This window comes from Amycolatopsis sp. CA-211722 (genome assembly GCF_056828465.1).
The window spans coordinates 8335846-8392268 of the sequence record NZ_CP184752.1 but is presented as its reverse complement, the minus strand read 5'-3'; the positions used below and the strand labels follow the sequence as shown (position 1 = coordinate 8392268).

Genomic DNA, 56423 nt, shown 5'->3' with positions numbered 1-56423 from the left:
TGGTGCTCCGGTGGGCGCATCTCGTCCGCGAGCGGTTCCCGGACGGGCAGCTGTACGTGGACCTCGGCGGCCACGGCCCCGGACCGCCGATGCGTGCCGAAGCCGCGCTGTCGGGGTTCCTCGGCGCGCTGGGGCTGGGGGAACGGGAGATCCCCGCCTGCCTGGCCGGTCAGGCCGCCCGGTTCCGTACCGAGGTCGCGCGCCGCCGTCTGCTGATCGTGCTGGACAACGCGGCTTGCGCGGCGCAGGTCCGGCCGTTGCTGCCGGGGAGCTCGCCGGCCGCGATGGTGGTGACGGGCAGGGATTCGCTGGCCGGGCTGAGCGCGCTGAACGGCGCCCGCCGGGTCGGTCTCGGCCGTCTGCCGCTCGCCGACGCGACCGCGCTGCTGTGTGCCCTGATCGGCGCCAGGGCCGACGCGGATCCGCGGTCGGCGGCCGTGCTGGCCGGGCTGTGCGCCCGGCTTCCGCTGGCGCTGCGGGTCGCCGCGGAACTCGCCGCCGCCCAACCGGACACCACGCTCGCCGAACTCGTCGGCGCCCTCGCCGAACCGGAGGACCGGCTCGATCTCCTGGAACTGGCGGGAGATCCGCACGCGTCGGTACGCGAAAGTCTCACCTGGTCGTATCGGCGGCTTCACCCCGACGCGGCGCGGGTGTTCCGGGTGGCCGGGCAGCACGGAGCCGAACTCGACGCCCGGAAGACCGCCGTGCTCGCCGGCCTCGGATTCCGTGCGGCACGGCACGCGCTCGGGCGGCTCGTCGCGGCGAACATGCTGGAGGTCGTCGCTCCCGGGCGCTACACGATGCACGCCCTGCTGCGCGATTTCGCCGTCTGCCGTCCGGAAGGCGGGCAGCCCGCCGCGCCGCGTCTCCTGCCCGGCCGGGGCCGCCCACCTCGTGCCCACCGGCCGCCCACCGGATCCCGACCGCCGGGCCTCACCGTGGTCTCCGCCATCACTGGGGAGAACGGAGACTGACCGTGCGACTCGACGATTCCTCTTGGTATCGCGCGCTTTCCCTCATCGAGCGGCTGCCGGTGAACGACGCGGGACACGGCGGCGAGCAGGCGCGGCGCAGGCTCGACCGCTGGCGCGCCCAGCGGCCGTTCGACCGCGGGGACTGGTTCGAGCGGCGGCTGGAACTCGACGCGATCACCGAAGCCGGCCTGGAAGCCTTGCTCGGCGAGGAGGACGCCGCCCTGCGCGACCGGTCACCGAGCCCTTCGTGGCTGGCGGACCTGGGCGCGTACGCCGACGCGGACCAGCGCCACGACCGGGAACCCCGCGGTTTCGGGGTGCTGGCGGAACCCTTGCTGCGCAAGGCCCGCGAGCGGGTGTCGGCCGAGCTGACCCGCCTGGCGGCGGACGGTGGACCGGTCGATCCGGGGAGCGCGGCCGAGCTCGTGCGGACCAACGTCGAACTCGGCGTCGCCGCCCTCGTCGAGCGCACGGCGGTGCTCGAACTCAACGTCGCCCGGTTGCGGGGTGAACTCCACGGCGAAAGCCCGGCGGACCGCTATCGCGCGTTCCTCCGGCGCCTGCGCGAACCGGCCGCGATCGACGCGCTGTTCGCCGAATACCCGATCCTCGGCAGGCTGCTCAGCGAACACGTCGAACGCCGGACCCGGGTGCTGCTCGAATTCCTGCGCAGGCTCACCACGGATTGGCCCGCCATCGTGAAGACGTTCTTCCCGGCGGCGGCCCCTGGCACGCTGAGCAAGCTGGACTGCCATCTCGGCGACCGGCACCGGGGCGGACGGGCGGTGTTCGTCGCTTCGTTCACCAGCGGGGCCCGGCTCGTCTACAAACCGAAGTCGCTGGCGATCGACAGCCATCTCCATCAGCTGATCGGCTGGTTGAACACGAAGGTCGCCAGGCTGGGCCTGGATACCTTCGCCGTCCTGGACCGGGGCAGGTACGGCTGGACCGAATTCGTCGAGCACGGACCTTGCCTGCACGAGCGGCAGGTGGCGCGGTTCTATCGCCGCCTCGGTGGCCAGCTGGCCCTGATGTACGCGCTGGGCGGCACGGACCTGCACCACGAGAACCTCATCGCGGCGGGCGAACAGCCGGTGATGGTCGACCTCGAATCGCTGTTCCAGCCCGATCTTTCGCGGCTGGTCACCGGCGTTCCCGACGATTCGACCCAGCAGGTGGCGCTGGATTCGGTCCTGCGCGTCGGGCTGCTGCCGCAGCGGGCGTGGGGACACGACGGGGCGCCCGGCGTCGACGTCTCCGGCCTCGGCAACCGGGAGGACCAGCTGACCCCGCACGCTTCGCCGTATTGGGAAGGCGCGGGAACCGACGAGATGCGCGCCGAACGCAAGCGGCTGAAGGTCGGCGGCGGGCACAACCGGCCGACGTTGCGCGGAGCCGAGGTCGCGGTGTCCGACCACGTCGATGATCTGCTCGGCGGGTTCCGCGACGTCTATCGCGTACTGGCCGCCGAACGCGGCGCGCTGGTCGCCTCCGGCGGCCTGCTGGACCGGTTCGCCGTCGACGAGATCCGGGTGATCCTGCGCCCGACCCACATCTACAGCCTGCTGCTGCGCGAAAGCACCCACCCCGATCTGGTGCGGGACGGCCTGGACCGCGACCGGTTCTTCGACAAACTGTGGGTGTCCGCCGAACACTCCGGGCTTCCGGGGGCGGTGATCGCGGCCGAACGAGCGGATCTGTGGCGGGGTGACATCCCGATGTTCGTCACCCGGCCTTCGTCGCGCGACGTCCAGGGCAGCGGCGGCGACTGGATCCCCGGCCTGCTCGATCGGTCCGGGCTCGACCGGGTCAAGGCGCGGATCGCCGGGTTCTCCGAAGCGGACCTCGACTGGCAGAGCTGGATCATCCGGGGCTCGCTCAGCTCGCTGAGCGTCGGCGACCCCGCCGCCGGCCCGGTGCGGCCGCCCGCCGCCGTCCGTCCGGGTTCCCGGGCGATCGGCGATCCCCGGGCGGCGGCCGGCGCCATCGGCGACCGGCTGGCGAAGCTCGCGATCCGGCACGACCAAGGCGTTTCCTGGCTCGGGCTGACCGCTTTCCAAGAGCGATACTGGGATCTGGCGCCACTGGGCCCGGATCTGTACGGCGGACTCTCCGGAATCGCGCTGTTCCTCGCCTATCTCGGCGAGGCCACCGGCGACGACGGCCACACCGGGCTGGCGGAGGGCGCGCTCGCGTCGGTGCGGTTCCGGCTCGCCCGTCCGGAACTGCCGTCCCGGCAGGTCGGCGCCTACTCGGGCTGGGGCGGCGTGATCCACCTGCTCACCCACCTCGGTGTGCTCTGGGGCAGGCCGGAACTCCTCGACGAGGCCGTCGCGCTGGCGCACCGGCTGGACGGGCTGATCGACGAGGACGACCAGCTGGACGTACTCGGTGGTGCCGCCGGTCTGGCGGGTGTCCTCGCCGGGTTGCACCGGCACCGGCCGGATCCGGGACTGCTCGCGATCATGCGGCACTGCGGTGAGCATCTGGTGGCGACCGCGCACGCGGACGACGCTCGCCGGACTCTGGGCTGGGTGACCCCGCTGTCGTCCCGGCCGCTCACGGGATTCGCGCACGGCTCGGCCGGGATCGGCTGGGCGCTGGCCGTCGTCGCCGAGACGACAGGCGAAACCCGGTTCGCCGAGGCCGCCTCCGCGGCCCTCGCCCACGAGCGGGCCCTGTACCTCCCGGAGCAGGGAAACTGGCCGGATCTGCGCGAGGACGGCGGCCGGCGGCCGATGACCGCGTGGTGCCACGGCGCGGTCGGCGTCGGCCTGGGGCGGCTGGCGTTGCCCGCCGCGCTGCGCGGACCCGAGACGAGCGTCGAGATCGCGCGGGCCGCGGAAACCACGGCCGCCCGGGGGTTCGGCGCGAATCATTCGCTGTGCCACGGCGATTTCGGCGCTCTCGAACTGCTGACGGCCGCCGGTCACACCGCCGCGGCGGAGCGGGGCGCAGTCGTGCTGAGCGACGTCGAGGCCACCGGCGGGCTGTGCGGCGCCCCGGACAACACGGAGACCCCCGGCCTGCTGACCGGGCTCGCCGGTATCGGCCACGGCCTGCTGCGAGCCGCGGATCCCGCACGCGTTCCGTCGATCCTCACCCTGGAGCCACCGGCATGACGATCCCGTTGTCCGTCCTCGATCTCGCCGTCCTCGGCACCGAATCCACGAGTGTCGGCGCGCTGGCCGAGACCACCGCGCTCGCCCGGTGCGCCGACGAGGCGGGCTACCGGCGGTTCTGGGTGGCCGAACACCACAACATGCGCAGTGTCGCGGCCACTTCGCCGTCGGTGCTGATCGCCCATCTCGCCGCCGTCACCCGGCGGATCAGGGTCGGTTCGGGCGGCGTCATGCTGCCCAACCACTCGCCGCTCGTGGTCGCCGAGCAGTTCGCCATGCTCGAAGCACTGCACCCCGGCCGGATCGACCTCGGCATCGGCCGCGCGCCGGGTACCGACCCGGCCACCGCGGCCGCGTTGCGGCGGCCGGACGACACCGACTTCCCCGCCCAGGTGCGGGACGTCATGGGCCTGCTCGGCGATCCGCGCTCGCGCGAGGGGATCTGGGACCACTTCGCGGCGACACCGGTGCCGACCAGCGCGCCCGGCCTCGTGCTGCTGGGTTCGGGGGAGCGAGGGGCGAGGCTGGCCGGTGAACTGGGGGTCCCGTTCGCGTTCGCGTACCACCTCCGCGCCGCGGGTGGTTCCCTCGAACCGCTGCGGGTGTACCGCGAGTCCTTCGTCCCGTCCGCCGCGCTGGCGGCGCCGTACGTCCTCGTATCGGTCGAGGTTCTCGTGGCGGACACCGACGAAGAGGCGGACCGGCTCGCCGATCCGCACCGGCTCCGGATGCTGGAGATGCTGGCCGGGCTGCCGCCGTTGCTGCTGCGAGCACCTGGGGAGGCCGCCGCGCACCCGCATCTCGGCAAGGCCCGCCGTCTTCCGCTCACCCTCGTGACCGGCGCGCCCGCCACCGCGGCCGCCGCGCTGGCGGAACTGGCGGACAGAACCGGGGCCGACGAATTCATCGTGGCCCCGGTGGCCCGCGGCGAAGCGGCCATCCGGAGCCTCTGCCTGCTGGCCGGCGCTCAACCGGTGGACAGGAGCTGAGTGCGGACGAGGTCCGCGTAGCGCCCACCCAGTTCCAGCAGCTCTTCGTGCCGTCCGCGTTCGACGACGCGCCCGTGCTCCAGCACCAGGATCAGGTCGGCGTTGCGCACCGTGCTGAGGCGGTGCGCGATGACGATCCGCGTGCACGGCAGGGCGCTGAGATTGGCGTCGACGAGTGCTTCGGTCGCCAGGTCCAGATGGCTGGTCGCCTCGTCCAGCAACAGGAAGGTCGGCGACGTCGCCAGCGCGCGGGCCAGTGCCAGCCGTTGCCGCTGGCCACCGGAGAGCCCGCCACCGCCCTCGCCGAGCACCGTGTCGTACCGCATCGGCATCCGTTCGATGTCGTCCCGGATCCCGGCCAGCGAGGCCGCTTCGACGACCCGCGCCAAGGGCATCCCCGGATCGTTGAGCGAGATGTTCGCCTTGATGGAACCGTTGAACAGGAACGGTTCCTGCAGGACGACGCCGAACTGGCCGCGCACCTGCCGGAGGTTGAGCTCGTCCAGCGGGCGGCCGTCGTAGCGCACGGCGCCGCTCGTGGGCCGGTACAGCCCCAGCATCAGCATCGCGAGGGTGCTCTTGCTGGCTCCCGTCCTGCCCACGAGGGCGACCTTCTGCCCCGGTTCGACGGAGAACGACAGATCCTCCAGCACCCGGGGTCCGTGCGGGCCGTAGGAGAACGAGACACCGGACAGTTCCAGCCCGCCCGTCAGCCTCGTGTCCGAGGGAGGCCGGTCGTCGGGTTCCGGGGTCGCTTCGATCACGTCGACGATCCGGCGGAAGTGCACGCCGGCCAGGTGCAGCTGCTGGCCCGTCGTCACCAAGGACGCCAGCGGGGACAGAAAGGCGACGGCGACACCGTTCAGGGCCAGCATGGTGCCCAGCCGCATCGATCCGTCGAGCACGCTCACCGTGCCGACGCTGAGCAGCACCAGGGGAGCGAAGGTCCGCAAGGCGTGCAGCACGGTGTTCACCGCCGCCGTGAGCCTGTTCCGCCGCAGCGAGGCCCGCAGTTCTTCGAGGAACAGCGTGGACCAGTAGTCGAGGATCTGGCCCTCGGAACCGGAGGCCTTGAGCGTGCCGATCCCCCGGATGACCTGGACCCCGAAACTCTGGGAATCCGCCTGTGCCACCAGATACCGCTGGGTCAGCTCGCGTGACGGCCGCGCGGTGAGCAGCAGGGTCAGCACCTGGACGGCGCCGATCGCCAGCGCCAGTGACCCGAACAGCGGGCTCGCGGTGAAGAGCACCACGAGGAAGACCAGCACGAACCCGCCGTCGAGCAGGACCGACAGGGTCTGGCTGGTGAGCATTTCCCGGATCATCCCCGAACTGCTCAACCGCAGGAGGAGATCACCGCTGGTCCGCTGCGCGAAGAAGCCGTAGGGGAGGCTCAGCAGATGGCCGAAGAGCCCGAGCATGATCCGGGTGTCGAACCGGCCTTGCAGGTGGATCAGCAGGGACGCCCGCAGGTATCCCGCGACGAGGTCGGTCACGACCACGAGCACGATGCCGGCTACCACGATCCCCAGCACATCGGTACCGCGCAAGGGGATGACGTGATCGACGAGCACCTTGGTGACCGCGGGGACGGCGAGGATCAGCACCTGGACGACCAGGGACACCGCGAACACCTGGGCGAGCAGCCGCCGCCAGCCCGGAAGGCGCAGCACCTGCCGCAGGTACGGCGAGATCGCGGACCGTCCGCGACGGCGCCGGGAGAACGACGGCCCCGGTGTCATGGTCATCGCGACACCGGTGAATTCGCGGGCGAACTCCGCGTCGTCGACCGTCCGCCTGCCGCTCGCGGGATCGACGATCCGGTATCCGTTCCGCCGCCTCTTCTCCACCACGACGAAATGGTCGAACGACCAGTGCGCGACCACCGGGAGGTCGAGCCGGGCGAACCCGGCGAGTTCGACGGACACGGCCTTCACGGTCAGCCCGAAGGCCCGCGCGGCCCGCACCAGCGACCGCGCGGTGATGCCGTCCCGCGTCACCCCGAACAGGTCCCGGCATTCGGAAACCCTGGTGGCCCGGCCGAAGAAGCCGAGCATCATGGCCAGGCAGGCGGCTCCGCATTCCGTCGTGGTCAGCTGCTGCACCATCGGCACCCGGCGCCACCGGCGCCTCGGCTCACTCATCGGCTTGCCCGGTGAGCCGCGCGAGCAAGGGGGCGGTACCCACCGCGATCCACGCGGGATACCGGTCACCGGGCCGGACGGTCGCGATGTCCGGCCGGACCACGGCCGCGGCCGCCGGTTCCGGCAGCTCGGCGGCCACCGGTATCCCGAACCGGGCAGCGAGCGCCGCGCGCGAAAGATCGCCCGCCTGGTGGAGCACTCGTCCTCGCGAAGCGCCTTCCCCGAGGACGACCTCCGCGCCGTCCGGTGGCCGGGCCACGCCGGACGACGGCAGCACGACCACGAGCACCACCGGCTCCCCGGGCGTGGACGCGTCGGCACCGGCCACCGCGACCGCCTCGCCCCGCAGGTACACGGTCACCGGCACCAGTAGGGCGCCGAGGACCAGGGTCGCGGCCAAAGCACCCAGCAGGAGCCACAGCGGCCGCAGCGGGGGAGACGGCAGTTCGGTCGGGCCGGTCTTCTCAGCCCGGCCCCGCCGGTGATGGGCGACCGCCTGCGCCCGGAAGATCGGCGGCGGCTCGCGTACGTCGATCGGCTCGGCCATGGAATCCTCCCCGGAAAGTCGGTGGGACTCGGGCGGCGCACGGGGTCGTCGCCAGGCCGTACGCCGCCCGAGGTCTTCTTCGCGAGCCGAGGCGAACGTGACGTGATGCCAAGGCGTGTCGCGAAAGCCACTTTCGCGACGTCCGATGTCCCGAAAGTGGCTTTCGCGACATGGCCGCCGGGTGGTCCCGCCCGGCAAGACAAGTTCGGCCTTCCGCTCGGCTACCCTGCGATCAGGCCTGCTCGGCGTCCGGCTTCGGCTGGTTGAAGCAGCTGACGAACAGGCACGAACCCAGCGCCATCTCGGCACCGGCACCGGCGACGAGCGAGTCGAGCGCCTCGTCGGTGAGCTCGACGATCCCGGCCGGGTTCGCGGGCAGGACGCCGCCGCCCACCGCGGCCCGGTAACCCTCGTCCTTCCAGTAGCGGACGATGTCGTATTCGGACATTCCTTGTCTCCCTTGCTGTCGTGTTCACGGCCGGGCTGACCGGCCTGGGCACACCGTGCGGCGCGGCGGTGGGCGGCCGGTGGGCACGCGGTGGATGTCCGGTGGGAGACGGGCGGAAGCGAGTGATTCGTAGGCGCGGATGAACTTTTCCGTCGCTCTCGTCGTTCCGCACGAATCGGTGGCGCCGGTCAGCGGCATAGCATCCCGGGAACTGCGGCCGACGCTCTCCCGGACACGAGGTGGAACATGGCGAAACTTTCCGAAATCGACGCCTGGTTGGGCCAGAACCTTCCCGCCCTGCTGGCCGAGCACCGGGTTCCCGGCGCGGCCGTCGCGGTCCTCGCCGGCGGCGAGGTGATCGACCACGCGGCGGGCGTGCTGAACAAGGACACCGGTGTCGAGTCCACAGTGGACTCTCTGTTCCAGATCGGTTCGATCACGAAGGTGTGGACGACGACGCTGGCGATGCAGCTCGTCGACGAAGGCCTCCTCGATCTCGACAAGCCGGTCCGGAGCTACCTGCCGGAGTTCGTCCTCGCCGACGACGACGCGGCGTCGCGGATCACCGTCCGGCAGCTGACCTGCCACACCTCCGGTTTCGAAGGCGACATCTTCACCGACACCGGCGTGGGCGACGATTGCGTGGAGAAACTGGTCGCGACGCTGTCGGACGTGCCCCAGCTGTTCCCGCCGGGGGAGATGTTCTCCTACAACAACGCCGCCTACTGCGTGCTCGGCCGCGTCGTCGAGGTGCTGCGGGGCAAGTCCTACGACGACTGCCTGCGTGACCATCTCTTCGCCCCGCTGGGCCTGACGCACGCGGCGGCCGGGCCGTACGACGCGATCCGCTACCGCGCCGCGATCGGGCATCTCGCGCCGGAACCGGACGGCGATCCGCGCCCCGCCGGGGTCTGGGCGCTGACCCGGTCGAACGCCCCGGCCGGATCGATGCTCTCGATGCGCCCGCGCGATCTGCTCACCTTCGCGCGGATGCACCTGTCCGAGGGCCGGGCGGACGACGGCACCCAGGTGCTCCGGCCGGAAACGGTGCGCTCGATGCGGGAACGCCAGGTCGAACTGCCCGATCTCGGTCTGCTGGGCGGGGCGTGGGGGCTGGGCTGGATGCTCTTCGACTGGCCGGGCGGCCCGGTGATCGGCCACGACGGCGGCACCATCGGCCAGTCGGCCTTCCTACGGGTGGTCCCGGGCCGCAACGTCGCCGTCGCTTTGCTGACCAACGGCGGGCAGACGCTCCAGCTGTACGCGGACATCTTCCGGAAGGTGCTGGGCGACCTCGCCGACGTCGAGGTCCCCGCCCTGCCGGAGCCGAACGCGGCGGCGGCCCCGGCCGACCCGTCCCGATACGTCGGCGAGTACTCGTCGCGGGTGGCCGACACCGTGGTCACCCAGGACGACGACGGCAAGCTGTGGATCGAGCGCGTGCCGAAGGGGGTCATGGCCGCGACGGGCGGGGAAGCCGAGAAGACGGAGTTGCTGGCATACAAGGACAACACGCTCGTCGCGGCCTACAAGACGCACCCGGGCCTGCACATGCCGCACGCGTTCGTCGGCGACGACGGGAACGGCCGGGCGCTCTACCTCCACACCGGGCGCGCCGACCGGCGGGTGAACCGGTGAGCCGGATCGCCGGCGAGATCGAAGCGGTCTTCGCGGCCGCCGGCGCGCGGGGATTCCTGCACGCGCGGGAGGTCGGCGTCTCCGGCGGGCCCGAAGTCGCCGTGGGCGCGGACGATCCGGTCGTGCTCGCGTCGGTGTTCAAGATCCCGGTCGCCCTCGCCTACGCCAGGGAAGTGGCGGCCGGGAGGCTGGACGAGACCGAGCGGACCCGGGTCACCGCCCGGTACCGGATCGGGGGAATCGGTACCGCGGGCTGTGCGGACGACGTCGAGATGAGCTGGCGCGATCTGGCGCGGTTCATGCTGACGATGAGCGACAACGCCGCGACCGACGTCGTCTACCACCGGGTCGGACAGGAAGCCGTCGACCGGGTGCTCGCCGATCTGGGGCTGGCCAGGACGCGGTTGATCGGCTGCTGCGAAGACCTCTTCGCCTCGGTGATCGCGGATCTCGGCGCGAAACCGGACGACGATCTGGAAGCCGTCTTCGCCGCCGCCACGCCGGAACAGCTGGGGAAGCTCTCGGTGCTCGACCCGGAACGCACGACGTCGTCCACGCCGCGGGAGATCACGGCGCTGCTGGACGCGATCTGGACCGACCGCGCCGGCGACCCGGCCGCCTGTGCCCGCGTGCGGAAGATCATGGCCCAGCAGATCTGGCCGCACCGGATGTCGTCCGGTTTCCCCTCCGGGGTGACGGTCGCGGCCAAGACCGGGACGCTTCCCGCCGTCCGCAACGAAGCGGGTGTCGTGTCCGATGTGGACGGTCGACGGTACGCCGTCGCGGTGTTCACCCGCGCCGGATCCCTCGCCGACCGCCAGCCCGCGGTCGACGCCTCGATCGGCACGGCGGCGCGCCTTGCCGTGGATCACCTTCGCGCACTTTCCGACGAATCGTAGGAGAACCGCATGAAGACAGCCCGGTTCACCGCCGCCATGGCGGGCGTGGTGGCCTTGACCGTGAGCGCGTGCGGGGGGACGTCGCAATCCGGACAGGACCGGACCGCGAACCAGAAACTGACCGACGGCAAGACTTTCACGATGGGCCTGACGACCGATCCCGGCACGCTCGACCCGGCCGTCACCGTGCTGTCACTGGCCAGGCAGATCGGGCGGTTCCTCTACGACGGCCTGATCAACCTCGACCCGGCGGGCAAACCGGTCGCGGGGCTGGCGGAGAAGTGGGAGGCCACGACCACCACGGCGAACTTCACCCTGCGCGACGGGGTGAAATGCGCGGACGGTTCGCCGCTGACCGCGCGGGACGTGGCCGCGAACATCAACCACGTCGGCGATCCGGCGACCAAGTCCCCGCTGACCGGCGTCAGTGTCAAGGCGGGGACGAAGGCGGTGGCCGACGACGCCGCCCGGACCGTCACGGTCACCAGCGGAGGGCCGGATTCGTTCCTGCTGCGCAACGTGGCCGGGGTGCCGATCGTCTGCGCCAAGGGGCTGGCGGACCGGGCGTCCGTCGCGAAAGGACAGCACGGCACCGGCATGTTCACCATGACCGAGATCGTGCCGAACGACCACTACACCCTGACCCGGCGCAAGGACTACGCCTGGGGCCCCGGCGACTGGAAGAACGAACAGCCGGGACTGCCCGAGAAGGTGGTCTTCCGGGTCGTGCCGAACATGACGACGACGGCGAACCTGCTGCTGTCCGGGGAACTCAGCGCGGCGCAGGTGACCGGGCAGGACCAGCAGCGGTTGCGGTCGCAGAAGCTGTTCCACGCCGACATCGTCATGCCGATGGGCGAGATCTTCTTCAACCAGGCGCCCGGCAGGCCGGGCCAGGACCCGGCGGTGCGCCGCGCGCTGACCCAGGCGCTCGATCTCGCCCAGATCGGCAAGGTGCTCACCACCGGCACCGGTCAGCCCGCCAAGGGACTCGTCACCGGGGAACCGTTGGCGTGTCCCGGTGATTCGGTCGACGGCAAGCTGCCGGCTTTCGACGTCGCCGCCGCCAAGTCCGGGCTCGACGCCGCGGGATGGGCGCCCGGTCCGGACGGAATCCGGGCCAGGAACGGCAAACGGCTCGCCCTCACCGTCGTCTACGGCACCCAGGTCGGGCCGACGATGGTCTCCGCCGCGGAATTGATCCTGCGGTCGTGGAAGGACATCGGGGTCGAGGCCACGATCAAGGCCGTCGACGGTCCCGGCGTCAGCCAGGTGCTGTTCGGCACCGGTGAGTGGGAGGTGTCCTTGGCGCCGCTGGGATTCGTCCTCCCGAGCCAGGCCGTCCCGTTCGTCTCCGGCGCGAAACCACCGCAGGGCACGAATTTCTCGTCCATCGACAACCCCCGGTACACCGAGCTCGCGGGCAAGGCGTCGGCGCGGACGGCCGAAGCCGGCTGCGGTGACTGGCTGGCCGCCGAGTCCGCGCTGTTCGAACGGCTCGACGTGGTGCCGTTCGTGAACTCGGCCATCCCGACCTTCGCGAACGGCGCGCGGTTCGAGATGAACCAGGGCCAGATCCTGCCGTCGTCGATCCGGATGTACTCCTGATGACGAGCGCCGTCGCGACGGCGGGCCCGAGGAGCGGTCCTTGGCTGTCGTTCGGGATCCGCCGCCTCGGCCGGTTCGCGGTTTCGCTGTGGGTCCTGGTCACCATGGCGTTCCTGATGATCCAGCTGATCCCCGGCGACCCGGTCCGCGCGGCGCTCGGGCTGACCGCGCCCGCCGAGCTGGTGAACGCCCGGCGGGCCGCGCTAGGCCTCGACGACCCGCTCTGGAAGCAGTATGTCGACTATCTCGCCGGTCTCTTCTCCGGCGACTGGGGAACGTCGATGACCACCGGGGTGCCGGTCGCGGACGTCATCGGCGACCGGCTCCCCGCGACCCTGCAACTGGCGTTGCCCGCCTTCCTGGCGGTCGTCGCGGTCGCGATCCCGCTGGGTCTGCTGTTCGCCGTGCTGACCCGGGGCGGCCGACGTCGTGGCGGGGAGCTGGCGTTCACCTCGACGACGGTCCTCCTGGCCGCGATCCCGGAGTTCCTGGTCGCGGTGGCCCTGGTGGCGTTCTTCGCGGTCCGCCTCGGCTGGTTCCCGGTGGCGGGCAGCGAAGGACCGGGCGCGCTCGTGCTCCCGGTGATCGCGCTGGCGCTCGGCCCGGCGTCGGTCCTCTCCCGTATCGTCCGGGTGGAGACGCTTTCCGTGCTGGGTAACGATTTCATCCGCACCGCACGGGCGAAACGGCTGCCCGCGCGGCTGATCTACCTGCGGCACGCGCTGCCGAACGCGCTGACCGCGACCCTGACCATGGGCGGGCTGATGCTCACCGGGATGGTCGCCGGGACGGTACTGGTGGAGAACGTGTTCGCCTGGCCCGGACTCGGATCCACCATCACGCAGTCGATCCTGCAGAAGGACTATCCGCAGGTCCAGGGAATCGTGCTCGTCTACGGCATCGGTGTCCTGCTGGTGAATCTGACGGTGGACGTGCTGCTGGCCGTCCTCGATCCGCGTTCGACGATCCGGGAGAACTGAGATGGCGAATCCGCGCGGGGCGAAATGGCTCGGGGCGCTGCGCACCCCGCTGGGCGCGTGCTCGGCCGCACTGCTGGCACTGGTGATCCTGCTCGCGGTGCTGGCGCCGATCCTGTGGCAGGAAAAGGCTTTCGAGATCGACACCAACGCGATCGCCCAGGGGCCGTCGGCCGCGCACTGGCTGGGCACCGACGATCTCGGCCGCGACATCCTCTTCCGCGTGCTGGTGGCGACCAGGCTGTCGATCGTGCTGGCGCTGCTCGCCACCCTGCTCGGGGTGGTGACCGGGCTCGTGCTCGGCACGCTGCCCTCGGTGCTGCCACGTCCGCTCGCCCGGCTGGTGGTCGCGGCGGTCAACGTCGCGGTCGCCTTCCCCGGGCTGCTGCTGGTGTTGTTCTTCTCGGTCATCTTCGGTGTGGGGACGCACGGCGCGGTGCTGGCGGTCGGTTTCGCGCTGGCTCCCGCGTTCGCGCGGCTGGCGCAGACGATGGCCGCTTCGGTGGCGGGGCGGGATTTCGTCGCGGCGGCCAGGATCTCCGGTGTCGGCCGGATCCGGCTGCTGTTCCGGCACATCCTGCCCAACATCGGCGAACCGCTGGTGGTCAACGCGACCATCGGCGCCGGCGGGGCACTGCTCGCCTTCGCCGGGTTGTCCTTCCTCGGTATCGGTGTGCAGGCCCCGGAATACGACTGGGGACGGATCCTCGGCGAAGGACTCAACGGCATCTACGTCAATCCGGCGGCGGCGCTGGCGCCCGGGGTCGCGGTCGTCCTCGCGGGGCTCGCCTTCAACCTGGTGGGGGAGACCGTCGCGGGAGTGATCGGCGTGCGCACCGGGCGGCGGAAATTCGCGCCGCGGCCGGTGGCTCCGGCCAGGGAAGACGCCGCCGAGGCCCGCGACGACGCCGTCCTGGTCGTGGAGAACCTCCAGGTCGCGTTCCCGAACCCGGCGGGCTGGACCGTCCCGGTGCGCGGGGTGGGTTTCACCGTCCGCGCCGGTGAGGCCGTCGGTGTCGTCGGCGAGTCGGGTTCGGGGAAGAGCCTGACGGGGCTGGCCGTGTCCCGGCTGGTCGAAGCGCCGGCCGTGGTCACCGCCGACAAGCTCGAATTCGCCGGGAAACCGGTGCTGACGACCCCGGAACGGGAGTCGCGCGGGCTCCTCGGCACCTCGCTGGCGATGGTGTTCCAGGATCCGATGACGTCGTTCAACCCGACCAGGCGGATCGGCCGCCAGCTGGCCGAAGTGGCCGAACAGCACCAGGGACTCCCGCGGGCCAAGGCCTTCGAGCGCGCCGTGGACCGGTTGCGCGCGGTGCGGATCCCCGCCGCCGAACGGCGCGCGCGGCAGTATCCGCACGAGTTCTCCGGCGGGATGCGGCAGCGCGCGATGATCGGCATGGGCCTGATGGGCGACCCGAAGCTCATCATCGCCGACGAACCGACCACGGCGCTGGACGTCACCGTGCAGCGGCAGCTGCTGCGCCTGCTGGCGCGGACCAGGGCCGAACGGGACACGGCGATCATCCTGATCAGCCACGACATCGCGGTCGTTTCGCAGACGTGCGAACGGATGCTGGTCATGTACGCGGGCCGGGTGGTGGAGGATCTGCCGACCTCGGGGACACCGCGGCATCCGTACACGCGGGCCTTGCTCGCCGCGACGCTCGACCTGGAGACCGATCGCGACGCGCCGCTCGCCGTGATCCCCGGCCGCCCGCCGGAACCCGATCGGGTGCCCACCGGCTGCGCTTTCGCCGACCGGTGCCCGGCGGTGACCGATCGATGCCGTCTCGAAGACCCGGCGCTGGAGCACGTGGCACCAGGGCATCGCGTGGCCTGCTGGTATCCGGCGCCGCTTTCCCCGCCTGTCAAGGAAACCGTGACCGCCGGAGGTGCGGAGTGAGCGATCTCGTCTTCGACAAGGTGAGCGTGCGCTACGGCGGACGCCGCGGGCTCACGGCCGTCGACGACGTCAGCCTGACCGTCCCTTCCGGACAGGTCGTCGGGCTGGTCGGTGAATCGGGATCGGGGAAGTCGACGCTGGCCCGCGCCGCCGTCGGGCTCTCGCCGATCAGTGCCGGGCGGGTCCTGCTGGGTGGCGTGGACGTCCGCGAGCTGCCCCGCCGCCCGCCGTTGCAGATGGTGTTCCAGGACCCGTATTCCTCTTTGGACCCACGGATGAGCATCGGGGAATCGATCACCGAAGCGATCCCGCGCGGCGTCCTCTCCGGGCGCGCGGCACGCCGGGCCGAGGTCGCCCGGCTGCTGGAGCTGGTCAACCTCGATCCCGAACGCGCCGGCCACCTGCCGGGGCGGCTCTCCGGCGGCCAGCGGCAACGGGTGGCGCTGGCCCGCGCGCTGGCCGGGCGGCCCGAGGTGCTGATCGCGGACGAGATCACCTCCGCGCTCGACGTCTCGGTGCAGGGCGCGGTGCTCAACCTCGTCCGGTCCGTGCAACGGCGGCTCGGCCTGTCGATGCTGTTCATCTCGCACAACCTCGCGGTGATCCGCTACCTCAGCGACATCGTCGCCGTGCTGTACCTCGGCCGGATCGTCGAGGTCGGCCCGGCCGAACAGGTGCTCACCGATCCCCGGCATCCGTACACGCGGGACCTGCTCGCCGCGGCGCCGTCCGCGACCACCTCGCTGCTCGGCACGGGCTCGGACGAGGCGACCGCCGACACCGAACCCGCCGACCCGCACCATCCGCCCGCCGGATGCCGCTACCACCCACGCTGCCCGGTCGGCCCGCTCGCGCGCTCCGACCGCGACCTCTGCCTCCAAGCGGATCCCGCCGACGGCGCGGCACGGCGGCGTCACTCGGCGGCCTGCCACTTCAGCGACAACGAGCTCACGACCTCCAGAGGAGCAAGCGCATCATGACCCGACGTCTCGGTCTCGACGACCTGTACGACATCGCCGTCCCCAGCCAGCCTTCGCTGTCCCCGGACGGCGACCGGATCGTCTACGTCCTGCGCACCGCCGACCGTGCCGAAGACCGGAACGTGCACACGCTCTGGGAGGTCGGCGCGACCGGCGGCGAAGCCCGGCGGCTCACCCGCGGACCCGCCGACATGGCCCCGAAATGGGCGCCGGACGGCACGCGGATCGCGTTCCTCCGCGCCCAGGACGGGCCGCCGCAGGTGTGGTTCCTGCCGTCGTCGGGCGGGGAAGCCGAGCAGATCACCGAGCTCCCGCTCGGGGCGGGCGCGCCGGTCTGGAGCCCGGACGGCGGCAAGATCGCCTTCTCGGCCGCGGTCGACCTGGCCGGCGGGGAAGCCGCGCCGAACGCCCCGGTGGTGGCCGATCGGCTGGACTTCAAGGCCGACGGCGCGGGGCTGATCAAGACCGTCCGCAAGCATCTGCACGTCCTCGACGTCGCGACGCGCGAAGTCCGGCAGGTCACCTTCGGCGATTGGCACGCCAGTGATCCGGCCTGGTCGCCCGACGGCACGCACCTCGCCTTCTCGTCCGGCCAGGACGGCGACGCCGACCTGACCTTCCGCTCCGGCGCCTACGTGCTCGACGTGACCGCGAAGACCGCCGAGCCGCGGCTGATCGGCTCCGGCGAGGGCATGGCGGGCACGGTCGGCTGGACCGCCGACGGCGACGCGCTCCTGGTGGTCGGCCGGGCCGACACCCGGGTCGGCCATCTGGGGTTGTGGCGTGTCCCGCTCGACGGCGGGGACCCGGCCGAGCTGACCGCGTCCCTGGACCGCAACGTGATGGCCGGTGGCCCCGGCTATCCGGGAGCCCTTCCGCGGACGACGGAGGACGGCGCCGTGCTGTTCGGCGTCCGGGATCGCGGCTGCACCCATCTGTACGAAGTGGACGGTGGGCGCACTCGCGCCGTGCTCGCGGGCGCGGATCGCGTGGTGTCCGGAATGGACATCGCGGCCGGGCGCGTCGTGGTCGTGCTGGCCACCGGCGATTCGTTCGGCGAGGTCGCCGTCGTCGACCGGGCCACCGGCGCCGTCGACGTGCGCACCGAGCACGGCGCCTCCGAGGTCGAGCTCTTTCGCCACGAGGAACGGGAATTCACCATCGGTGACGGCACCGTCGTCCACGGCTGGCTGCTGCGGGATCCGGCGCGATCCGGTGCCGCGCCGCTGCTGCTCGACATCCACGGCGGACCGCACAACGCCTGGAACGGCGCGGCCGACTCGATCCATCTCTATCACCAGGCGCTCGTCGCGCGGGGCTGGGCGGTGCTGCTGATCAACCCGCGGGGCAGCGACGGCTACGGCGAGGACTTCTACACCGCCGCCGTCGGGGGATGGGGCGTCGCCGACGCGGCGGACTTCCTGGAGCCCTTGGAGCACCTGGTCGCCGAAGGGATCGCCGACGCGGACCGGCTGGCCGTGGCGGGCTACAGCTACGGCGGCTTCATGACCTGTTACCTGACCAGCCGCGACAGCCGGTTCGCCGCCGCCGTCGCCGGTGGCGTGGTCAGCGACCTGACCAGCATGGGCGGCACGTCCGACGCCGGGCACTACCTGGCCGTCGGCGAACTCGGCGGTCCGGCGTGGGACAAGGCCAACGAGCGGTTCTCGCCGTTCGCCCAGGTCGAGCGGGTGCGGACGCCGACGCTCGTCGTCCAGGGCGCGAACGATGACCGCTGCCCGGTCGGCCAGGCCGAGCAGTGGTTCGGAGCCCTGCGCGCACGGGGCGTCCCGTCCCGCCTGGTGTTGTACCCCGACGCCTCGCACCTGTTCATCCTCGACGGGCCGCCGTCGCACCGGCTCGACTTCAACCGGCGCGTCCTCGAGTGGGTCGAGCAGTACACGGCACCGGCCGACGGACCGACCCGGGTGCCGATCGAGGCCGCGCACTGGCGACGGCGGCTGGCCGAACTGGCCCGCAAGCACCGCGTTCCGGGCGCGGCGCTCGGCATCACCCGGATCGGTGACGACGCCGAGGTGCTCGCCTCGTACGGCGTGCTGAACACGAAGACCGGGGTCGAGGTCACCGAGGACTCGGTGTTCCAGATCGGTTCGATCTCCAAGGTGTGGACCGCGACCGTGGTCATGCGGCTGGTCGACGAAGGGCTGCTCGAACTGGACGCGCCGATCGCGGACGTCCTGCCGGAACTGCGGCTGGCCGATCCGGGCGTGGCCGGGAAAGTCACCATGCGGCACCTGCTGACGCACACCAGCGGTATCGACGGCGACGTCTTCACCGACACCGGCCGCGGCGACGACTGTCTCGAACGCTACGTCGAAGTCCTCGACCAGGCCGCGCAGAACCATCCGCTCGGCGAGACCTTCTCCTACTGCAACTCGGGTTTCGTGGTCATGGGCCGGGTGATCGAGAAGCTCACCGGGCTGACGTGGGACGCGGCGATGCGCGAGAAACTGTTCGCTCCGCTGGGTCTCACCCACACCGTGACACTGCCCGAGGAGGCCTTGCTCTTCCGGGCGGCCGTCGGTCACGTCGCCGCCGGGGACGAGGACCCGACGCCCGCGCCTGTCTGGGGACTGCCCCGGAGCATGGGGCCCGCCGGGCTGATCACCGCCACGGCGAAGGACGTGCTCGGCTTCGCGCGGCTGCACCTCGCCGACGGGCTGACCCCGGCGGGGGAACGGATCCTGACGACGGACTCCGTCACCGCGATGGCCGCGAAACAGACCGACATCCCCGACAAGCACTCGCTCGGCGACTCCTGGGGGCTCGGCTGGATCCGCGACACCTGGAGCGGGCAGCGCGTCATCGGCCACGACGGCAACACGATCGGCCAGTCGGCGTTCCTCCGGCTGCTGCCCGATCAGGGGCTCGCCATCACCCTGCTCACCAACGGGGGCAACACGCGGGACCTGTACGTGGAGCTGTACCGGGAGATCGTCGCCGAACTCGCCGACGTGGCGATGCCCCGGCCGCTCGAACCGCCCGCGACCCCGGTCACCGTCGACGGATCGAGGCATGTGGGCGGCTACGAACGAGCGGGTGCGCGGATGGACATAGTGGCGGCGGAGGACGGGCTGCGGCTGCGGCAAACCGCCACCGGGCCGCTCGCCGAACTCCTGGCGGAGAAGACACAGGAGTTCGATCTGGTGCCGGTGACCGATTCGCTGTTCGTCTGCCGTGAGCCCGGGACGCGGACGTGGATGCCGGTCACCTTCTACACGCTGCCGACCGGTGAGCAGTACATGCACTACGGCGTACGCGCGACGCCGAAGACGGCCTAGCGTTCTGGTTTCCGGACGTGCCGGCGGGAGCCGGTGGGTCAGGTCGCGAAAGCCACTTTCGAGACGTCAGGTGTCCCGAAAGTGGGGCGGATTCATGGGGTCGTTGCAACATCCTTCGTGAGCTGGGAGTTGTGGTGGCTGGTGGGTTGGTGTTGCCGCGTGTGGTGCGGGTGCGGTTCTGGGATGCGGTGCGGGCGGGGTGTCTGCCTAAGCGTGCCGCCCGTTTGGTGGATGTGTCGCACGAGACCGGGCGGCGGTGGTTCGCGCAGGCTGGTGGGGTGATCGGGAACGCACCTGGCTCGTTGGGTGAGCGCTATCTGAGTTTGGCTGAGCGGGAGGAGATCTCTCGTGGTCTGTCCGGGGGTCTCTCGTATCGGGAGATCGCTCGGCAGCTGGGCAGGGCCCCGTCGACGATCAGCCGGGAGGTGACGAACAACGGTGGCCGGGGCGGGTATCGAGCGCATCGGGCGGAGTCGGCGGCGCGGGATCGGGCCCGGCGGCCGAAGACCGCGAAGCTGGCCGAGGCCGGTAATCGCGAGTTGCGGGATCATGTGCAGGCGCGGTTGCTGCAGGAGTGGTCTCCGGGGCAGATCACAGCCAGGCTGGCGATGGAGTTCCCCGACCGGCCGGAGATGCGAGTGTCACACGAGACGATCTACCAGTCCTTGTATGTGCAGAGCCGGGGAGCGCTGCGCCGCGAGCTCACCGCGTGTTTGCGGACAGGACGGGCGCTGCGCCGCCCGCGCAAGCAAGCACAGGCACGACGGTCACGGATCCCTGACCTCGTCGAGATCAGCGAACGGCCGGCCGAAGCCGAGGACCGGGCAGTCCCGGGGCATTGGGAAGGCGACCTGATCACCGGTGCCGGTAACAAGTCCGCGATCGGCACCCTCGTGGAACGCTCCACTCGGTTCGTCATACTGCTGCACCTGCCCCACGGCCACGATGCGATCCAGGTCCGGGACGCGATGATCGACGCGATCCAGACCCTCCCGCACCAGTTGCGGCGGTCACTGACCTGGGACCGGGGCAACGAGATGGCCCGTCACGCCGACATCACCCTCGCCACCGACCTGGCCATCTACTTCTGCGACCCGCACTCCCCATGGCAACGCGGGACGAACGAGAACACCAACGGCCTGCTTCGCCAGTACTTCCCCAAAGGGACCAACCTGCACCAGCACACCGCAGAACACCTCACCGCAGTCGCCGCACGACTCAACAGCCGCCCCCGCAAAACACTGGACTGGCACACCCCACTCGAAAAACTCACCACGCTACTGTCCTAAACAGAGCACGTTGCGACCACCGCATGAATCCGCCTGGCTTTCGCGACACGCCCTCCAGCCAGGGGTGCCGGTCGTCCTGCCACCGGTCACCGCAGGGCAGCGGGCGCGCCGTCCGGCACGGCGGGATTCCGTGGCGCCACCGCGTCGATCCGCCGGTAGGCCTCGCCCTGAGGTGGCCGGGGGTCGGCGTCGCCCTTGTTGGGCCAGTAGGACATCGCCCGTTCCGCCTGCGCGGTGATGGTCAGGGACGGGTTGACGCCGAGATTCGCCGAGATGGTGGATCCGTCGACGATGTGCAGGCCTTCGTATCCGTGCACGCGGTGGTACGGGTCGATGACACCGTGGCCCGCGTCGCCGGAGATGGCGCAGCCGCCGATGAAATGCGCGGTCATCGGGATGTTGAGGATCTCGCCGGTGGTTCCTCCCGCGATACCGTCGATCTTCTCGGCGACGCGGCGCGCGGCGTCGTTGCCCGCCGGGATCCAGGTCGGGTTCGGTTCGCCGTGTCCTGGCCCGGAGACCAGTTTGTGCCTGCCGGTGCGCGTGCGTTCGCCGGACACGGTGATGGAGTTGTCGAGCGTCTGCATCACCAGCAGGATGATCGTGCGTTCGGACCAGCGCCGTGGCGAGAACCAGGTGAGGTTACGGGGATCCCGCACCAGTGTGCCCAGCCAGGTGAGCCAGCGCGGGACACGTTTCCCGCCGTCGGTGAGCGCGGTCTGCAGCAACGACATGGCGTTGCTGCCCTTGCCGTAGCGGCACGGCTCGACATGGGTGTGCGCGTCGGGGTGGATCGACGAGGTGATCGCGACACCCCGGGTGAAGTCGACGTCCTTCCGCTTCGTCTTGGCGCCCAGGATGGATTCCGAGTTCGTCCGCGTGAGCCTGCCGAGGCTTTCCGGCAGCCGCGGCAGCGCACCGGTGGCGCGTGCACGGTGCAGCAGCTTCTGGGTGTTGTACGTGCCGGCGCTGAAGACGACCTCGCGGGCGGTGAACGTCCGCACGTTCTTACGGCGGCGAGGTGAGGAGCCGGTCCGCACGGTCCGGACGACGTAGCCGCCGTCCGGGGACGGGCGGACGTCGATCACCGTGGTCATCGGCAGCACCTCGGCGCCCAGCCGTTCGGCGAGGTACAGGTAGTTGCGGTCGAGGGTGTTCTTGGCACCGACGCGGCATCCGGTCATACAGGAGCCGCATTCGGTACAGGTCCGGCGTTCCGGTCCGGCTCCACCGAAGAAGGGATCCGGCACGACGCTCCCCGCGGGAGTCCCTTCGTCGCCGAAGAAGACACCGACGGGAGTGAGCCGGAACGACGATCCGACACCCATGTCGGTGGCGACCTCGCGCAGTACCTCGTCGGCCGCCGTGACCGTCGGGTTCCGCGTGACGCCCAGCATGCGGCGTGCCTGGTCGTAATGCGGTTTCAGTTCCGCTCGCCAGTCGGTGAGGTGGGCCCACTGCGGATCTTCGAAGAACGGCGCGGGCGGTTCGTAGAGTGTGTTGGCGTAGTTGAGGGAACCGCCGCCGACCCCGGCACCGCCGAGGATCACGACGTCGCGCAGGAGGTGGATGCGCTGGATCCCGTAGCAGCCGAGCCGGGGCGCCCACAGGAAGTTGCGCACGTCCCACGACGTCCTGGGCAGCGTCTCCTCGGTGCGGCGCGGCCCCGCTTCCAGCACCGTGACGCGATATCCCTTTTCCGACAGGCGAAGGGCGCTCACCGAGCCGCCGAATCCGGAGCCGATGACGAGTACGTCCGCGGTGCTCATCGCGCGACCGCCTTGGCGAAATCGACGGCGTCCCGCCACGACGTGCGGCTCGCGATCCGGCTCCGGTACTTCATGATCCGGCCGGGCTGGTTCACCGCGAGCGCGCCGACGAGCCGGTCGCCCGAACGGTAGAGCGCCAGCCAGCTTTCGTCCTCGGGGTCGCCGAGCAGATCGACGTCGTCCGACGCGACACCGACCAGCTGGATCCGGCTGCCGTACCAGTCGGACCAGAAGTACGGAACGGCCGAAAACGGCTTCGCGGCACCGGGATCGACGGCGTTGCGGGCCGCGGCCTCTGCCTGTGCCGAGGCGGAGGTCCAGTTCTCCAGGCGCATCGTGGTCCCGAAGAGCGGGTTGTGCCAGCGCGCGACGTCGCCCGCGGCGTAGATCCCCGGGGCGGCGCGCAGCGTCCGGTCGCACAGCACGCCGTCCCGCAGCGGGACGCCGGTGCCGTCCAGCCAGCCGACCGCGGGACGGGCGCCGATCCCGGCGATCACCAGGTCCGCGTCGAGCACACCGCCGTCGGACAACGCCACCTTGCTGCCCGCCCCGTCCGGCACGATTCCGCGCACCGCCGTGGAAAGCCGCAGATCGACGCCGTTGCGGGCGTGCAGGGTCGCGAGCGCGGCCGCCATCCGGGTGCCGACCGCGCGGACGAGGGGAACCTCGGCCGCTTCCACGATCGTCACCGCGGCGCCCCGCTCCCGCAGGGCCGTGGCGATCTCGGCGCCGATGAACCCACCACCGACGATGACGGCGCGGGAGGTCGAGGCGAGCCGTGCCCGGATGGCCCGTGCGTCGTCCAGCGTCCGGAGGGTGTGCACGCCGTGTCCCGGCAAGGGGATCGCGGCGCTGCCGGTGGTGATGATCAGCGAGCCGAACGGGATCACGGTACGTCCGACGAGCACTTCACGGTCCTCTGTGGACAGTCCGGTGGCCGCTTGGCCGAGCCGGACGTCGATCCCGAGGTCGGCGAGCGCCGCGGCGCTCGCGAGCGTGGGCGGCGTCCGGTCCGGGTCCATGAGGAACCCCTTCGACAACGGAGGCCGGTCGTAAGGCAGATGCGGTTCGGCGCCGATGAGCGTGACGGGTCCGCCGTAGCCGGCACGGCGGGCGGCGGTGGCGGCGCGCAGGCCCGCCAGTGATGCTCCGACTACGACCAGTCCTGTCTCGTCCATGGCTCAGTCCTCGCTGACGGTGTCCGTTGCGAGCAGTCTTCGCCGCGCGGCGGGGCAGGGCATCGGTCCATGGACCGGGACCGGCGGGCCGGACTGTGCCCGGCGCACAAAACCGGGGTCAGTCGCCGACCGGGCGCAGGACGACCGTGCCCAGCAGACGGCAGGCCAGCAACGCGACTTCGACGTCTATGCGGCCTTCGGACAGCGGCCTGCCCCGCTCCTGTTCCGCCTTGCGGAGCCGGTACTGGATCGTGTTCTTGTGCAGGTGCAGCTCCTGGGAGGCCAGCATCAGGCTGCTGCCGCTGGACAGATAGGCCCACACCGTTTCCCGCATGCGGTGATGCTGTTCGTCGTCGTCGGCCAGCGAACCGAGCACCGTCCGCACCCACGCGGCGACGGCGGCCGTGTCCGCGGCCACCAGTGCCAGCGGGCCGAGCTGCGAGGCCGTGGTCACCGAGCGGGACAGTTCGCCGCCCGCCAGCAGCGCGACGCCCTGCGCCTGCAGGGCCTGCCGATGGGTGCCGCGGAAACCGTCCAGGCCATCGGCGGGGTCGCCGAGCGCGACCCGGACCGGCTCCGGTGACTGGTCCAGTACCCGCGTCACCAGGTCCGGGTCGATCGACGACGCCGGGAACCAGGCCCAGATCGTGGACGCGTCCGGCGCCACGACCAGCGGCGTCCTGCCCCCGCCCATGGCGGTGGCGAGCAGAGCGGCGTGCCGCTCCAGGCTGCTGAGCCGCGCGCTTTCGTCGACGTCCGGCCCACACCACAGCACGGCGCCGACGTGCCGGTCCGAGAGCACGTACCCGATCGCCTTCTCGATCTCGCCGCTTTCGCTCGCCTTGCCGGACAGGACGGCTCGCACCTTCGCCAGCCGGTTCGCGTTGCGGTTGCGCAGCCAGGTGTCGCGTTCCAGCTGGTAGGCCTCCACGACCTCCTCGGAGATCTTGTCGATGTAGCCGAAGGCCACGGACGACAGTTCGGTCGCGGCGACGGCGACGTCCGCGGCGCTCACCGGCTCGGCCGCGATCCGGGTGATCATCTCCTGCTGGAAGGCCGCCTGGCCGAGCCGGTACGCCCGCAGCATCGTGGTGATGGGGACGCCTCGCTGCGCCAGCCGCCGGGCGAACTCCAGCGCGACCGGAGGCGCGCCGACCTCCGTCCGGCGGGTCGCGCCGCCGAACACCCCGAGCGCGGCGATCAGGTTCTCGCGCACGGTACTGACGAGGAGATCCCTGGCCTGCCCGTCCCGCGCCAGCTCCGGTAGTTCGCCGGAGACCTCCTCCACGATCCGATCGCGCAGGGCCGCGACCTCGGCCAGCACCGAGCCCGCGACCTTGACCAGGGTGCCGGCGGCCGTTGACGTCACAAGCAGCACCGTACGCCCGCGACCGGGTCCGCGCTCGCGGGCCGTTGTGCCGCGGACCCAAGCGAGCGGTCGTTTTCGGTTCAGCGCACAGTGATCCGCGCCTCGCTGCTTCCTACCGTCTTCGGCAGACGGATTCGGAGGCTGCCATGAAGAAGTACCACCTCACCGGGGCGGAGAACGGCACCGCCACCTGGCACGATCGGAAGCGCTACCTGTGGCTGCTCGGCCTGGTGGTGCCGCTGCTGCCCTTCGCCGCGATCGGGCTCCACGCGGCGACCGGAGCCGGCGCCGCCCTCTGGCTCGGCCCGCTGGTCGTCCTCGTTCTCGTGCCACTGGTCGATCTCTTCGCGGGGTACGACCACACCAACCCGCCGGACGAGGTGATGGAGGCACTCGAGGAGGACCGCTACTACCGGTGGATCACCTATCTGTTCCTGCCGCTCCAGTACGCGGGCTTCGTGGTGGGCGCGTGGGTGCTTTCCGGTGACGGAGTCTCCGTGTTCGGCAAGATCGGCCTCGCCGTCACCCTCGGCACGGTGGCGGGCATCGGTATCAACACCGCGCACGAACTGGGGCACAAACGCGAGAGCGTGGAGCGCTGGGCGGCGAAGATCGCGCTGGCGCAATGCTTCTACGGCCACTTCTACATCGAGCACAACCGTGGTCACCACGTCCGCGTCGCCACTCCGGAGGATCCCGCCTCCAGCAGGCTGGGGGAGAGCTTCTACCGGTTCTGGCCGCGGACGGTCTTCGGTTCGGTGCGCAGCGCCTGGGGCGTCGAGAAGAAACGCTACGCCCGCAAGGGAAGCCACCCGTTCCACCTGGGCAACGACGTGCTGAACGCGTGGCTGATGAGCGCGGTGCTGTGGGGTGCGCTGATCGCGTGGCTCGGCTTCGGCATCCTGCCGTACCTGATCGTCCAGGCCGTCTTCGGGTTCTCGCTGCTCGAAATCGTGAACTACATGGAGCACTACGGAATGCTCCGCAAGAAGGTCACGAACGGTACGAAATCGCGCTACGAACGCGTGACGCCTTCGCATTCGTGGAACTCGAACAACGTCGCCACCAATGTCCTGCTGTATCACCTGCAACGGCACAGCGATCATCACGCGAACCCGACCCGGCGGTTCCAGACCCTGCGTGACTTCAAGGAAAGCCCGGTACTGCCGACCGGATACACCGGGATGATGATCGTGGCGCTCGTCCCACCGCTGTTCCGCAAGGTGATGGACCCGCGGGTGGTCCGGCATTTCGACGGCGACATCCGCCAGGCGAACGTGCAGCCGGGGAAATTGGGCGTGCTGCTGAAAAAGTATCCCCTCGTCACCCGCACGGACCGGGAAATGTCCTTTTCGGACACCGCGGTCGCGCTCGCCGACGAGGTGGACGCCGCGCGCTGCCCGGGATGTGGCTACACCTACAGCGTCGTCGAAGGCAACGAGCTCGAAGGGTTCGCCGCCGGGACCGCCTGGTCGGAGATCCCCGACGACTGGACCTGCCCGGACTGCGGCGTCCGCGACAAGATCGATTTCGTGCCGGTCCGCCGGGAGGTGGCCTGACATGCGGATCAGCGCCGACCACGGCAAATGCGAGGGCCTCGGGATGTGCGAGGCCATGGCCGACCAGTTCTTCGAGGTTGGCGAAGACGGCTACGTCCACGTGCTCGACGAAACCCCGCCGGAACCGGAACGGGAGTTCGTCGCCGCCGCCGTCCGTGCCTGCCCGGTCGCCGCCCTGAGACTGCACGGATGACCGATCAAGCGGCCTTCGCCACCCTTTACCGGCAGCATTCCGCGCCGATCTTCCGGTACCTGCGGATGCGCGTCCCGTCGGCCGCCGCGGCTGAGGACCTCACCAGCGAAGCGTTCCTCCGGGCCTGGAGGAAACTCCCGGATTTCCAGCCGGGGCTGGGTTCCTTCACCGGATGGCTCTACACGATCGCCGACAACCTCGCCCGCGACTACCGCAAGTCGGCCCGGTACCGGCGTGAACTGCTCGACGGCGAGGAGCACGACCGTCCCGACCACGTCGGTGGCGCCGACCAGCTCGCACTGGCCCGGATCGAGGCCGCCGCCCTCCGGCGGAGCCTGGCGGACCTCAGCGAGCAACAACGGCGATGCCTGCTCCTGCGGTTCTTCGCCGGCCTGTCGGTCGCGGAAGTGGCCGAGGCGATGAACAAGAACACCAACAGCGTCCGGGCACTCCAGCACCGCGCGGTGCGCGCGCTCGCGACCTCGATGGCCGGCTTCGCGGACGACCCCCGCGACCGGAGGAAGGTGACGGCGGGATGCACGCGTTCCTGATGATCGCCAAGGTCATGGGACCACTGCTGGTCCTGATGCTGTGCCCGATCTGGCTGCCGATGATCGGCGCGCTGGTGGGCAGGTTCTTCGACGCGTTCTCGGGAAAGGGGTGAGCCGGCGGATCCTCGGTACATGAATCGGGGTAATCGGCGAAGAGGTGATTCGCATGGTCCGGCTCGGCAGCCGGCCCCGATCGGGCTAGCCCGGAGAGCCTGGCACCACGAGGCCGGATTCGTAGGCGAGCACGACGAGCTGCGCGCGGTCACGGGCGTGGAGTTTGGTCATGGCGCGATTGACGTGGGTCTTCGCGGTCAGCGGGCTGATCACCATGCGGCCGGCGATCTCGTCGTTGGACAGGCCTCGTGCGACCAGGGCGACGGCTTCGCGTTCGCGGTTGGTCAGTTCGGCCAGCCCGCCGCCCGTGCCGGCGCCGGGCGGCAGGGTGACGTACCGGTCGATCAGCTTGCGGGTGATCGATGGCGCGAGCAGGGCGTCACCCCGTGCGGCGACCCGGACGGCGTGCAGGAAGTCTTCGGGTTCGACGTCCTTGACCAGGAAGCCCGCCGCGCCCGCGCGCAGCGCGTCGAAGACGTACTCGTCCAGGCCGTAGTTGGTCAGGATGACGACGTGCACACCGGACAGGGCCGGATCGGCGGCGATACGCCGGGTCGCCTCGATACCGTCGACCACGGGCATCTGGATGTCGATGAGTGCGATGTCGGGCAGGTGCTTCCTGGCGAGCGCCACGCCGTCGCTGCCGTCGGAGGCCTCGGCCACGACCTCGATGTCGTCCTCGACGTCGAGCAGCGCGCGGAACCCGCTGCGGAGAAGCGGCTGATCGTCGACGAGCAGGACACGGATCATGACGTTCGCTCCACGGGCAGTTCGGCCTGGACGGAGAAACCACCGGTGCTTCGGGGTCCGGCGTGGAGACTGCCGCCGAGGGCGGTGACCCGTTCGCGCATACCCAGCAGGCCGACACCGGGCACCGGTGCGGTGTCCGGAGCGGCCTCGCCGTTGTCGTCGACCCGGATGGCGAGAGCGCCGGGGCGGTGGTCGATCCGGACCGACGCGGTCGTGGCCGCGGCGTGCCGGGCGATGTTGGTCAGGGATTCCTGCACGATGCGGTACGCGGTGCGGTCCACCGCCGCGGGGACGTCGTGCCGCTGCCCTTCGACGACGAGTGTCGCGTCCAGACCGGTCGACTTCGCCCGTTCCACCAAGCCGGGGATCCCGTCGAGTCCGGGCGGCGGATGCGTTCCGCCGTCGCGCAGGGCTTCCAGGGTCGCCCGCAGTTCCCGGGTCGCCTCACGACCGGCTTCCCGGATCGCCAGTAGGGATTCCGGCACCGATTCACCCCGTTTGGTCGCGAGGTGGACGGCGACTTCGGCCTGCACCTTGATGACGGAGATCTGGTGGGTGAGCGAATCGTGCAGCTCCCGCGCGATGTGCAGCCGCTCTTCGTCGGCCCGCCGCCGCGCGGTCTCCTCGCGGGTGCGCTCGGCTTCGTCGGCGCGGCGTTCGGCCTGTCGCAGCGCTTCGCCGGCCGCGCCGGCGGCGATCAGCCAAGCCAGCTGAAGCGCGTCCCGGCTCTGCGCGAGTGCTTCGCCGACGGAGACGGCGTTGGCGGAGGCCAGGAGCACCAGCGGGAGCGCGGCGATCATGAGCAGCGATCCCGCGACGGCGACGATCCGGTGACCGGCCCGGACGGCGGCGTACACCGCGACCAGATAGGCGACGACAGGAACGTCGAAGCCGAGGGCCTGGTATCCCAAAGCGCACACCCCGGTCACGGCCAGCACCGTGATCGGCGCCCGGCGGTGGGCGACGAGCGCCAGGCCACCGGCTACCAGCAGCAGATGGCCCAGCGGGCCGAGGCTCGTGGCGGAGTCCACTCCGGACAACTCCGTGACCAGCAGGATCGCCGTCACACCCGCGGCGATCACCCAGTCCCAGACCCTGCTCATGCGTGCACCCTAGCCAGCCGTCCGCCCGAACGACTCCTCCGCGCGGACCATCCGCTCACTACCGCGCACGCGGTAGTTCACGCACTCCTACGGCATCGGCGGTAGCCCGGATTGCCTGCGTTCACCAGACGACCGGCGTGGTCGCGTGGGGACACCATCCAGGAAGACCCAGTCGTCGAACGAAGGAGTGCCTCATGACGGTCCATCTGGCCGAGCCGATCGCCGCCGCCTACCTGACCTCAGGACGTCTCTGGTCCTTGGTGGCCGCGCTGGCCGGTGTGATCGGGGTGATCACCGGAGTCCTCGCCCTCACTCGCTTCCGCTCAGGCAACACGCGGCGCGGGGCCATCGTGGCGCTCACGGCGGGGCTGCTCGGCATGGCGGGCGGTGGTTACGTCGTGGCCGCGGCCGAGGGTGGCCCCGGTACCGGATACGGGATCGTCGGCGGGTTCATCGCGCTGGTGATCGGGTTGCTCGCCACGATCCTCGGCTTGCTCGCGCTGTCACGCGCCCGCCGTGTGGCCTGAAGTACCTACCGCGGGTGCACGGAATGGCGCTTTCGCGTGTCGTCCATGCCCGCCGCCCTGGCGATCATGTCGCGAAAGCCACTTTCGGGACATCAGACGTCCCGAAAGTGGCTTTCGCGACACCCGGCCTGGAGGCCTTCACGGACCGGAGCATGGGGAAGCCACTGGCTCCCGGGCCGGAAAGCTCAATGATGCGCCGGGTAGCGGGCGCGAAGTTCGTCCGCGGTCTTGCCTTCGGTCAGTTGGAGGAGGTACGCGTCCACCGGGGCGTCGGAGCTGAGCTCGGTGAAGTTCCGGTGGACCATCGCTTCGACCTCCTCGCGACCGGCGGGGAAGCGCTCGGTCAGCGCGTCGATCAGTTTCTCGAGATTTTCGTCGCTGGGCGGCAGGTGCGGCGGGTCAGCGGTCATGACAACTCCACGATCTCGGGAGACGGCACCTCACGACGATAACGGCGCCGATGCCGAGGTCTAGATACATCAATCTGTATTGATGTACTGTCGGCGCGTGGCGACCGTCGAGATGTCCGAGCCGCCGCCGTTCGTGCGGCTGGCGAGTGATCCGCTGCGCTGGCGGCTGCTGCGCGAGTTGTCCCATGGCGACCGCCGGGTGCGTGAGCTGGTGGAGCTGGTCGGGCAGCCGCAGAACCTGGTGTCCTACCACCTGCGCAAGCTGCGAGCGGCGGAGCTGGTCAAGGCGCGGAGAAGCAGTTTCGACGGTCGTGACACCTACTATCACCTGGACCTGGAGCAGTGCGCGGACGCGTTCGCCGAAGCCGCGGGTTCGCTGCATCCCGCTCTCGTACCGGGCCCGGCGGGCGCGAAAGCCACCGGTTCGCGGGTCAAGGTGCTGTTCGTGTGCACCGGCAACAGTGGACGGTCGCCGATGGCCGAAGCGCTGCTGCGGCACCGGGCCGGTTCGGCGGTCGAGGTGGCCAGTGCGGGCAGCCGGCCGAAACCGCTGCATCCGGACGCCGTGCGTGTCATGGCCGAGCGCGGCATCGTCCTCGACCACGAACCGTCCCATGTGGACAGTCTCCGGAACAGGCGATTCCATTGGGTGATCAGCCTTTGCGACCGGGTCCGCGAGGTCTGCCCGGAGTTCCCCGGGCATCCGCGCGTCGTCCATTGGAGCCTGCCGGACCCGGCGAGGGAAATCGACGAGGCCGGCGAAACCTTTCCGGCGTTCCGTCGGCTCGCCGCCGAACTGGACCGCCGGATCGGGTTCCTGACCGCCCGGCTCGGCGTGAAGAACCCGAACGAGGTGAAGAGGACATGACTTCGGACCTGGTGAGTGTGCGTTACCTGGTCGACGACGTCGCGGCGGCCGTCGAGTTCTACACCGGGCACCTGGATTTCACCGTCCGCTCGAGTGCGCTGCCCGCGTTCGCGGACGTGGTGCGCGGGAATCTCCGCCTGCTGCTCAGCGGCCCGGCGAGTTCGGCGGGCCGCCCGATGCCGGACGGGACGAAACCGGCGCCGGGCGGCTGGAACCGCATCCACCTCGTCGTCGGCGACATCGACGCCGAAGTCGCCAGGCTGCGTGGGGCGGGCGTCGTGTTCCGCAGTGCCGTGGTGACTGGTCCGGGCGGCCGTCAGATCGTGTTCGACGACCCGGCGGGCAATCCGGTCGAGCTGTTCCAGCCGGCGGCCCGGTGACGTCGCCCGAGTCCACTGAGGACACCGTCACCGCGCCTGGCCTGGGAACCGTCCTGCGCGAATGGGGCAGGATCGGCTGCGTCGGTTTCGGCGGCCCGCCCACCCATATCGCCCTGCTCCGCAAGTTGTGCGTGCAGCGCCGGGGCTGGTTGTCGGATCAGGAGTTCGAGGACGCGATCGCCGCCTGCAACCTGCTGCCCGGCCCGGCGTCGACCCAGCTGGCGATCTTCACCGCGTGGCGCGTACGAGGCCGTGCGGGGGCGCTGGTCGGCGGCGCGGCGTTCATCCTGCCCGGTCTCATCGTGATCCTGGCGCTGGCCGCGCTGTTCCTGACCGGGTCGCCGCCCGCGTGGATCCGTGGCGCCGGTGCGGGAGCGGGCGCGGCGGTCGCCGCCGTCGCGGTGCACGCGGGCGTCGGCTTGATCCCGGCGGGGTGGCGGCGCGCGGCCACCACGGGCCGCGTGCGCTGGGCGCTGTACGTCGTCGCGGGTGTCGCGTCGGCCGCGTTGCTCGGTCCATGGCTGGTGCTCGTCCTGCTGGGCTGCGGCCTGATCGAGCTGACCGTGAACCGCTCGCGCCGCGGCGAGTCCACCGCCGCCCTGCTCGCCGCCCCCGTCCCATCGTGGGCCGCCGCGGCCGCGGGCGCCGGTGTGTTCGCGTCGGTGGCGTGGGTGTCGCTCAAGGTCGGGATGCTGTCCTACGGCGGCGGTTTCGTGATCATCCCGCTCATGCAGGACGACGCGGTGAACACCTACCACTGGATGACCGCGGGGGAGTTCCTCAACGCGGTCGCGCTCGGCCAGGTCACCCCGGGCCCGGTCGTGCAGACCGTCGCCGTCGTCGGCTACGCGGCGGCAGGACTCGCCGGAGGCATCCTTGCCTCCCTGGTCGCCTTCACCCCGTCGTTCCTCTTCATCCTCTTAGGCGCCAAGCATTTCGACCGGCTTCGCGGCAACCCGAACGTGCGGGCGTTCCTCGACGGCTCCGCCCCCGCCGCCGTCGGCGCCATCCTCGGCTCGGCGATCCCGCTCGCGCTCAGCCTGACCCAGGCATGGCAGTACGCCGTGCTCGCGGGTGCCGGGGTCCTGCTGTTCGTGCTACGGCGTGGAGTGGTGACCACGATCCTGGTCGCGGCCGCCGCCGGAAGTGTCCTCGCGCTCGCGGGGGCGCTCCTGCCGGCCTAGGCCGCGGGTGGTGACGACACGCGCGTTGCCGTCGGCCAGGTGGTACGACAGCCCGGCGACCGCGGTCTTCCCGGCCTCGATCTTGTCGGAGAGCAGCCGGGAGCGGTCGACGAGGAGGTCGACCGTGTGGCGGATGTGCTCGTCGATGATGTCGTCGTTGTCGGTGAGCCCGGCGGCCTGCGCGGCGAGGACACTGGGGGTGACCCGCTCGACGACGTCGCGGACGAAGCTGTTCGTGCCGAGCCCGTCGGTCAGCGCCGCGCGGGTCGCGGCGACGGCGCCGCAGGAGTCGTGGCCGAGGACGACGACCAAGGGGCAGTCGAGGATGCTGACGGCGTACTCGATGCTGCCCAGCACCTCCGAACCGGCGACGTGGCCCGCGGTCCGCACGACGAACAGGTCGCCCAGCCCGCGGTCGAAGATGATCTCGGCGGCCAGCCGAGAGTCGGAGCAGCCGAAGAGGACGGCGAACGGGCTCTGTTCAGGAGCGGTTTCGGCGCGGCGTAGCGCGTCCTGGTTCGGGTGTTCCGGGGTTCCGGCGACGAAGCGCCGGTTGCCGGCGAGCAGAAGGTCGAAGGCCTCGGAAGGGGTCGGCGGCGCGTCGCTCATGATCGGGACATTACCGGTCGCCGCCCGCCGTCACCGATCGAGCCGTCCGGCGACGGCGCGCATGGCGCGGCCGTCGTCGGCGGTCGATTCCCGCCGGAGTGCGCTAGCCCGTCCGGAGCCGCCGGGTCGCCTCGTCGTCGATGCTGACCCGCCTGACCGAGCCGACGCCGCCCGATCCGGACAGCACCATCGCGGCGAGCAGGAGAGGGAACAGCAGGGTGCGCACGACCATGGCCCAGCAGGCCGCCGCGCCGATCCGCCCGCCGTCCTTGATCCGGACGAGCCGGGTCCCGGTGCACACGGCGCCGAGCACGCGGCCGTCGCCGAAGAACAGGCCGTAGAGCACCGGGACACCGATCAGCAGGCCGAGCAGCGTCAGCAGCGCCGCGCTGTCCGGGATCGCGCTGTTCCGGGTGGCGACCGCGAACACGACGAAACCGGCTGCCGTGCCCAGGAGGTAGACGGCGAAGTCCACCAGCCAGGCCAGGAGTTCGGCCCAGCCGCCCGCGGCGACGTAAAGGGTTCCGTCGTCGAACTTGCCGAGCCGTTTCGCGACCTTGGGGCCGAGTGCGCGTTCGACCTGCTCCCTGGGGATGGCCGGCCGGTCGGTCATCGAATGCCCCCACGTGTCTCGGATCGTCGTCGCGGCATTATGCGGCGCGGGCCGGGCTGTGGTGTGAACAGCCCACGTCACCCCGGCAGGGCATGCTTCGATAGGCGATCAACGGTTCGGCGGTGATGAGGCATGACGAGCGACAGGAACGTCCGGGACCTCGGGCGGCGGCCCCTGACGGGTTACGTCAGCCGCGCGGACGACGAGAACGAGGTCCGGCGGCTGCTCGGCGCGGGGCGTCTGGTGACCTTGACCGGCGCCGGCGGGGTGGGCAAGACCAGGCTGGCGGCCCAGGTGGCCAGTTCGCTCACCCGGGAGTTCCCCGACGGTGTCGCGGTCGCCGGGCTGGGGGAATTGCGGGACGAACGGTTCGTCCCGCGCGCGGTCGCCGACAGCCTGGGCCTGCACGACACGACGGGGCACACCGACCTCGACGTCGTCATCGCGTACCTGCGGCCCCGGCGGTCGCTGCTGTTGCTGGACAACTGCGAGCATCTCCGCGACGGCAGCGCGGATCTGGTGGCGGCGCTGCTGCGTGACTGCCGGGACCTCGTGGTCCTCGCCACCAGCCGCTGCTCCCTGGGGCTCGCCGGTGAGCAGGTCCTGACCATCCAGCCCTTGGCCGTCCCCGGTGACGCGGACAGCACACCTGAAGCGGCGCTCGCGTTCGGCGCCGTGCGCCTGTTCGCGGAGCGTGCCGCGAACGTCCTGCCCGCGTTCGAGGTCACCGAGAGCAACGTCGCCGATGTCGTCCGCCTCTGTCGTGGCCTCGACGGCCTGCCGCTGGCGATCGAGCTGGCGGCGGCCCGGATCCGCGCCCTGTCGCCGTCGCAGATCGCCGATCGGGTCGAGCGGAACTCGGCGGTGCTGGCCAGCGGACTCCGGATGCCCGTCGAGCGGCATCGGACGCTGCGCGCCACGATCGACTGGAGCCACTCGCTCTGCACCGAGACCGAGCGGATCGTCTGGGCACGCTGTTCGGTGTTCGCCGGGCGATTCGACCTGTCCGCCGTCGAGGCCGTCTGTGCCGAGGACTCCCTGGCCGTACTGGACGCCGTCGACGGTTTGGTCGACAAATCGGTGCTGGGCCGGATCGACGGTACCGACAAGGTCCACTATCGGATGCTCCGGCTCCTCCGTGAATACGGCGGACGACAGCTCGCCGCTTCCGGAGACGAGCTCACCGTGGCGAGGAAACACCGCGACCACTACGCCCGGCTGATCGCTCAGGCCGCCGACACCTGGTTCGGTCCGGAGCAGGACGAGGCCTACGAGCGGCTGACGGCCGCCCACGCCGACATCCGCGAAGCGTTGTCGTGGTCGCTTCGCACACCCGGCGAGAGCCCGGTGGCGCTGGAGATGGCCACCGCCACGATCGAATACTGGGTGGCTCGCGGTGCGGCCTGGGAACTGCGGGACTGGATCGATCGCGCGCTCGACGCGGCGCCGCCTGAGACCCGGGGCCGGGCCAGGGGGCTGGCGATCGCGGCCCTGTGTGCCGCGCTGCACGCGGACCTGCCGCTTGCCCGGCGGCGGCTGGCCGACGCCGAGGCGATCGAGGACGAAGACGCGGCGCCCTACGTCGCGCACGCGAGTGCCTTCGTGAGGATGCTGTCGATCGAGCCGAACACCATGATCCGGGCGGCGGAGGCCGTCCGGATGTTCGGCGAGCGAGGCGACGTCCGGCGGCAGATGCACCCGATGTTCATCCAGGGGGTCGCGCTGGCCTACCGAGGTGATCTTCCGGGAGCGCGGGCTCTGCTGGGCTCGATGCGGCGGCTGTGCGAGGAAGCGGGGGAGTACCGATATCGCTCCATGGCGCTGTACGGGCTGGGGGTCGCCGAAGTGTGTTACGGCGGTGATCTCGACGACGGGGAACGGTGCGTCCGTGCCGCGCTGGAGATCGACCTCCGCGCCTCGGACGTGTTGTCCGCGGCCTACCGGGTGGACGGTCTGGCGTGGGTGGCCGCGCGTCGCGAGGACTGGGTCCGGGCGGCGGAATTGTTCGGCACCGCCGCGACGCTTTGGGAGCGCTGCAGCGCCGAGCCCGACGTGGCCGTCACCATGGCCCACCGGACGTTCCACGCGGCCACGCGGGATGCCTTGGGCGCGGCGCGGTTCGACGCCGCGTTCGCCGAGGGACGGAAGCGGAACCCGCACGACGCCCTCGGCGATCCGCCGTCCGAAGCCGCCGGTGAACCGGCCGTGCTCGCGCCGCTGACCCCCCGCGAATCGGAGATCGCGCGGCTCGTCGCGGCCGGGCTGAGCAACCGGGAGATCGCGGCGAGGCTGGTCATCGCCCGGCGCACGGTGGAGACGCATCTGCAGCACATCTCGCACAAGCTCGACTTCGTCAACCGGACCCAGCTGGCCGTCTGGGTCGGGCAGCGGCCGCTGTGACTTCGGAGAGCACAGCGGCCGCCAGAGGGGACCGTCAGCCGATCGGGCAGGTTCCTCGGTACACGGCGATCTTCGGATCGTTCGCCGGAAGCGGGCACAGGAACTGGTCGTACCTCGTGTCCTGGTCCACGAAGCGTTTCAGCCACGAAAGGCTGTACTTCGCGATGGTCACGTTCGGGTTCGTGGGCGCCATGTGGCCCGCCCCGGCCAGCAGCATGTACGCCTTGTCCAGCGACGCGGGAAGGCTTTGGTAGAACGGCCGGGAATGGGAGCCGTCCGGGGCGATGAAGTCGTTCTGGGCACTGACGACGAAGGTGGGGACCTTCAGGTCGGAGAACGTCGTGTTCGGATTCCAGCCCGTCAGCGGGACGGCCGCCTTCAGCGTGGGCGCCTTCTGTGCGGCGATCAACGCCCCGCCGCCGCCCATCGAATGCCCCATGACGGCCAGCCTGTCCCGGTCGACACGGCTTTTGGCCTGGCTCGAGTCGGTGACGTAACGCAGCGCCGCGAGCAGCTGGTCGGAGCGCCTGTCCGGGGTGTCCCAGGTGCTGTTCGTCGAGAACGTGATGACGACGAAACCCTGGGACGCCAGCCGCGGGCCGTACCAGGCGATCGCCGCCTCCGACTCCAGGAAGCCGGGCGCGATGGCGATCGCGCCGAACGTGCCCTGGCCGGTGGCGGTCGGGTAATGGATCGTCCCGCCGCCGAACCCCTGCCCGGCGGGGACCTTCTCGGTGGCGGTCTGGAACGTGCCACGATCCGCCTCGATACTGGCTTTCGTCGGTGCCGGACCGCGAGCATAAGGACTCTCTTCGGCGGCGGCCGGTACCGCCACCACGAGAAGTGCGGTCGCCGCACTGAGAATCGCGGCGCCCCACCGTGTTCCACGCTTCATTGCGCATGTCCTCTCGGAAGAACCGTTCCGAGGCCGGAACGGATGCCCAGATATAGCGGGATCCCGGGGAGAAGCGCGTCGTGGAAACTACTGAGAGGCGGAAAATTGTCACGCCGAGCAGGGTTTCCGGCTCGTGAGTGGTGAGGACGGTTATTGACCCGTAGGGCAAGGGTGTCCTGTCGGGTGGCGAGTCCGTCGCTCCGGGGGGTGGCTCGGCGAGGTGAAGGGAGCTTTCCCCTCATCGCACGCTAGGGAAGTCCCCTTCGCCACAAGTGGTGCGGTCCTTATGGGCGTCGGAAGGCTCGAACACGTCGCGAAAGCCACTTTCGCGACGCCTGATGTCCCGAAAGTGGCTTTCGCGACACCGAAGCCCGCATCGAGCAAGCGCCCGAGCACGCCATATTTGCCCCTACGGCTCACTATCCGTCCGTACCACTCACGAGCCGGTAGCGCGGTCAGGCCCCCGGCCGGTTCCCGGTGGGGATCGTGATGGCGGTGGTCGTCGGCGAGGTTCCCTTGTTGAGGAACAGCATCGCCAGCGCGCGCACCAGCTGGTCGAACATGTAGAACCCGGCGGGCATGACGGGGATCAGCCCCTCGCGGAAGGCGATGTAGGCGGGCCACGCGGTGCGGATGAGGGCCGCGGACGCGTAGTCGCGGCGCAATCCGAGCCAGTCACCGATCGCGTCGCTCAGCACGTAGCGTACGAATTCATTGAGGAAGCCGCGAGTGACGCCCAGATCGATCTGCGCGGTCAGCCCGAGCAGGTCTTCGGCGAGCTCTTTCCCTTCGTGCGACGGGGAAAGGATAGGCGTGAGCACCTGAGCCGACTGCGCGTGCGCGGCGGCCCACGTCTTCGGGATGAACTCCTCCCGCACGCCGAGCAGGTGGATGGCGACCTGCCACATGTGGAGGAAGGCCTCTTCGTCGGCGGCCGACATCGGGACCTTCCACTCGCGCAGTTTCCGGTGCACGTAGGTGCCGAGACTGTGGAACGTGACCAGGATGTCGCCGTTGCTGATCGGGATCCGCTCGTCCGCGACGGCCTTCCAGTGCGCCGATTGCGGCAGGAGATGGCGCACCGCGGCGTGCACGAGCCTGGTCTTGTTGGCGGTGACCACGAACTGGCCGTCGGGCTCGAAGGCGTTCAGGTCGCTCAGGTCGTAGCCGAAGGTGAACGTCTTGGCCGCGCGATCCTGCATGTCTGCCCCGCCCGCGGACCAGTAGACCGATTTGGCCTCACGCGGAATGACTGTGCTCATGATCCCGCTACCGAGCCCGTACAGCATGAACAGGTAGGTGTCCTTGCGCCGGTTGAAATCCGCCGCGCGACGCAACTTCGCGGGGTCGGCCCAGGACGGCAGCTTGTGGACGCCTTGGAGGTAGCCGGCGAGATCGGCGGGCAGGCCGCCGGGCAGCGGATCGTTGTTGTCCACCCAGGGTTTCAGCGCTGTGTTGACCGCCGGAACCTCGCCCGCTTCGAGGATCCTCGCCATGATGCGGTCGATTTCGTCGTCCCAGACCCACCACGGGTCGGCGGCCGGGCCGGCCTGCGTCGCACCCCAGGCCGGTGCGACGCCCGCCGCGCCGACCAGTCCCAGTGCGACACCGAGGGACAGGACGTTCCTCCTGCTGAGATCGCTCATTTACTGACCTAACTTCCTTGGTAGGCAACCGATGAGTGATTCGCTAGTGATGTGCGCGTTTCTCGTCCAGGTCGCGGAGCGAACCCTTGACCACTTTCCCGCCCGCGTTGCGCGGGAGTTCGGGGACCACCACGAGATCCTTGGGCAGCTTGAAGGACGCGAGCCTGCCGTCGAGGAATCCGACCAGTTCCGCCAAGGACGGTGCGGCGTCCGGCGGGGTGGTGACGAACGCGACCGGCACCTGGCCCCAGCGCTCGTCGGGCCTGCCGATCACGGCGACCTCCAGGACCGACGGATGCGCGGCGATCGCGTTCTCCACTTCGGCGCAATAGATGTTCTCGCCGCCGCTGATGATCATGTCCTTCTTGCGGTCGACCACCCAGATGAAGCCGTCCTCGTCCTGGGAGACCAGATCGCCGGAGTGGAACCAGCCACCGGCGAAGGCTTCCGCGGTCTCCCGCGGCTTCTTCCAGTACCCCTTGGTCACCGTGGGACCGCGATAGACGATCTCACCCACCTCGCCCGGTGCGACGTCGTTCATGTCGTCGTCCACGACGCGGTACTGGAGGGTCGGGATCGGTTTGCCGACGGACCCGAGTTTGCGCGTCGAGTCGTCGCCGCTGAGGACGCAGGTGATCGGGGACGTCTCGGTCTGGCCGAACACGGCGACGTTGAGGGCGCCGGGGAACTTTTCGGCCATGGCGAGGAGTGTCGCCCTGGTCGCGGGAGCCGCGCCCCAGCTGATGATCCGCAGTTTCAGATCCCGGTCGGCGATGTCCGGCTGGGCGCAGATCAGATCCCATTGCTGGGGAACGTTGAACACCACGGTGGCGCCCTCGCGTTCGTAGGCGTCGAGCACCGCGCGCGGATCGAAGGCGCCCAGCGGGTGGATCACGACCACGCCGCCGACCAGGAAGTTCGCCACGATCGAACCCAGCCCCGCGATGTGGAAGAAGGGCGCGGTCAGGAAGGCGACGTCGCTGTCGTCGAAGATCTTCATCGCCTGGAGGCAGGTGATCGCCTGCATCTGCAGGTTGCGATGGGACAGCATCACCCCTTTCGGTCTGCCGGTGGTGCCCGAGGTGTACATGATCAGCGCGGTCGACTCCTCGCTGACGTCCGGCAGCTCCAGCGGCTCGTGCGCGGTCAGGAAGTCTTCGTACGACTCCCCGAGCACGAGCACCGTCCCGATCGAGGCGGCGTTCGGCGCGGCGTCGAGCAGGGGTAGCAGCCGCTCGTCGACGACGATGGCCGACGGCGCGCAGTCGGCCAGGATGTGGTCGAGCTCCGCCGGCGCGAGCCGGAAACTGAGCGGGACGGCCATGGCGCCCAGGCTGTTCGCCGCGAACACGGTCTCGACGAACCACGGGTGGTTCAGGGTCAGCGTGGCCACCCGATGGCCTTCGGCGATCCCGCGTGCGGCGAGACCGGCGGCCAGCCGCAAGGACCGCTCCGAGAGCTCCGACCAGGTCGTCGTCTCCCCGAGATACCGGAGGGCGGGCTTGTCCGGACGCGTCATCGCGTGCGTCGCCGCGTGCGCCATCCAGTGGTGCCGGAAGGACGAGGCGGGAGCCGAAGCGGTCGACATGGCCATCCTCAGGTGTCGGAACGGGACTGGTCGCGAAGCCAGTATGCATGCCAAAGTGCCGGTTGAGAACCCATAAGTTAATCGAGAATCACATCGGGGCGCGGTCTTCGCCGGTCAGCTCCCGTGCCGGTGATCCGGTCCGTGGTTGACTTCCCCGCATGGCCCTGTTCCCGTGCGCAGCCGCTCGGCACCCGCGATGAGCGCCGATTCGACCGCGGCCGTCCGGCCCCGCAACCGCAAGCAGACGATCGTCGACGCGGCCGGGCGGATCTTCAGCGAACACGGCTACCACGCGGCGTCGATGGAGGAGATCGCCGCCGACGTGGGGATCACCGCGGCGGCCCTGTACCGGCACTTCCCGAACAAGTACGCGCTGTTCGCCGCCTGCGCGAACGTCATGGCCGACCGGCTCGTCGCCACCCTCGACGAGGTCGAGCCCGGCGCGCCGCTGGCGGAGGTGCTCGCCGCCGTCACGCGGGGCACGGTCACCCATCGGGCGTCGAGCGGCCTGTACCGGTGGGAATCCCGGTATCTCGACCGCGAGGACCGGCATTCGCTCGCGCTGAAGTTCGGGCAGGTCGTGGACCGGGTGGCCGACGCCGTGCGGCGGGAGCACCCGCTCCCCGGCGCGCGCCTGCGCGCCGTGGCGGCCCTCGGCGTGATCGGGTCCATCACGATGCACCGCACGTCGATCGCCCAGCGCCGGGTCGAAGAGGTGCTGGTGGAGTCCGCGCTGCGGGTGGCCGCGACCGATCCGGCGACGGGCGGCGGGACTCCGCACGCAGTCGAGCTGCCGCCCGGCCCGGAGTCGCGAACCAGGCGTTCGGAGATCATCGCGGCCGCCATCCCGTTGTTCGAGCAGGACGGGTTCGCCAACGTCACGAACGGCCGGATCGCCGAAGCCGTGGGGCTGGTGCCGTCCGCGCTCTACCGGTATTTCCCCGGTAAGGCCGACATTCTCGCCGCCGCCTGCCTCCAGGCCGCGGCGATTCTGGCCCAGGCGGTGGAACAGAACCTCCGTGCTGTCGACGACCCCGGCCACGCCCTGCTCGCCTTGGCGCGGACGTATGTGGCGTACAGCTTCGAGCACACCGCGCTCACGAGCGTCGCCAACGCGGAACTGGCGGGCCTTCCCGCGGCTCTGCAGCGGCCCTTGGTCAACGCGCAGCGCGAGCACATCGCCGTCTGGGAAAGGGAATTGCGGTCGGCCCGGCCGGAACTCGGCCAGCGCCAAGCGAGGGTGCTCGTGCACGCGGGCTTCGGGGTGGTGGTCGAAGCGGGCCGGAGGCTGCGCTGGGAGGACGTCCCCGCCAACCGCGACGCGGTGAGCGCACTGCTCGTGGGCGCGCTGGGGGTTTGACTCGAACCCTCAGGATTCGCGGTGGCCGAGCCCGGCGGAGACCTGTCGCGCCGCACGGCCGACGACGCGGTTCAGGCCGCGCATGCGGGCGGCCGGCATGTACGGCCGGGTCGCCGAAACACTGATGGCACCGGCGATCGCACCGGTGGCGTCCCGGATCGGCGCCGCGACACAGCGGATCCCCGGTTCGTTGTCCTCCAGGTCCATCGCCACCCCGGACTCCGCGTACTCGCGCATCCGCGCCAGGAACGCGTCGACGTCCTCCGGGTGAACCCGGCCGGGCTCCACCGGCGTCTCGGCCAGGTACAGCTCCCGCCACTCCGGCGCGGAGTCCAGCAGCAGCGCCATACCGACCCCGGTGCGGGTCAACGGCATCCGGTGCCCGATGCGCGAGCGCATCTCCGCGCCCCGTGAACCCGGCAGCTTGTCCAGGTACAGCACGGAATCCCCGTCGCGGACGGCCAGATGCACGGTGTCCCGCAACTGGTCCGCCAGCTCCTCCAGCACCGGCCGGGCGACCACCGGCAGCGGGCTTCCGTGCAGGGCCTGGAAACCCAGCTCGATCAGGGTCGGCCCGAGCGTGTAGCCGTCCCGTCCGCTGCGCAGGTAACCCTCGCTGACCAGCAGCTGGACCAGCCGGTGCGCGGTGCTGCGGCCCAGGCCGGTGTGGTCGACCAGACCGCGGAGGTCGGTCGCGCCACTGGCGACCGCGCGGATCAGCGCGAGGCCGCGGGCGAGGGTCTGGGTGCCGGGCGGTGCCGTGTCGGACATGACCGAATCCTACATATAGGGACGGCGATCGCATTATCGGGAACGCGGCCGCACGATGTCGCTCGTGACGGACACTGAACCCGCCTTGATCGCGCTCGACTGGGGGACCTCCGGTCAGCGCGCCTGGCTGCTCGGCAGGGACGGCGAGATCCTCGACGCCCGCGACGCCGGGCGCGGACTGCTCACCACGACCGAGGGCGTGGATCTCCGGGACCAGCGGGGCGAGGGCGGCCGCCTACGAGTCGGCCTTCCGGCAAGCCTGCGGCGACTGGCTGACGGCGCACCCCGGTCTTCCCACGCTCGCCTCGGGAATGGTGGGCAGCGCGCAGGGCTGGGCCGACTCCGGCTATCGCACCGTCCCGGCGCCGCTCGATTTCCCTTCGCTCGTCCCGGTTTCCCATCGCGACGGCGTTCTCCACCTCGTACCGGGATTGCGGATCCCGTCCGGTGACGAACCGGGCGACGTGCTCCGCGGTGAGGAAACGCAACTCGTCGGCGCGCTCGAGGCGCTCGGGCACCCCGGCGGACCGCTCACCGTGGTGCTCCCCGGGACGCACAGCAAATGGGTCCGTGTCGAGAACGGGCTCGTCACCGGCTTCACCACCGCGATGACCGGCGAACTGTACGGATTGCTGACCGCGCACGGAATCCTCGCCCGCACGGCCGCCGATCCGGTGGCCGACGACGCGGCCTTCTCGCGGGGCCTGGCGGCGGGACGGCGTTCGCGAGGGCTCGCCACCGAGGCGTTCGGCGCCCGTCCGCTCGTGCTCGACGGCGTACTGGCACCGGAGTCGGTGCCCGACTACCTCTCCGGCGTCCTGATCGCCGACGAAGTCTCGCATCTGCTGAGCGCGTCGGACACTCAGGTCGTCCTTTGTGGAGCGAGCGAACTCTGTCGTCGTTATGCCGCCGCCCTCGCCGAAAGGGGAGTGGGGGCCACCCTGCTTTCCGAGGAGATCACCGTCCGAGGGCTGTGGCGGATCGCGACGGCCGCCGGACTGCTCGAAGGCCGTCTCGAAAGGACACTGAAGCCGTGACCGGTTTGATCGCGATCCTGCGCGGAGTGACCCCGGCCGAGGTCGTCGGCATCGGCCGGGCGCTCGTCGACGCGGGATTCCCCGCCATCGAGGTGCCACTGAACTCGCCGGAGCCGTTCGAGAGCGTCCGCCTGCTCGCCGACGCGTTCGGCGAAGGGTGCGAGATCGGCGCGGGCACGGTGCTCACCACCGAAGACGTCGGCCGGGCGCGGGCGGCCGGGGCGCGGATGATCGTGGCGCCCAACACCGATCCCGCGGTGATCTCCGCCGCCGTGGCCGAGGGGATGACGCCGTATCCCGGCGTGGCCACGCCCACCGAGGCCTTCGCCGCGGTGGCCGCCGGCGCCCGGAATCTCAAGCTGTTCCCCGCCGGCGCGGTCGGGATCGGGGGCATGAAGGCGTGGCGCGCCGTGCTGCCGCGCGAGGTCGGGTTGCTGCCGGTCGGCGGCGTCGACGGAACGAACCTGGCGGCCTGGGCCGCCGCCGGGGCGGCCGGGGCGGGGCTGGGTTCCTGCCTCTACCGGCCGGGTGACGGCGCGGACGCGGTCGGCGCCCGTGCCCGCGAATTTTCCAGGATTTGGCACCAGGACTAAGGAAGAAACCCATGAAGATCGTGTCAATGACGACATATCAGGTGCCGCCGCGCTGGTCGTTCCTGAAGATCGAAACCGACGAGGGCGTCATCGGCTGGGGTGAACCGGTCCTGGAGGGCCGGGCCGCGTCGGTGGCCGCCACCGTGGAGGAGCTGTCCGACTACCTGATCGGCAAGGATCCTTCGCAGATCGAGGATCTGTGGACGGTCCTCTACCGCGGCGGGTTCTATCGTGGCGGCGGTGTCCACATGAGCGCGCTGGCCGGGATCGATCAGGCCCTCTGGGACATCAAGGGCAAGGCACTCGGCGTGCCGGTCCACGAACTGCTCGGCGGCCGGGTGCGCGAGACGATCAAGGTGTACTCGTGGATCGGCGGCGACCGGCCCGCCGAGACCGCCCGCGCCGCGCGTGCGGTGGTGGACCGCGGGTTCAGCGCGGTGAAGATGAACGGCACCGAGGAACTGTCCTATCTGGACACGTGGGACAAGGTCGACCGCTGTGTGGCCAATGTGGACGCCGTGCGCCAGGCGGTGGGCCCGGACATCGGCATCGGGGTGGACTTCCACGGCCGCGTGCACAAGCCGATGGCCAAGGTCCTGTTGCGTGAACTGGAGCCGTACCGGCTGATGTTCGTCGAGGAGCCGGTGCTGTCCGAGCACGTCGACGGGTTCGCCGAAGTCCTGCGCAACTCGCCGATCCCGATCGCGCTCGGCGAGCGGCTCTACTCCAGGTGGGATTTCAAGGCGGTGCTGGCGTCGGGTGCCGTCGACATCATCCAGCCGGACCCGTCACACTGCGGCGGCATCACCGAAGCGCGCAAGATCGCGCATATGGCGGAGGCCTACGACGTCGGCCTGGCACTGCACTGTCCGCTCGGCCCGATCGCGCTGGCGGCCTGCCTGCAGATCGACGCGGGCTGCTACAACGCGACGATCCAGGAACAAAGCCTCGGCATCCACTACAACACGAGCAACGATCTGCTCGACTATCTGGCGGATCCGTCGGTGTTCGCCTACGCCGACGGGCAGGTCGCCATCCCTCGCGGGCCGGGGCTGGGCATCGAGATCGACGAAGAGTACGTCGCCGAACGCGCGGCCGAAGGCCACCGCTGGCGGAATCCGGTGTGGCGGCACACCGACGGCTCGTTCGCGGAATGGTGAGCGCGATGACCACGACCGTCCGAAGCGCCGTGCGCCCCACCAGGTTCCGGGTGCTCATCGCGGTGATGCTGTTCGTCACCGTCGTCATCAACTACCTCGACCGGTCGAACCTGTCGATCGCGATGCCCGCGATCGCCGGCGAGCTCGACCTTTCCAAGGCGGAGCAAGGAATCCTCCTGTCGGCCTTCGGCTGGACCTACGCGGCGTTGCAGCTGCCCGGCGGCTGGCTGGTCGACAAGATCCCGCCGCGGCTGCTCTATCCGGCCTGCCTGATCCTGTGGTCGCTGGCGACGTTCTTCATGGGGATCATCGGCGGTTTCGTGGCGCTGATCGCGTTGCGGCTGATGGTCGGGGTCTTCGAGGCGCCCGCCTATCCGATCAACAGCAAGATCGCGACCGTCTGGTTCCCGGAACGCGAACGCGCCACGGCCATCGGTTTCTACACCTCGGGCCAGTTCATCGGGCTCGCGCTGCTGACACCGGTGCTGTCCTGGCTGCAGACCGTGCTTTCGTGGCACTGGGTGTTCATCGCCACCGGTCTGGTCGGCATCCTCTGGGCGGTGCTCTGGTACGCGAAGTACCGGGAGCCGCGCGATTCACGGGCCAACGAGGCCGAGGTGGAGCTGATCAGTTCCGGCGGCGGCCTGGTGGATCTACCCCGCGAACGGCCGGAGCGGGCGCGGATCACGCGAGCGGACCTGGCGACGGTGCTGGGCAGCCGGAAGCTGTGGGGAATCTACTTCGGACAGTTCTGCCTCACTTCGACACTCTGGTTCTTCCTCACCTGGTTCCCCACGTATCTCGTCGAGTACCGGGAAATGGACTACATCAAGTCCGGCTTCCTGGCGTCGCTGCCGTTCGTCGCGGCACTGGTCGGTGTGCTGGCTTCCGGTGTCCTGTCGGACTTCCTGGTCCGGCGTGGTGCTTCGCTCGGGGTGGCGAGGAAGGGGCCGATCATCGCCGGGCTGCTGCTGAGCACCGTGATGGTCACCGCGGGCTTCACCGACTCGACGACGCTGGTCATCGTGATCCTGTCGATCGCCTTCTTCGGCAACGGGCTCGCGTCGATCACGTGGTCACTGGTCTCGGCGCTGGCCCCGCGACGGTTGCTCGGGTTGACCGGCGGGATGTTCAACTTCATCGGCAACCTGTCGTCGATCGCCACGCCGATCGTCATCGGCCTGATCGTCACCGACGACAGTTTCGCGCCCGGTTTCGCCTACATGACCGTGATCACGGTCGCCGGGATCCTGTCCTACGTCTTCCTGGTCGGCAAGGTCGAGCGCGTGGCCGAGCGGGACGGCGCGGTCAGCGAGCGAACGCCAGGGTGATCCAGTTCGAGAACTCGCAGGCGAGGTGCATCCGGTGCTGGGTGACCATCGCGGGCATCGTGAGCCGCGGGAACTCGACGCAGAGGTGGGCGTGGAAGCCGTCGGCGTGGTCACGGAACTCGTGCCGGACCCCGCCGATGGCCAGCCCCGACCCGGACCGGGCGACGCCCGAGGCTTCGAGGGGGAACGCCGGATCCCGGTGGGTGACGATCTCCGCGGTGTCGGTGTAGTCGACCAGGAACCGGGTCGCGAGCGGGCTGCCCCCGGTGGTCTCGATGACCTCCTGCCGTCCGTCGGACGCGGTGTCGATCAGGAAGTGGTCCGGGTTGGCGGCGATCATGCTGCGGGCGTAGTCGTCCCGGCCGGTGTCGGTGAACCAGGCGAGGAATTCCGCGGCGGTACCGGCTCCGGTGACGTGGAGGTCGCAGGTGCTGGTGACGCGACGCCCGCGGGAAAGGCGGGTGGACGCGCGCGCGACCGCGTCGGCACGGCGGATGTCCCGGCCGAGACGGCGACGGATCTCGTCCGGGCCGAGGTTCAGCTTGGCGTCGGCGAACGCGGTCCGCGCCCGGGCGAGTTCGCCGGTGGGTGCCGGGAGGCCGATCTTCGCGGCGGCCTTGCCCATCCGCTTCGTCTCCCACGCTCGGACGGTTTCGCGAGACACGGGACGGCCGGCCAGGACGGCCTCGATCGTGGGTTCGGTAGTGGGCATCGGTGCCTCCGGATCATGAGCGAGTTGCCTGTGCAGTGTTTAATGGCACTGAACGGGCTGTCAAGTGAGGCGAGTCGCAGAGCACCCTGGCGAGTGCCGGTACTGTTCAGTCCTGTCGAACTGAGTGCAAGGGGGCTCGCGTGGAGGACAGGATCGGGCCCGCGCTGCGGCAGGCGCGGGAAGAACGCAAGCTGAGCCTGCGCAAGGTGGCGACCGCCGCCGGGATCTCGGCGAGCCTGCTTTCCCAGGTCGAGACCGGCCGGTCCCAGCCTTCGGTGAGCACGCTGTACGCGCTGGTCAGCCAGCTCGGCATCTCGCTCGACGAACTGCTCGGCATCGGCGCGGCGCCTGCCGCGAAGGAGCGGCCGGTCGCGCGGGCTGCTTCCGATGTCGTGCAGCGGGCGGCGGACAACCCGGTGCTCGAGATGGCGAACGGGGTCCGCTGGGAGCGGCTCGCCGTCGGCGGCGAGAGCGACGTCGACGCCCTGCTGGTGACCTACGAACCCGGGGCCGCCAGTTCGGTCGACCGGAAACTCATGCGCCACAGCGGAACCGAGCACGCCTACCTGCTTTCGGGCGAGCTGACCCTGCTGCTCGACTTCGAGCGGCATCTGCTCACGCCGGGCGACTCGCTGTGCTTCGACTCCACTCGTCCGCATCTGTATCTCAATCACGGCGCCGAAGCCGCGCGCGGTGTGTGGTTCGTGTCCGGCAGGCGAGCGCTCGATCACACTCGGGAGTGGGTCGAATCGCAGGTCGGCGGCCTTTCCGGAGAGGATCCGGCACGGCCGTCGAACGCCGTCGAAGCCTTGGCCCTGCTGGGTGTCCCGCCGGTGAAGGGCGAGCGCGACGGGGCACGCTGAACTCCTCGCGTCCGCTGCTACTTGACGTATGCGCTCACGTGTTCAATATTAGTGAACACTTGAGCAAGTCAAAGGCGACGGAGAGGAGATGCCGTGCTGATCGGATTCGCCGGCCTCGGCCGGATGGGCCTGCCGATGGCCCGCCGGCTCGTACGGGCGGGACATACGGTCCTCGCCCATGACCCGGGGCTCGGCCGGGTTCCGGAGGGCGTCACCGCGGCGGGCTCGGCCGCCGGGCTCGCCGAGGCGGCGCTGTCCATCAGCATGCTGCCGGACGGCGCGGCGACGCGGGACCTGGTCCTGACCGGGCTGGCCGGTGCCGGGCGGAACCATCTGCACGTGGTCATGGGCACCGTCGGCCCCGCGCTGGTGAAGGAGCTGGCCCGGATCGGGCCGGTGGACGTCATCGACGCGCCGGTGTCCGGGAGCGTGTCGATGGCCGAGGCGGGCACGATCAGCACCATGGTCGGCGCCACCGAGGATCAGTTCGACCGGGTCCGCCCGATCCTCGCGGCGATGACGTCGGCACAGGTCCGCACCGGGCCGGCCGGCTCGGGGTCCGCGGCGAAATTGGCGGTCAACGCCGTGCTCGCCACGCTCAGCCAGGGAGTCGCTGAAGGTCTGCTCATCGCCGAGGCGGGCGAGCTGGACCTCAAGATCTTCTACGACGTCCTGCGGGGGAGCGCGGCGGGCGCGCCCTACGTCGGCTACAAGGAGGCGGCGTTCCTGACTCCGGCGTCCGCCGGTGTCGCCGCCCCGATCTCGTTGATCCGCAAGGATCTCGGCCTCGCGCTCGAACTCGCCGCCGGGCTGGACCTGCCGGGAGCGGAAGCCGCCTACGCCGTGCTGGACGAGGCGACGGCGGCAGGGCACGGCGAAGAGGACATGGCCCAGGTGCTCGCGGCCCTGCGGCTGCGAAACCAGCCGGTGACCAGGGCGGGAGCACTTTCATGACCAGCGACGTCGAAGCGACCGTCCGCTCCCTCGAAGACGCCCGGTACGCGGCGGTGCTCGCGGGCGATTTCGCCGCCTTCGCCGCGCACGCCCATCCCGATCTCGCCTACACCCACTCGAACGCGGTCACCGACACCCTTGAGTCCTATTTGGACAAACTGCGGTCGGGTTTCTACGTCTACCACAGCATCGACCATCCCGTGGACCGGATCACGGTGGCCGGGGACACCGCGGCCGTGGTGGGGGAGATGCACGCCGACATCACCGCGGGCGGGCTCCGCAAGACACTCGCGAACCGGTGCCTGGCCGTGTGGGTGCGCGAGGCCGATCGCTGGCTGCTGCTGGCCTACCAGCCCACTGTCCTCCCGGAACCCGTCCGATGAAGGCCTTCACCTACGACGCCCTGCCCGGGCGCGTGGTGTTCGGGCCAGGCGTCGCGCGGACCGGGCTGCGGGACGAGGTCGACGCGTTCGGGGCGGCGCGGATCCTGCTCGTCGCGGCGGATTCGGAGGCAGGACTGGCCCGCGAACTGTGCGCCCCGTTCGCGGGCCGGATCGCGGAGACGTTCTCGGGAGTCCGTCCGCACGTCCCGGTCGAGGTCGCCGAAAGCGCCCGCGCCGCGGCGGCCGGAGCGGATCTCGTGCTGTGCGTGGGAGGCGGCTCGACGACCGGGACGGCCAAGGCCGTCGCGCTCACCACCGGGCTGCCGATCGTCGCCGTGCCCACCACGTACGCCGGCTCCGAGGTCACTCCCGTGTGGGGACTGACGGAGGGGAGCCGCAAACGCACCGGTACCGATCCGCGGGTACTCCCGAGGACGGTCGTCTACGATCCCGAGCTCACGCTGACCCTGCCCGCCGACCTGTCCGTCGCGAGTGGACTGAACGCGATCGCGCACTGTGTCGAGGCGTTCTGGGCACCCCGGCGGAATCCGGTGTCGAGTGCCGTGGCCGAAGACGGCATCCGGCGGCTCGCGGCCGGGCTGCCCGCGGTCGCCGCGGATGCCGGCGATCTCGACGCCCGTGTCCCACTGCTGCTCGGTGCCTACCTCGCCGGTTCGGCCTTCGCCGTGGCGGGATCGGGGCTGCATCACAAGATCTGCCATGTGCTGGGCGGGGCGTTCGATCTGCCGCACGCGTGGACCCACGCGATCGTGCTCCCGCACGTCCTGGCGTTCAACGCGCCCGCCGCGCCCGAAGCCGCGTCCCGGATCGCGTCCGCGCTCGGCCTGCCCGATCCTGTCGAGGGGCTGTGGCGGCTTGGCGAAAAGCTCGGTGTGCCTGCCGGTTTGCGGGAGCTCGGGTTGCGAGAGGACTACGCCGGCGTCGTGCTCGAAGACATCCTCGCGCTCGCTCCCGCCGACAATCCGCGTCCGGTCACCGCCGACGGTCTTCGCGTGCTGTTGCGTGCCGCCTGGGCCGGAACCGAACCCGCGAAGGAGAGCTCATGAACCCCGCTTCGGACCGTGAACAGGCCGTGACCGACGAGGTGCTGGCCAGTTTCGACCGGACCGCCGATCCGCGGCTGCGACAGGTCATGCGGAGCCTGGTCCGGCACCTGCACGCCTTCGCGCGGGACGTCCGGTTGAGCGAACGGGAATGGGAGGCGGCCATCGGCTTCCTCACTCGCGCCGGGCACATCACCGACGACCGCCGCCAGGAGTTCATTCTGCTGTCCGACGTCCTCGGTCTGTCCATGCTGACCGTCGCCATCAACGAGCCGAAGGTGCCCGGGGCGACCGAAGCGACGGTGTTCGGCCCGTTCTTCGTCGACGACTCACCGGAGATCCCGCTCGGTGGCGACCTCGCGCGGGGTGCCGCCGGGACACCGTGCCATGTGTCGGGACAGGTCCGTGACACCGACGGCGCCCCGATCCCGAATGCGCGAGTGGACGTGTGGGAAGCCGACGAGGACGGTTTCTACGACGTTCAGTACACCGACGACCGCACGGCGGGGCGAGGCTGGTTGCGCACGGGGCCGGGCGGCGAATACCGGTTCTGGTCGGTCCTGCCCGCGCCCTACCCGATCCCGCACGACGGCCCCGTCGGAGAACTCCTGGAAGCGGCGGGCCGGGGGCCGATGCGGCCCGCGCACCTGCACTTCAAGGTCACCGCCCCCGGGTATCGGACGCTGATCACGCATATCTTTCTCGCCGGCGACCCCTATCTGGACCGCGACGCCGTGTTCGGCGTCAAGGAGGGTCTCGTCGTGGAAAGCGGGAAACACCAGGGCGGCACCGCTCCCGACGGCTCCCGTCCCGAAGGTGAATGGGCGAGCCTGAGCTTCGATCTCGTGCTCGTCGCCGACACGGCCTGAACCTGATTTCCCCTTCCGGCGGCCCCGTGACGGTGGCCGCCCGGTTCCCCCTGCCCGGAAAACCTCGACGTGGAGGTGCAAGATGCGAAGTACCCGGTGGATCGTGTTGGGCGGGTGTTTCCTCGCGTATCTGTTCGACGCGCTGGAAATCGTCCTGCTGTCGTTGGCGCTGCCGGCGATTCGCCACGACCTGGGCCTGTCGGCGACCCAAGCCGGTCTCCTGGCGACCGCGACGTTGCTGGGTATCGGGGTCAGCAGCGTCGCGGGCGGCTACGTGGCGGACAACTTCGGCCGGAAGAAGGCGCTGATCGCGTCCCTGCTCGTCTTCGGGGTGTTCACCGCGGCCTTGGCCGTCGTGCCGAACTTCGCCGTGTTCCTGATCCTGCGCTTCCTCGCCGGGATCGGGCTCGGCGCGGTCTGGAGCGTCGTGTCCGCCTACGTGGTCGAGACCTGGCCTTCGCGGCATCGGGGCCGTGCCGCCGCGTTCGTGATCAGCGCCTTCCCCGCCGGAGGCGCGCTCGCTGCGGTGGTGTCCGGGCAGTTCCTGCCCGATTGGCGGCTGATGTTCCTCGTCGCCGGCACCGCGGTGGCCGTGCCCGTGCTCGTCGTGCTGGTCTTCTTCCGCGAGTCGGCGGACTGGATCGCGCACAAGGTCCAGCGGACCGACCACGCGGTCACCGTGCGGGACGTGCTGAGCGGATCGCTGCGCCGGACCACCTTGCTGGGCACCCTCATGGCCGCGCTGGCACTCACCGGCTACTGGGGCGCGACGACCTGGCTGCCGACCTATCTCACCACCGAACGCGGTGTCCCCGCGGGTGACGTCGCGCTGTTCGTGACGATTCTGAACCTGGGAATGTTCCTGGGGTACAACGGTTTCGGCCTGCTCGCGGACCGGGTCGGCCGCCGCCGGACGATCATCTCGACCCTGCTCGGCGTCGCGCTCACCTTGCCCGTCTACGCCTTCACCACCGACCAGACGAGTCTTTTGTGGCTCGGCCCGCTGTTCGGTGCCTTCACCGCGTTCTTCGGCATTTTCGGCTCCTATCTCGGCGAGCTGTTCCCCACCCGGGCCCGCGCGACCGGGGCGGGATTCTGCTTCAACGTCGGCCGCGGCATCTCCGCGTTCGCGCCGTTCGGCCTGGCCGGGCTCGCGGGAGTCGCCGGATTCAGCGGAGGACTGCTCGTGTGCGCCGGTTTCTTCGCGCTGGCCGCACTGGCGACCTTGCTGCTGCCGCGCACCGGAGTCCGCGAACCCGTCGCCGACCGGTTCGAAGTCGAGGCAGGCGCATGAGCGCGACCATGAAAGCCGCCGTGTACCACGGAACCCGCGACCTTCGGATCGAGCGGGTCCCGATTCCCGAAGCTCGCGCGGACGAGGTGCTCGTGGCCGTCCGGCGCAGCGGGATCTGCGGCACCGACGCGACCGAGTGGGCCGCCGGACCGGTGATGGTTCCGCTGCACCGGCGGCATCCGGCCAGCGGCCATCTCGGGCCGATGATCCCCGGCCACGAGTTCGTCGGCGAAGTCGTCGACGGCCGTGCGGGGCTGCCCGAGGGTACGCTCGTCGCGGCGGGTGCCGGGGTCTGGTGTGGACGGTGCGATCGCTGTGCGCTGGGGCGTACCAACATCTGCCGCGACTATTACACCCTCGGTCTCAACGCCCCGGGTGGTCTTGCCGAGTACGTCGCGGCACCCGTCAGGACAGTGAGGCCGATTCCCGCCGGGCTGCCGCTCGACGCGGCGGGAATGGCGCAACCGCTGGCGGTCGGCTTGCACGCCGCCCGCCGTGCCGGCGTGCGCGACGGGGATTCCGTGGTGATCATCGGCGTCGGCGCGATCGGCGCGATCGGCACGTTCGTCCTGGCCGGGCTGAATCATCTGTGTCACGCCGACGTCACCGTGATCGACCTCCCCGGCGGCAAACTCGAGCGCGCGGCGAAGCTGGGCGCGGACCGCACGCTTTCCGCGCGCGAGGACGTCGTCGACGCGGTCCTGGAAAGCACCGGGGGCCGGGGCGCCGACGTGGTGATCGAGGCGAGCGGCGCACCAGGGCAGTTCGAGGCCGCGCTGAAGATGGTGGCCACCGGCGGCCGCGTGCTCGCCGTCGGCCTGCCCAAGGAAAGGCCCGCCGTGGACCTTTTCGCGCTGACCCTGCGCGAAGTCACCGTCGAGTCGACCGTTGCCCACGTCTGCGACGAGGACCTCGGCCCGGCGCTGGAGATTCTGACCGAAGGCACGCTCGGGCCACTGCTGCTCCACTCGGTGATCGAGCTGGACGACCTGGTCTCCCGTGGGCTGGAGCCACTCGCCGGAGGCCGGGTGGACGGCAAGATCCTGGTCGCGATCGGGGGTGTGGCGAGCGCCATATAGATACCCCATGGGGGTACTTGCGCCGAGTGTGGTCGCGGGCATAACTTCGTCTCCGTCAGATACCCCCTAGGGGTATCAAGTTCTCGAAAGGACGGTCGTCATGGCGGAGACAACCCCGGACCCACGACGGTGGTGGGCACTGGGACTCATAGCGCTGGCCCAGTTCATGGTCATCATGGACACCTCGATCATCGGCGTCGCACTACCCGCGATGCAGCAGGACCTCGGGTTCTCCCCGGGGGACCTGTCGTGGGTGTTCAACGCCTACGTCATCGCGCTCGCCGGGCTCCTGCTGCTCGGCGGACGCCTCTCGGACCTCTTCGGCGCGCGGAAGATGTTCACCGCCGGCTGGGTCGTGACCCTCGGCGGTTCCGTGGTCGCGGCGGTCGCGGGCACGGCGTGGGTCGAACTGCTCGGCCGGGTACTGCAGGGCGCGGGAGCGGCGCTGATCGCACCGTCCGCGCTGACCCTGCTGATGATGCTGTTCGGCGCGCGTCCCCGTGAGCTGACCAAGGCACTCGCGCTCTACAGCGCGGCCGCCCCGGCCGGTGGCACGGCGGGGGTGTTCCTCGGTGGCGTGATCACCGAATGGCTGTCGTGGCCGTGGATCTTCTGGCTCTACGTCCCGATTTCACTCATCGCGGTGCTCGCGACCGGAAAGCTGATGCCGTCCGCGCCCGCACGGCGTGGCTCGGTCGACATCGCCGGCGCCATCGCGGCGACCGCGGGCCTCGGGCTGACCGTGTTCGGTGTCGTCCGCGCACCGGAGGCGGGCTGGGACTCGGCGGGCACCTGGGGCGCGCTGGTGGGCGGCGTCGCACTGGTGGCGGTGTTCGTGCTGATTCAGCGCCGGCGTGAGATTCCGTTGGTGCGGCTGGGAATCTTCCGGACGCCGAACCTCGGCGGTGCGAACCTCGCGCAGTTCCTGCTCGGTGCGGCGTGGATCCCGATGTGGTACTTCCTCAACCTGTACCTGCAGCAGGTCCTCGGATACGGGGCGTTCGCCAGTGGTGCGGCGTTGCTGCCGATGACGGTGCTGATCGTGGTGCTGATGGTAGCGGTCGCGCCCCGGCTGATCGGCCGGTTCGGGCCGAAGAAGATGATCATCGGTGGCCTGTGGGCGCTGGCCGCGGGGCTGGTGTGGCTGTCGTTCGTCAGCCCGACGGGCAACTTCGTCGTCGACGTCCTGCCCGCGTCGCTGGTCGCGGCTCTCGGCCAGGCGCTCGCGTTCATCCCGTCACTGGGCACCGCGATCTCCAGCGCGAAGCCGGAGGAGGGCGGACTCGCGTCGGGCATCGTGAACACCTCGTACCAGATCGGCTCGGCACTCGGTCTCGCCGCGATGACCGCGGTCGGCGTTTCGTTCGGCGCGGGGCGGATCGGGGACCCGGTCGCGCTGACCGGCGGTTACTCGGCCGCGTTCCTCGGAGCCGCGGGAATCGCGGTCGCCGGTGGCTTCCTGGCCATGGCCACCCTCCGCACCCCGAAGCCCGAGCCGAGCGAGGTCGGCGGAGGTGAACCGGCGGTGACGCGATGACCGGCTGTATCCCGTGTGGAGGGTGAGACCGTTCCAGGTCCGCCCTCCACACGGTTTTTTCGGGTCCGGCCTCACATTCCGCGCGGCTGCCTCGTCGGTTGAACAGGAACGTCAACCAACGCAAGGAGATCGCGATGAACGCCAGGCTCGACTACTTCGGCAACAAGGTCGGTGGAAGGTTCGTGAAGGCCCTCGTCTCGGCGAACAAGGGGCTGGTCGACTCGCCGCTGTCGCTCACGATCCAGGAACTGGTACGGATGCGCGCGAGTCAGATCAACGGCTGCGCGGTGTGCCTGGACATCCACACCAAGGAAGCGGCCGCCGCGGGCGAAACGGGCGTACGGATCAACCTGGTCGCCGTGTGGCGGGAGGCGAACGTCTTCACCGAGGCCGAGCGTGCCGCGCTGGAGGTGACCGAACAGGCCTGCCGGATGGCCGACGGCGGCGTCGTCACCGATGAGGCGTGGGCGAACGCCGCCGAACACTTCGACGAGGACCAGCTCGCCGCGCTGATCGGGGTGATCTCGTTGATCAACGCCTTCAACCGGATGAACGCCATCGTCCAGAACCCCGGCGGCGACTACCGGGTCGGACAGTTCGCATGACGAGCACCGGGACGGCGCGCAACCGGGCGGCGTTCGACCGCTTTCACGACGCGACCAACAGCGGCAGCTACGACGTCATCGAGAAGACGATCGACGAGGTCGTCGCGCCGGACGTGGTGTTCCACGCGCCGGTGCCGATGGAGACGACAGGCGCGCAGGCGCTGAAACAGGTGTGGGCGGTGCTGCTGCGCGCGTTCCCCGATATCCGGGTCACGGCCGAGGACGTGCTCGCCGACGGCGACAAGATCGTCTGCCGCAACACCGTCACCGGCACCCACG

The 56423-nt window shown here is 70.4% G+C and carries 50 protein-coding genes and 2 pseudogenes (2 of these 52 only partly in view); 35 read left to right on the top strand and 17 right to left on the bottom strand.

Translation table 11 applies throughout. The annotated features are described in order from the left end of the window. The 3 genes in view from ACOCEP_RS38395 to ACOCEP_RS38385 are tightly spaced (at most 2 nt apart) and all read left to right on the top strand, a layout consistent with a single transcriptional unit that may run on beyond the window. Positions 1–977: the 3' portion of an AfsR/SARP family transcriptional regulator gene (locus ACOCEP_RS38395; RefSeq protein WP_482334774.1), read on the top strand. It extends 880 nt beyond the left edge of the window; the window shows 977 of its 1857 coding nt (coding positions 881–1857); its start codon lies off the left edge, out of view; it ends in the stop codon at positions 975–977. Between the two features lie 2 nt (positions 978–979). Continuing rightward, the gene (locus ACOCEP_RS38390; protein WP_482334772.1) at positions 980–4099 is read left to right on the top strand and encodes a type 2 lanthipeptide synthetase LanM family protein; all 3120 of its coding nucleotides are present in this window, start codon (positions 980–982) and stop codon (positions 4097–4099) included. Further along, positions 4096–5088, top strand: coding sequence for an LLM class flavin-dependent oxidoreductase (locus tag ACOCEP_RS38385; protein ID WP_482334771.1), 993 nt, complete (start codon positions 4096–4098; stop codon positions 5086–5088). The genes ACOCEP_RS38390 and ACOCEP_RS38385 overlap by 4 nt, the downstream gene beginning before the upstream one ends. A 190-nt stretch (positions 5089–5278) precedes the next feature. Here ACOCEP_RS38385 and ACOCEP_RS38380 read toward each other — a convergent pair. From ACOCEP_RS38380 to ACOCEP_RS38365, 4 genes and pseudogenes are all read right to left on the bottom strand, one after another. Beyond that, positions 5279–5690 (bottom strand): annotated as a pseudogene (locus ACOCEP_RS38380) (ATP-binding cassette domain-containing protein); the annotation flags it as partial. 243 nt (positions 5691–5933) lie between these two features. After that, positions 5934–7196, bottom strand: a pseudogene (locus ACOCEP_RS38375) (cysteine peptidase family C39 domain-containing protein); the annotation flags it as partial. A 28-nt stretch (positions 7197–7224) separates the two neighbouring features. Beyond that, on the bottom strand, positions 7225–7779 hold the full coding sequence (locus ACOCEP_RS38370) for a hypothetical protein (RefSeq protein ID WP_482334769.1): 555 nt from the start codon (positions 7777–7779) through the stop codon (positions 7225–7227). A gap of 232 nt (positions 7780–8011) precedes the next feature. Next, complete coding sequence (locus tag ACOCEP_RS38365) at positions 8012–8227, bottom strand: mersacidin/lichenicidin family type 2 lantibiotic (RefSeq protein WP_482334768.1); 216 nt, start codon at positions 8225–8227, stop codon at positions 8012–8014. A 246-nt stretch (positions 8228–8473) separates the two neighbouring features. Between ACOCEP_RS38365 and ACOCEP_RS38360 the strand changes: the two genes are divergently transcribed. From ACOCEP_RS38360 to ACOCEP_RS38325, 8 genes are all read left to right on the top strand, one after another. Next, positions 8474–9865: a serine hydrolase domain-containing protein gene (locus tag ACOCEP_RS38360; RefSeq protein ID WP_482334766.1), complete on the top strand. Its 1392-nt coding sequence runs from the start codon at positions 8474–8476 to the stop codon at positions 9863–9865. Beyond that, a complete protein-coding gene (locus tag ACOCEP_RS38355; RefSeq protein WP_482334764.1) occupies positions 9862–10764 on the top strand; it encodes a serine hydrolase in 903 nt (300 codons plus the stop codon). The genes ACOCEP_RS38360 and ACOCEP_RS38355 overlap by 4 nt, the downstream gene beginning before the upstream one ends. Positions 10765–10773: 9 nt before the next feature. Then, positions 10774–12372 carry an ABC transporter substrate-binding protein gene (locus ACOCEP_RS38350; RefSeq protein WP_482334762.1) on the top strand — a complete coding sequence of 533 codons (1599 nt, stop codon included), beginning with the start codon at positions 10774–10776 and terminating at the stop codon, positions 12370–12372. Then, on the top strand, positions 12372–13352 hold the full coding sequence (locus ACOCEP_RS38345; protein ID WP_482334760.1) for an ABC transporter permease: 981 nt from the start codon (positions 12372–12374) through the stop codon (positions 13350–13352). The genes ACOCEP_RS38350 and ACOCEP_RS38345 overlap by 1 nt, the downstream gene beginning before the upstream one ends. Before the next feature lies 1 nt (position 13353). After that, positions 13354–15255, top strand: coding sequence for a dipeptide/oligopeptide/nickel ABC transporter permease/ATP-binding protein (locus ACOCEP_RS38340; RefSeq protein ID WP_482334758.1), 1902 nt, complete (start codon positions 13354–13356; stop codon positions 15253–15255). Next, positions 15252–16235 carry an ABC transporter ATP-binding protein gene (locus ACOCEP_RS38335; RefSeq protein ID WP_482334756.1) on the top strand — a complete coding sequence of 328 codons (984 nt, stop codon included), beginning with the start codon at positions 15252–15254 and terminating at the stop codon, positions 16233–16235. Before ACOCEP_RS38340 ends, ACOCEP_RS38335 begins: the two co-directional genes overlap by 4 nt. Further along, positions 16232–19537, top strand: coding sequence for a serine hydrolase (locus ACOCEP_RS38330; RefSeq protein WP_482334755.1), 3306 nt, complete (start codon positions 16232–16234; stop codon positions 19535–19537). The genes ACOCEP_RS38335 and ACOCEP_RS38330 overlap by 4 nt, the downstream gene beginning before the upstream one ends. Before the next feature lie 131 nt (positions 19538–19668). Further along, positions 19669–20826 carry an IS30 family transposase gene (locus ACOCEP_RS38325; protein WP_482332473.1) on the top strand — a complete coding sequence of 386 codons (1158 nt, stop codon included), beginning with the start codon at positions 19669–19671 and terminating at the stop codon, positions 20824–20826. 86 nt (positions 20827–20912) lie between these two features. Here the strand turns inward: ACOCEP_RS38325 and ACOCEP_RS38320 are convergent, their stop codons facing one another. The 3 genes from ACOCEP_RS38320 to ACOCEP_RS38310 all read right to left on the bottom strand — a co-directional run bounded on the left by ACOCEP_RS38320 (position 20913) and on the right by ACOCEP_RS38310 (position 25142). Beyond that, complete coding sequence (locus tag ACOCEP_RS38320; RefSeq protein WP_482334753.1) at positions 20913–22595, bottom strand: GMC oxidoreductase; 1683 nt, start codon at positions 22593–22595, stop codon at positions 20913–20915. Beyond that, on the bottom strand, positions 22592–23773 hold the full coding sequence (locus ACOCEP_RS38315; RefSeq protein WP_482334751.1) for an NAD(P)/FAD-dependent oxidoreductase: 1182 nt from the start codon (positions 23771–23773) through the stop codon (positions 22592–22594). The genes ACOCEP_RS38320 and ACOCEP_RS38315 overlap by 4 nt, the downstream gene beginning before the upstream one ends. A gap of 118 nt (positions 23774–23891) precedes the next feature. Beyond that, on the bottom strand, positions 23892–25142 hold the full coding sequence (locus tag ACOCEP_RS38310; protein WP_482334749.1) for a PucR family transcriptional regulator: 1251 nt from the start codon (positions 25140–25142) through the stop codon (positions 23892–23894). Between the two features lie 146 nt (positions 25143–25288). Between ACOCEP_RS38310 and ACOCEP_RS38305 the strand changes: the two genes are divergently transcribed. From ACOCEP_RS38305 to ACOCEP_RS38290, 4 genes are read left to right on the top strand one after another with little or no spacing between them, the layout of a single operon-like run. Then, positions 25289–26701 carry a fatty acid desaturase gene (locus ACOCEP_RS38305; RefSeq protein ID WP_482334748.1) on the top strand — a complete coding sequence of 471 codons (1413 nt, stop codon included), beginning with the start codon at positions 25289–25291 and terminating at the stop codon, positions 26699–26701. A 1-nt stretch (position 26702) separates the two neighbouring features. Continuing rightward, a complete protein-coding gene (locus tag ACOCEP_RS38300; protein ID WP_482334746.1) occupies positions 26703–26894 on the top strand; it encodes a ferredoxin in 192 nt (63 codons plus the stop codon). Continuing rightward, positions 26891–27445: an RNA polymerase sigma factor gene (locus ACOCEP_RS38295; protein ID WP_482334744.1), complete on the top strand. Its 555-nt coding sequence runs from the start codon at positions 26891–26893 to the stop codon at positions 27443–27445. The genes ACOCEP_RS38300 and ACOCEP_RS38295 overlap by 4 nt, the downstream gene beginning before the upstream one ends. Beyond that, on the top strand, positions 27430–27558 hold the full coding sequence (locus tag ACOCEP_RS38290; protein ID WP_482334742.1) for a hypothetical protein: 129 nt from the start codon (positions 27430–27432) through the stop codon (positions 27556–27558). The genes ACOCEP_RS38295 and ACOCEP_RS38290 overlap by 16 nt, the downstream gene beginning before the upstream one ends. Positions 27559–27643: 85 nt before the next feature. On the opposite strand, the gene ACOCEP_RS38285 is transcribed toward ACOCEP_RS38290, so the two are convergent. Together ACOCEP_RS38285 and ACOCEP_RS38280 are read right to left on the bottom strand one after the other, a co-directional pair. After that, complete coding sequence (locus ACOCEP_RS38285; protein WP_482334740.1) at positions 27644–28309, bottom strand: response regulator; 666 nt, start codon at positions 28307–28309, stop codon at positions 27644–27646. Continuing rightward, on the bottom strand, positions 28306–29412 hold the full coding sequence (locus tag ACOCEP_RS38280) for a sensor histidine kinase (RefSeq protein WP_482334738.1): 1107 nt from the start codon (positions 29410–29412) through the stop codon (positions 28306–28308). Before ACOCEP_RS38280 ends, ACOCEP_RS38285 begins: the two co-directional genes overlap by 4 nt. A 194-nt stretch (positions 29413–29606) precedes the next feature. Here ACOCEP_RS38280 and ACOCEP_RS38275 point away from each other — a divergent pair, with 194 nt between their 5' ends. Further along, a complete protein-coding gene (locus ACOCEP_RS38275) occupies positions 29607–29939 on the top strand; it encodes a DUF6223 family protein (RefSeq protein ID WP_482334736.1) in 333 nt (110 codons plus the stop codon). A 185-nt stretch (positions 29940–30124) separates the two neighbouring features. Here the strand turns inward: ACOCEP_RS38275 and ACOCEP_RS38270 are convergent, their stop codons facing one another. Beyond that, entirely contained in the window at positions 30125–30349 is a 225-nt protein-coding gene (locus tag ACOCEP_RS38270) for a three-helix bundle dimerization domain-containing protein (RefSeq protein ID WP_482334734.1), read from the bottom strand. Between the two features lie 97 nt (positions 30350–30446). Between ACOCEP_RS38270 and ACOCEP_RS38265 the strand changes: the two genes are divergently transcribed. The 3 genes from ACOCEP_RS38265 to chrA are packed head-to-tail and all read left to right on the top strand — an operon-like array spanning position 30447 to position 32781. Beyond that, positions 30447–31217, top strand: a complete 771-nt coding sequence (locus ACOCEP_RS38265; protein WP_482334733.1) for a metalloregulator ArsR/SmtB family transcription factor — start codon at positions 30447–30449, stop codon at positions 31215–31217. Continuing rightward, the gene (locus ACOCEP_RS38260) at positions 31214–31597 is read left to right on the top strand and encodes a VOC family protein (protein WP_482334731.1); all 384 of its coding nucleotides are present in this window, start codon (positions 31214–31216) and stop codon (positions 31595–31597) included. The genes ACOCEP_RS38265 and ACOCEP_RS38260 overlap by 4 nt, the downstream gene beginning before the upstream one ends. Beyond that, positions 31594–32781 carry a chromate efflux transporter gene (gene chrA / locus ACOCEP_RS38255; RefSeq protein WP_482334729.1) on the top strand — a complete coding sequence of 396 codons (1188 nt, stop codon included), beginning with the start codon at positions 31594–31596 and terminating at the stop codon, positions 32779–32781. Before ACOCEP_RS38260 ends, chrA begins: the two co-directional genes overlap by 4 nt. Here chrA and ACOCEP_RS38250 read toward each other — a convergent pair. Both ACOCEP_RS38250 and ACOCEP_RS38245 read right to left on the bottom strand, forming a co-directional pair. Beyond that, on the bottom strand, positions 32695–33390 hold the full coding sequence (locus ACOCEP_RS38250) for a carbonic anhydrase (RefSeq protein ID WP_482334727.1): 696 nt from the start codon (positions 33388–33390) through the stop codon (positions 32695–32697). The two genes, chrA and ACOCEP_RS38250, sit on opposite strands and share 87 nt — an antisense overlap. Positions 33391–33493: 103 nt before the next feature. Beyond that, positions 33494–34003: a hypothetical protein gene (locus tag ACOCEP_RS38245; RefSeq protein WP_482334725.1), complete on the bottom strand. Its 510-nt coding sequence runs from the start codon at positions 34001–34003 to the stop codon at positions 33494–33496. 132 nt (positions 34004–34135) lie between these two features. On the opposite strand from ACOCEP_RS38245, the gene ACOCEP_RS38240 reads away from it, so the two are divergent. Further along, positions 34136–36403 (top strand): ATP-binding protein, encoded by a 2268-nt coding sequence (locus ACOCEP_RS38240; RefSeq protein ID WP_482334723.1) that lies wholly within the window; start codon positions 34136–34138, stop codon positions 36401–36403. A gap of 34 nt (positions 36404–36437) precedes the next feature. Here ACOCEP_RS38240 and ACOCEP_RS38235 read toward each other — a convergent pair whose 3' ends face one another. The 3 genes from ACOCEP_RS38235 to ACOCEP_RS38225 form a co-directional block, all read right to left on the bottom strand. Then, positions 36438–37298, bottom strand: coding sequence for a poly(ethylene terephthalate) hydrolase family protein (locus ACOCEP_RS38235; protein ID WP_482334722.1), 861 nt, complete (start codon positions 37296–37298; stop codon positions 36438–36440). A 455-nt stretch (positions 37299–37753) separates the two neighbouring features. Next, positions 37754–38944, bottom strand: a complete 1191-nt coding sequence (locus ACOCEP_RS38230) for an oxygenase MpaB family protein (RefSeq protein WP_482334721.1) — start codon at positions 38942–38944, stop codon at positions 37754–37756. A gap of 43 nt (positions 38945–38987) precedes the next feature. Further along, positions 38988–40532 (bottom strand): AMP-binding protein, encoded by a 1545-nt coding sequence (locus tag ACOCEP_RS38225; protein WP_482334719.1) that lies wholly within the window; start codon positions 40530–40532, stop codon positions 38988–38990. Positions 40533–40728: 196 nt separating this feature from the next. Between ACOCEP_RS38225 and ACOCEP_RS38220 the strand changes: the two genes are divergently transcribed. Beyond that, entirely contained in the window at positions 40729–41892 is a 1164-nt protein-coding gene (locus ACOCEP_RS38220; protein ID WP_482334717.1) for a TetR/AcrR family transcriptional regulator, read from the top strand. Positions 41893–41901: 9 nt separating this feature from the next. Here ACOCEP_RS38220 and ACOCEP_RS38215 read toward each other — a convergent pair whose 3' ends face one another. Continuing rightward, positions 41902–42663, bottom strand: coding sequence for an IclR family transcriptional regulator (locus tag ACOCEP_RS38215; RefSeq protein ID WP_482334716.1), 762 nt, complete (start codon positions 42661–42663; stop codon positions 41902–41904). 203 nt (positions 42664–42866) lie between these two features. Between ACOCEP_RS38215 and ACOCEP_RS38210 the strand changes: the two genes are divergently transcribed. The 4 genes from ACOCEP_RS38210 to ACOCEP_RS38195 are packed head-to-tail and all read left to right on the top strand — an operon-like array spanning position 42867 to position 46784. Beyond that, on the top strand, positions 42867–43700 hold the full coding sequence (locus tag ACOCEP_RS38210) for a 2-dehydro-3-deoxygalactonokinase (protein ID WP_482339898.1): 834 nt from the start codon (positions 42867–42869) through the stop codon (positions 43698–43700). After that, on the top strand, positions 43697–44293 hold the full coding sequence (locus tag ACOCEP_RS38205) for a 2-dehydro-3-deoxy-6-phosphogalactonate aldolase (RefSeq protein WP_482334714.1): 597 nt from the start codon (positions 43697–43699) through the stop codon (positions 44291–44293). Before ACOCEP_RS38210 ends, ACOCEP_RS38205 begins: the two co-directional genes overlap by 4 nt. Positions 44294–44304: 11 nt before the next feature. After that, entirely contained in the window at positions 44305–45453 is a 1149-nt protein-coding gene (gene dgoD / locus ACOCEP_RS38200; protein ID WP_482334712.1) for a galactonate dehydratase, read from the top strand. A gap of 5 nt (positions 45454–45458) precedes the next feature. Continuing rightward, positions 45459–46784 carry an MFS transporter gene (locus tag ACOCEP_RS38195; protein WP_482334711.1) on the top strand — a complete coding sequence of 442 codons (1326 nt, stop codon included), beginning with the start codon at positions 45459–45461 and terminating at the stop codon, positions 46782–46784. On the opposite strand, the gene ACOCEP_RS38190 is transcribed toward ACOCEP_RS38195, so the two are convergent. Beyond that, positions 46762–47496 (bottom strand): hypothetical protein, encoded by a 735-nt coding sequence (locus ACOCEP_RS38190; protein ID WP_482334709.1) that lies wholly within the window; start codon positions 47494–47496, stop codon positions 46762–46764. The two genes, ACOCEP_RS38195 and ACOCEP_RS38190, sit on opposite strands and share 23 nt — an antisense overlap. 140 nt (positions 47497–47636) lie before the next feature. Here ACOCEP_RS38190 and ACOCEP_RS38185 point away from each other — a divergent pair, with 140 nt between their 5' ends. The 10 genes from ACOCEP_RS38185 to ACOCEP_RS38140 all read left to right on the top strand — a co-directional run. Continuing rightward, the gene (locus ACOCEP_RS38185) at positions 47637–48359 is read left to right on the top strand and encodes a helix-turn-helix domain-containing protein (RefSeq protein WP_482334707.1); all 723 of its coding nucleotides are present in this window, start codon (positions 47637–47639) and stop codon (positions 48357–48359) included. A gap of 93 nt (positions 48360–48452) precedes the next feature. Continuing rightward, entirely contained in the window at positions 48453–49313 is an 861-nt protein-coding gene (locus ACOCEP_RS38180) for an NAD(P)-dependent oxidoreductase (RefSeq protein ID WP_482334705.1), read from the top strand. After that, positions 49310–49696: a nuclear transport factor 2 family protein gene (locus ACOCEP_RS38175; protein ID WP_482334703.1), complete on the top strand. Its 387-nt coding sequence runs from the start codon at positions 49310–49312 to the stop codon at positions 49694–49696. Before ACOCEP_RS38180 ends, ACOCEP_RS38175 begins: the two co-directional genes overlap by 4 nt. Beyond that, positions 49693–50763: a maleylacetate reductase gene (locus ACOCEP_RS38170; protein WP_482334702.1), complete on the top strand. Its 1071-nt coding sequence runs from the start codon at positions 49693–49695 to the stop codon at positions 50761–50763. Before ACOCEP_RS38175 ends, ACOCEP_RS38170 begins: the two co-directional genes overlap by 4 nt. Further along, on the top strand, positions 50760–51629 hold the full coding sequence (locus ACOCEP_RS38165; protein ID WP_482334700.1) for an intradiol ring-cleavage dioxygenase: 870 nt from the start codon (positions 50760–50762) through the stop codon (positions 51627–51629). The genes ACOCEP_RS38170 and ACOCEP_RS38165 overlap by 4 nt, the downstream gene beginning before the upstream one ends. 82 nt (positions 51630–51711) lie before the next feature. Continuing rightward, on the top strand, positions 51712–52923 hold the full coding sequence (locus tag ACOCEP_RS38160) for an MFS transporter (RefSeq protein ID WP_482334699.1): 1212 nt from the start codon (positions 51712–51714) through the stop codon (positions 52921–52923). After that, entirely contained in the window at positions 52920–54002 is a 1083-nt protein-coding gene (locus ACOCEP_RS38155; protein ID WP_482334698.1) for a zinc-dependent alcohol dehydrogenase, read from the top strand. Before ACOCEP_RS38160 ends, ACOCEP_RS38155 begins: the two co-directional genes overlap by 4 nt. Before the next feature lie 100 nt (positions 54003–54102). Continuing rightward, positions 54103–55539, top strand: coding sequence for an MFS transporter (locus ACOCEP_RS38150; protein WP_482334696.1), 1437 nt, complete (start codon positions 54103–54105; stop codon positions 55537–55539). A 134-nt stretch (positions 55540–55673) separates the two neighbouring features. Beyond that, a complete protein-coding gene (locus ACOCEP_RS38145; RefSeq protein WP_482334694.1) occupies positions 55674–56144 on the top strand; it encodes a carboxymuconolactone decarboxylase family protein in 471 nt (156 codons plus the stop codon). Further along, positions 56141–56423, top strand: partial view of an ester cyclase gene (locus ACOCEP_RS38140; protein ID WP_482334693.1) — the 5' portion only. 152 nt of this gene lie beyond the right edge of the window; only the first 283 of its 435 coding nucleotides appear in the window; it begins with the start codon at positions 56141–56143; its stop codon lies beyond the right edge, outside the window. The genes ACOCEP_RS38145 and ACOCEP_RS38140 overlap by 4 nt, the downstream gene beginning before the upstream one ends.

Bases quoted from the DNA above. Each gene is read 5' to 3' on its own strand.
- ACOCEP_RS38295 (WP_482334744.1), top strand. From the start codon at position 26,891: ATGACCGATCAAGCGGCCTTCGCCACCCTTTACCGGCAGCATTCCGCG.
- ACOCEP_RS38175 (WP_482334703.1), top strand. From the start codon at position 49,310: ATGACCAGCGACGTCGAAGCGACCGTCCGCTCCCTCGAAGACGCCCGG.
- ACOCEP_RS38285 (WP_482334740.1), bottom strand. From the start codon at position 28,309: ATGATCCGTGTCCTGCTCGTCGACGATCAGCCGCTTCTCCGCAGCGGG.
- ACOCEP_RS38290 (WP_482334742.1), top strand. From the start codon at position 27,430: ATGCACGCGTTCCTGATGATCGCCAAGGTCATGGGACCACTGCTGGTC.
- ACOCEP_RS38345 (WP_482334760.1), top strand. From the start codon at position 12,372: ATGACGAGCGCCGTCGCGACGGCGGGCCCGAGGAGCGGTCCTTGGCTG.
- ACOCEP_RS38215 (WP_482334716.1), bottom strand. From the start codon at position 42,663: ATGTCCGACACGGCACCGCCCGGCACCCAGACCCTCGCCCGCGGCCTC.
- ACOCEP_RS38220 (WP_482334717.1), top strand. From the start codon at position 40,729: ATGAGCGCCGATTCGACCGCGGCCGTCCGGCCCCGCAACCGCAAGCAG.
- ACOCEP_RS38370 (WP_482334769.1), bottom strand. From the start codon at position 7,779: ATGGCCGAGCCGATCGACGTACGCGAGCCGCCGCCGATCTTCCGGGCG.
- ACOCEP_RS38195 (WP_482334711.1), top strand. From the start codon at position 45,459: ATGACCACGACCGTCCGAAGCGCCGTGCGCCCCACCAGGTTCCGGGTG.
- ACOCEP_RS38385 (WP_482334771.1), top strand. From the start codon at position 4,096: ATGACGATCCCGTTGTCCGTCCTCGATCTCGCCGTCCTCGGCACCGAA.
- ACOCEP_RS38280 (WP_482334738.1), bottom strand. From the start codon at position 29,412: ATGAGCAGGGTCTGGGACTGGGTGATCGCCGCGGGTGTGACGGCGATC.
- ACOCEP_RS38250 (WP_482334727.1), bottom strand. From the start codon at position 33,390: ATGAGCGACGCGCCGCCGACCCCTTCCGAGGCCTTCGACCTTCTGCTC.
- ACOCEP_RS38360 (WP_482334766.1), top strand. From the start codon at position 8,474: ATGGCGAAACTTTCCGAAATCGACGCCTGGTTGGGCCAGAACCTTCCC.
- ACOCEP_RS38230 (WP_482334721.1), bottom strand. From the start codon at position 38,944: ATGAGCGATCTCAGCAGGAGGAACGTCCTGTCCCTCGGTGTCGCACTG.
- ACOCEP_RS38340 (WP_482334758.1), top strand. From the start codon at position 13,354: ATGGCGAATCCGCGCGGGGCGAAATGGCTCGGGGCGCTGCGCACCCCG.
- ACOCEP_RS38260 (WP_482334731.1), top strand. From the start codon at position 31,214: ATGACTTCGGACCTGGTGAGTGTGCGTTACCTGGTCGACGACGTCGCG.
- ACOCEP_RS38240 (WP_482334723.1), top strand. From the start codon at position 34,136: ATGACGAGCGACAGGAACGTCCGGGACCTCGGGCGGCGGCCCCTGACG.
- ACOCEP_RS38245 (WP_482334725.1), bottom strand. From the start codon at position 34,003: ATGACCGACCGGCCGGCCATCCCCAGGGAGCAGGTCGAACGCGCACTC.
- ACOCEP_RS38270 (WP_482334734.1), bottom strand. From the start codon at position 30,349: ATGACCGCTGACCCGCCGCACCTGCCGCCCAGCGACGAAAATCTCGAG.
- ACOCEP_RS38350 (WP_482334762.1), top strand. From the start codon at position 10,774: ATGAAGACAGCCCGGTTCACCGCCGCCATGGCGGGCGTGGTGGCCTTG.
- ACOCEP_RS38330 (WP_482334755.1), top strand. From the start codon at position 16,232: ATGACCCGACGTCTCGGTCTCGACGACCTGTACGACATCGCCGTCCCC.
- ACOCEP_RS38305 (WP_482334748.1), top strand. From the start codon at position 25,289: ATGAAGAAGTACCACCTCACCGGGGCGGAGAACGGCACCGCCACCTGG.
- ACOCEP_RS38320 (WP_482334753.1), bottom strand. From the start codon at position 22,595: ATGAGCACCGCGGACGTACTCGTCATCGGCTCCGGATTCGGCGGCTCG.
- ACOCEP_RS38165 (WP_482334700.1), top strand. From the start codon at position 50,760: ATGAACCCCGCTTCGGACCGTGAACAGGCCGTGACCGACGAGGTGCTG.
- ACOCEP_RS38190 (WP_482334709.1), bottom strand. From the start codon at position 47,496: ATGCCCACTACCGAACCCACGATCGAGGCCGTCCTGGCCGGCCGTCCC.
- ACOCEP_RS38145 (WP_482334694.1), top strand. From the start codon at position 55,674: ATGAACGCCAGGCTCGACTACTTCGGCAACAAGGTCGGTGGAAGGTTC.
- ACOCEP_RS38150 (WP_482334696.1), top strand. From the start codon at position 54,103: ATGGCGGAGACAACCCCGGACCCACGACGGTGGTGGGCACTGGGACTC.
- ACOCEP_RS38155 (WP_482334698.1), top strand. From the start codon at position 52,920: ATGAGCGCGACCATGAAAGCCGCCGTGTACCACGGAACCCGCGACCTT.
- ACOCEP_RS38315 (WP_482334751.1), bottom strand. From the start codon at position 23,773: ATGGACGAGACAGGACTGGTCGTAGTCGGAGCATCACTGGCGGGCCTG.
- ACOCEP_RS38300 (WP_482334746.1), top strand. From the start codon at position 26,703: ATGCGGATCAGCGCCGACCACGGCAAATGCGAGGGCCTCGGGATGTGC.
- ACOCEP_RS38235 (WP_482334722.1), bottom strand. From the start codon at position 37,298: ATGAAGCGTGGAACACGGTGGGGCGCCGCGATTCTCAGTGCGGCGACC.
- ACOCEP_RS38160 (WP_482334699.1), top strand. From the start codon at position 51,712: ATGCGAAGTACCCGGTGGATCGTGTTGGGCGGGTGTTTCCTCGCGTAT.
- ACOCEP_RS38225 (WP_482334719.1), bottom strand. From the start codon at position 40,532: ATGTCGACCGCTTCGGCTCCCGCCTCGTCCTTCCGGCACCACTGGATG.
- ACOCEP_RS38275 (WP_482334736.1), top strand. From the start codon at position 29,607: ATGACGGTCCATCTGGCCGAGCCGATCGCCGCCGCCTACCTGACCTCA.
- dgoD (WP_482334712.1), top strand. From the start codon at position 44,305: ATGAAGATCGTGTCAATGACGACATATCAGGTGCCGCCGCGCTGGTCG.
- ACOCEP_RS38170 (WP_482334702.1), top strand. From the start codon at position 49,693: ATGAAGGCCTTCACCTACGACGCCCTGCCCGGGCGCGTGGTGTTCGGG.
- ACOCEP_RS38365 (WP_482334768.1), bottom strand. From the start codon at position 8,227: ATGTCCGAATACGACATCGTCCGCTACTGGAAGGACGAGGGTTACCGG.